This is a genomic window from Parasediminibacterium schistidii, from assembly GCF_046546515.1.
Lineage (GTDB): Bacteria > Bacteroidota > Bacteroidia > Chitinophagales > Chitinophagaceae > Parasediminibacterium.
In genome coordinates this window covers 1-57,671 of record NZ_JBKHKJ010000022.1, presented here as the reverse complement: position 1 = coordinate 57,671, position 57,671 = coordinate 1, and the positions used below count along the sequence as shown (strand labels likewise).

51 protein-coding genes and 2 tRNA genes (1 of these 53 running past the window's edge) are annotated in these 57,671 nt (G+C 39.3%); 16 read left to right on the top strand and 37 right to left on the bottom strand.

The window, feature by feature from the left end; translation table 11 throughout:
* The 7 genes from ACHFIY_RS13255 to ACHFIY_RS13225 all read right to left on the bottom strand — a co-directional run.
* Nucleotides 1–1,625: the 5' end (the start) of a beta strand repeat-containing protein gene (locus ACHFIY_RS13255; protein ID WP_410846585.1), read on the bottom strand. 6,820 nt of this gene lie to the left of the window's left edge; the window shows 1,625 of its 8,445 coding nt (coding positions 1–1,625); its start codon is at nucleotides 1,623–1,625; its stop codon lies off the left edge, out of view.
* Between the two features lie 1,308 nt (nucleotides 1,626–2,933).
* Entirely contained in the window at nucleotides 2,934–3,335 is a 402-nt protein-coding gene (locus tag ACHFIY_RS13250) for a hypothetical protein (protein WP_410846584.1), read from the bottom strand.
* A 351-nt stretch (nucleotides 3,336–3,686) separates the two neighbouring features.
* Nucleotides 3,687–3,760 (bottom strand) — tRNA-Asn (locus tag ACHFIY_RS13245).
* A 61-nt stretch (nucleotides 3,761–3,821) separates the two neighbouring features.
* Nucleotides 3,822–4,169, bottom strand: a complete 348-nt coding sequence (locus ACHFIY_RS13240) for a Rieske (2Fe-2S) protein (protein WP_410846583.1) — start codon at nucleotides 4,167–4,169, stop codon at nucleotides 3,822–3,824.
* Between the two features lie 52 nt (nucleotides 4,170–4,221).
* A complete protein-coding gene (hflX, locus tag ACHFIY_RS13235; RefSeq protein WP_410846582.1) occupies nucleotides 4,222–5,415 on the bottom strand; it encodes a GTPase HflX in 1,194 nt (397 codons plus the stop codon).
* A gap of 244 nt (nucleotides 5,416–5,659) precedes the next feature.
* Nucleotides 5,660–6,457 (bottom strand): hypothetical protein, encoded by a 798-nt coding sequence (locus tag ACHFIY_RS13230; protein WP_410846581.1) that lies wholly within the window; start codon nucleotides 6,455–6,457, stop codon nucleotides 5,660–5,662.
* 159 nt (nucleotides 6,458–6,616) lie between these two features.
* The gene (locus ACHFIY_RS13225) at nucleotides 6,617–7,066 is read right to left on the bottom strand and encodes a hypothetical protein (RefSeq protein WP_410846580.1); all 450 of its coding nucleotides are present in this window, start codon (nucleotides 7,064–7,066) and stop codon (nucleotides 6,617–6,619) included.
* Between the two features lie 432 nt (nucleotides 7,067–7,498).
* On the opposite strand from ACHFIY_RS13225, the gene ACHFIY_RS13220 reads away from it, so the two are divergent.
* Entirely contained in the window at nucleotides 7,499–7,678 is a 180-nt protein-coding gene (locus ACHFIY_RS13220) for a hypothetical protein (protein WP_410846579.1), read from the top strand.
* 93 nt (nucleotides 7,679–7,771) lie between these two features.
* Nucleotides 7,772–8,086, top strand: a complete 315-nt coding sequence (locus tag ACHFIY_RS13215; protein ID WP_410846578.1) for a Uma2 family endonuclease — start codon at nucleotides 7,772–7,774, stop codon at nucleotides 8,084–8,086.
* A 77-nt stretch (nucleotides 8,087–8,163) separates the two neighbouring features.
* On the opposite strand, the gene obgE is transcribed toward ACHFIY_RS13215, so the two are convergent.
* On the bottom strand, nucleotides 8,164–9,162 hold the full coding sequence (gene obgE, locus ACHFIY_RS13210) for a GTPase ObgE (RefSeq protein ID WP_410846577.1): 999 nt from the start codon (nucleotides 9,160–9,162) through the stop codon (nucleotides 8,164–8,166).
* A 334-nt stretch (nucleotides 9,163–9,496) separates the two neighbouring features.
* Nucleotides 9,497–9,715, bottom strand: coding sequence for a PspC domain-containing protein (locus ACHFIY_RS13205; RefSeq protein WP_410846576.1), 219 nt, complete (start codon nucleotides 9,713–9,715; stop codon nucleotides 9,497–9,499).
* 202 nt (nucleotides 9,716–9,917) lie between these two features.
* Here ACHFIY_RS13205 and ACHFIY_RS13200 point away from each other — a divergent pair, with 202 nt between their 5' ends.
* Nucleotides 9,918–12,686 (top strand): bifunctional aconitate hydratase 2/2-methylisocitrate dehydratase, encoded by a 2,769-nt coding sequence (locus ACHFIY_RS13200; RefSeq protein WP_410846575.1) that lies wholly within the window; start codon nucleotides 9,918–9,920, stop codon nucleotides 12,684–12,686.
* 129 nt (nucleotides 12,687–12,815) lie between these two features.
* Here the strand turns inward: ACHFIY_RS13200 and ACHFIY_RS13195 are convergent, their stop codons facing one another.
* The 7 genes from ACHFIY_RS13195 to ACHFIY_RS13165 all read right to left on the bottom strand — a co-directional run bounded on the left by ACHFIY_RS13195 (nucleotide 12,816) and on the right by ACHFIY_RS13165 (nucleotide 16,846).
* Entirely contained in the window at nucleotides 12,816–12,968 is a 153-nt protein-coding gene (locus ACHFIY_RS13195) for a hypothetical protein (protein ID WP_410846574.1), read from the bottom strand.
* Entirely contained in the window at nucleotides 12,950–13,360 is a 411-nt protein-coding gene (locus ACHFIY_RS13190) for a transposase (protein ID WP_410846573.1), read from the bottom strand. Before ACHFIY_RS13190 ends, ACHFIY_RS13195 begins: the two co-directional genes overlap by 19 nt.
* Before the next feature lie 251 nt (nucleotides 13,361–13,611).
* Complete coding sequence (locus ACHFIY_RS13185) at nucleotides 13,612–13,773, bottom strand: hypothetical protein (RefSeq protein ID WP_410846572.1); 162 nt, start codon at nucleotides 13,771–13,773, stop codon at nucleotides 13,612–13,614.
* On the bottom strand, nucleotides 13,757–14,224 hold the full coding sequence (locus tag ACHFIY_RS13180; protein ID WP_410846571.1) for a PIN domain-containing protein: 468 nt from the start codon (nucleotides 14,222–14,224) through the stop codon (nucleotides 13,757–13,759). The genes ACHFIY_RS13185 and ACHFIY_RS13180 overlap by 17 nt, the downstream gene beginning before the upstream one ends.
* Nucleotides 14,225–14,450: 226 nt before the next feature.
* The gene (locus ACHFIY_RS13175; RefSeq protein WP_410846570.1) at nucleotides 14,451–14,750 is read right to left on the bottom strand and encodes a GIY-YIG nuclease family protein; all 300 of its coding nucleotides are present in this window, start codon (nucleotides 14,748–14,750) and stop codon (nucleotides 14,451–14,453) included.
* 1,237 nt (nucleotides 14,751–15,987) lie between these two features.
* The gene (locus ACHFIY_RS13170) at nucleotides 15,988–16,335 is read right to left on the bottom strand and encodes a hypothetical protein (RefSeq protein ID WP_410846569.1); all 348 of its coding nucleotides are present in this window, start codon (nucleotides 16,333–16,335) and stop codon (nucleotides 15,988–15,990) included.
* A 331-nt stretch (nucleotides 16,336–16,666) separates the two neighbouring features.
* A complete protein-coding gene (locus tag ACHFIY_RS13165) occupies nucleotides 16,667–16,846 on the bottom strand; it encodes a hypothetical protein (RefSeq protein ID WP_410846568.1) in 180 nt (59 codons plus the stop codon).
* A 1,624-nt stretch (nucleotides 16,847–18,470) separates the two neighbouring features.
* Here ACHFIY_RS13165 and ACHFIY_RS13160 point away from each other — a divergent pair.
* A complete protein-coding gene (locus ACHFIY_RS13160) occupies nucleotides 18,471–20,753 on the top strand; it encodes an aconitate hydratase (RefSeq protein ID WP_410846567.1) in 2,283 nt (760 codons plus the stop codon).
* A 416-nt stretch (nucleotides 20,754–21,169) separates the two neighbouring features.
* Here the strand turns inward: ACHFIY_RS13160 and dnaB are convergent, their stop codons facing one another.
* The 4 genes from dnaB to ACHFIY_RS13140 form a co-directional block, all read right to left on the bottom strand.
* Nucleotides 21,170–22,789, bottom strand: a complete 1,620-nt coding sequence (gene dnaB, locus ACHFIY_RS13155; protein WP_410846566.1) for a replicative DNA helicase — start codon at nucleotides 22,787–22,789, stop codon at nucleotides 21,170–21,172.
* A 520-nt stretch (nucleotides 22,790–23,309) separates the two neighbouring features.
* Nucleotides 23,310–23,648: an MmcQ/YjbR family DNA-binding protein gene (locus tag ACHFIY_RS13150; RefSeq protein ID WP_410846565.1), complete on the bottom strand. Its 339-nt coding sequence runs from the start codon at nucleotides 23,646–23,648 to the stop codon at nucleotides 23,310–23,312.
* Between the two features lie 79 nt (nucleotides 23,649–23,727).
* Nucleotides 23,728–26,133: an alpha/beta hydrolase family protein gene (locus ACHFIY_RS13145; RefSeq protein WP_410846564.1), complete on the bottom strand. Its 2,406-nt coding sequence runs from the start codon at nucleotides 26,131–26,133 to the stop codon at nucleotides 23,728–23,730.
* A gap of 151 nt (nucleotides 26,134–26,284) precedes the next feature.
* Nucleotides 26,285–28,474 (bottom strand): hypothetical protein, encoded by a 2,190-nt coding sequence (locus tag ACHFIY_RS13140; protein ID WP_410846563.1) that lies wholly within the window; start codon nucleotides 28,472–28,474, stop codon nucleotides 26,285–26,287.
* Nucleotides 28,475–28,758: 284 nt separating this feature from the next.
* Between ACHFIY_RS13140 and ACHFIY_RS13135 the strand changes: the two genes are divergently transcribed.
* The 5 genes from ACHFIY_RS13135 to ACHFIY_RS13115 all read left to right on the top strand — a co-directional run bounded on the left by ACHFIY_RS13135 (nucleotide 28,759) and on the right by ACHFIY_RS13115 (nucleotide 33,801).
* Nucleotides 28,759–29,439: a response regulator transcription factor gene (locus ACHFIY_RS13135; protein WP_410846562.1), complete on the top strand. Its 681-nt coding sequence runs from the start codon at nucleotides 28,759–28,761 to the stop codon at nucleotides 29,437–29,439.
* Between the two features lie 14 nt (nucleotides 29,440–29,453).
* On the top strand, nucleotides 29,454–30,503 hold the full coding sequence (locus tag ACHFIY_RS13130; RefSeq protein ID WP_410846561.1) for a sensor histidine kinase: 1,050 nt from the start codon (nucleotides 29,454–29,456) through the stop codon (nucleotides 30,501–30,503).
* A 317-nt stretch (nucleotides 30,504–30,820) separates the two neighbouring features.
* Nucleotides 30,821–31,438, top strand: coding sequence for a DUF47 domain-containing protein (locus ACHFIY_RS13125; RefSeq protein WP_410846560.1), 618 nt, complete (start codon nucleotides 30,821–30,823; stop codon nucleotides 31,436–31,438).
* Between the two features lie 99 nt (nucleotides 31,439–31,537).
* Nucleotides 31,538–32,581, top strand: a complete 1,044-nt coding sequence (locus tag ACHFIY_RS13120) for an inorganic phosphate transporter (protein WP_410846559.1) — start codon at nucleotides 31,538–31,540, stop codon at nucleotides 32,579–32,581.
* A gap of 161 nt (nucleotides 32,582–32,742) precedes the next feature.
* Complete coding sequence (locus ACHFIY_RS13115; protein WP_410846558.1) at nucleotides 32,743–33,801, top strand: quinone-dependent dihydroorotate dehydrogenase; 1,059 nt, start codon at nucleotides 32,743–32,745, stop codon at nucleotides 33,799–33,801.
* A 146-nt stretch (nucleotides 33,802–33,947) separates the two neighbouring features.
* On the opposite strand, the gene mutL is transcribed toward ACHFIY_RS13115, so the two are convergent.
* On the bottom strand, nucleotides 33,948–35,960 hold the full coding sequence (gene mutL / locus ACHFIY_RS13110; protein WP_410846557.1) for a DNA mismatch repair endonuclease MutL: 2,013 nt from the start codon (nucleotides 35,958–35,960) through the stop codon (nucleotides 33,948–33,950).
* Nucleotides 35,961–36,897: 937 nt separating this feature from the next.
* Here mutL and ACHFIY_RS13105 point away from each other — a divergent pair.
* On the top strand, nucleotides 36,898–37,077 hold the full coding sequence (locus ACHFIY_RS13105; RefSeq protein WP_410846556.1) for a hypothetical protein: 180 nt from the start codon (nucleotides 36,898–36,900) through the stop codon (nucleotides 37,075–37,077).
* A gap of 61 nt (nucleotides 37,078–37,138) precedes the next feature.
* Here the strand turns inward: ACHFIY_RS13105 and ACHFIY_RS13100 are convergent, their stop codons facing one another.
* The 5 genes from ACHFIY_RS13100 to prmA form a co-directional block, all read right to left on the bottom strand.
* Entirely contained in the window at nucleotides 37,139–40,600 is a 3,462-nt protein-coding gene (locus ACHFIY_RS13100) for a T9SS type B sorting domain-containing protein (protein ID WP_410846555.1), read from the bottom strand.
* Between the two features lie 915 nt (nucleotides 40,601–41,515).
* On the bottom strand, nucleotides 41,516–42,220 hold the full coding sequence (locus tag ACHFIY_RS13095) for a YdeI/OmpD-associated family protein (RefSeq protein ID WP_410846554.1): 705 nt from the start codon (nucleotides 42,218–42,220) through the stop codon (nucleotides 41,516–41,518).
* 136 nt (nucleotides 42,221–42,356) lie between these two features.
* Nucleotides 42,357–43,178, bottom strand: a complete 822-nt coding sequence (locus ACHFIY_RS13090) for a M48 family metallopeptidase (protein WP_410846553.1) — start codon at nucleotides 43,176–43,178, stop codon at nucleotides 42,357–42,359.
* A 31-nt stretch (nucleotides 43,179–43,209) separates the two neighbouring features.
* The gene (plsY, locus tag ACHFIY_RS13085; protein ID WP_410846552.1) at nucleotides 43,210–43,872 is read right to left on the bottom strand and encodes a glycerol-3-phosphate 1-O-acyltransferase PlsY; all 663 of its coding nucleotides are present in this window, start codon (nucleotides 43,870–43,872) and stop codon (nucleotides 43,210–43,212) included.
* 75 nt (nucleotides 43,873–43,947) lie between these two features.
* Entirely contained in the window at nucleotides 43,948–44,766 is an 819-nt protein-coding gene (gene prmA / locus ACHFIY_RS13080) for a 50S ribosomal protein L11 methyltransferase (protein WP_410846551.1), read from the bottom strand.
* Nucleotides 44,767–45,292: 526 nt separating this feature from the next.
* Between prmA and ACHFIY_RS13075 the strand changes: the two genes are divergently transcribed.
* A complete protein-coding gene (locus ACHFIY_RS13075; protein ID WP_410846550.1) occupies nucleotides 45,293–45,697 on the top strand; it encodes a hypothetical protein in 405 nt (134 codons plus the stop codon).
* 62 nt (nucleotides 45,698–45,759) lie between these two features.
* Here the strand turns inward: ACHFIY_RS13075 and ACHFIY_RS13070 are convergent, their stop codons facing one another.
* The 7 genes from ACHFIY_RS13070 to ACHFIY_RS13040 all read right to left on the bottom strand — a co-directional run bounded on the left by ACHFIY_RS13070 (nucleotide 45,760) and on the right by ACHFIY_RS13040 (nucleotide 49,145).
* Entirely contained in the window at nucleotides 45,760–46,542 is a 783-nt protein-coding gene (locus tag ACHFIY_RS13070) for a Fic family protein (protein ID WP_410846549.1), read from the bottom strand.
* An 11-nt stretch (nucleotides 46,543–46,553) separates the two neighbouring features.
* Entirely contained in the window at nucleotides 46,554–46,766 is a 213-nt protein-coding gene (locus tag ACHFIY_RS13065) for a hypothetical protein (RefSeq protein WP_410846548.1), read from the bottom strand.
* On the bottom strand, nucleotides 46,759–47,055 hold the full coding sequence (locus ACHFIY_RS13060; protein ID WP_410846547.1) for a hypothetical protein: 297 nt from the start codon (nucleotides 47,053–47,055) through the stop codon (nucleotides 46,759–46,761). The genes ACHFIY_RS13065 and ACHFIY_RS13060 overlap by 8 nt, the downstream gene beginning before the upstream one ends.
* Nucleotides 47,045–47,542, bottom strand: a complete 498-nt coding sequence (locus ACHFIY_RS13055; protein WP_410846546.1) for a hypothetical protein — start codon at nucleotides 47,540–47,542, stop codon at nucleotides 47,045–47,047. The genes ACHFIY_RS13060 and ACHFIY_RS13055 overlap by 11 nt, the downstream gene beginning before the upstream one ends.
* Before the next feature lie 271 nt (nucleotides 47,543–47,813).
* On the bottom strand, nucleotides 47,814–48,527 hold the full coding sequence (locus tag ACHFIY_RS13050; RefSeq protein ID WP_410846545.1) for a hypothetical protein: 714 nt from the start codon (nucleotides 48,525–48,527) through the stop codon (nucleotides 47,814–47,816).
* Entirely contained in the window at nucleotides 48,517–48,828 is a 312-nt protein-coding gene (locus ACHFIY_RS13045; protein ID WP_410846544.1) for a hypothetical protein, read from the bottom strand. The genes ACHFIY_RS13050 and ACHFIY_RS13045 overlap by 11 nt, the downstream gene beginning before the upstream one ends.
* Before the next feature lie 14 nt (nucleotides 48,829–48,842).
* Entirely contained in the window at nucleotides 48,843–49,145 is a 303-nt protein-coding gene (locus ACHFIY_RS13040; RefSeq protein WP_410846543.1) for a helix-turn-helix transcriptional regulator, read from the bottom strand.
* A gap of 68 nt (nucleotides 49,146–49,213) precedes the next feature.
* On the opposite strand from ACHFIY_RS13040, the gene ACHFIY_RS13035 reads away from it, so the two are divergent.
* Entirely contained in the window at nucleotides 49,214–49,498 is a 285-nt protein-coding gene (locus ACHFIY_RS13035; RefSeq protein ID WP_410846542.1) for a hypothetical protein, read from the top strand.
* A 121-nt stretch (nucleotides 49,499–49,619) separates the two neighbouring features.
* Here the strand turns inward: ACHFIY_RS13035 and ACHFIY_RS13030 are convergent, their stop codons facing one another.
* The 4 genes from ACHFIY_RS13030 to ACHFIY_RS13015 form a co-directional block, all read right to left on the bottom strand.
* Nucleotides 49,620–50,105, bottom strand: coding sequence for a hypothetical protein (locus ACHFIY_RS13030; protein ID WP_410846541.1), 486 nt, complete (start codon nucleotides 50,103–50,105; stop codon nucleotides 49,620–49,622).
* 40 nt (nucleotides 50,106–50,145) lie between these two features.
* The gene (locus ACHFIY_RS13025) at nucleotides 50,146–51,216 is read right to left on the bottom strand and encodes a tyrosine-type recombinase/integrase (RefSeq protein WP_410846540.1); all 1,071 of its coding nucleotides are present in this window, start codon (nucleotides 51,214–51,216) and stop codon (nucleotides 50,146–50,148) included.
* Between the two features lie 214 nt (nucleotides 51,217–51,430).
* Nucleotides 51,431–51,514 (bottom strand) — tRNA-Leu (locus tag ACHFIY_RS13020).
* A 284-nt stretch (nucleotides 51,515–51,798) separates the two neighbouring features.
* The gene (locus tag ACHFIY_RS13015) at nucleotides 51,799–52,701 is read right to left on the bottom strand and encodes a nucleotidyltransferase family protein (RefSeq protein ID WP_410846539.1); all 903 of its coding nucleotides are present in this window, start codon (nucleotides 52,699–52,701) and stop codon (nucleotides 51,799–51,801) included.
* Between the two features lie 80 nt (nucleotides 52,702–52,781).
* Here ACHFIY_RS13015 and ACHFIY_RS13010 point away from each other — a divergent pair, with 80 nt between their 5' ends.
* The 4 genes from ACHFIY_RS13010 (at nucleotide 52,782) to ACHFIY_RS12995 (ending at nucleotide 57,443) form a co-directional block, all read left to right on the top strand.
* Entirely contained in the window at nucleotides 52,782–53,669 is an 888-nt protein-coding gene (locus ACHFIY_RS13010; protein WP_410846538.1) for a 1-aminocyclopropane-1-carboxylate deaminase/D-cysteine desulfhydrase, read from the top strand.
* 341 nt (nucleotides 53,670–54,010) lie between these two features.
* On the top strand, nucleotides 54,011–54,436 hold the full coding sequence (aroQ, locus tag ACHFIY_RS13005) for a type II 3-dehydroquinate dehydratase (protein ID WP_410846537.1): 426 nt from the start codon (nucleotides 54,011–54,013) through the stop codon (nucleotides 54,434–54,436).
* Nucleotides 54,437–54,721: 285 nt separating this feature from the next.
* Nucleotides 54,722–55,351 carry a LysE family transporter gene (locus ACHFIY_RS13000; protein ID WP_410846536.1) on the top strand — a complete coding sequence of 210 codons (630 nt, stop codon included), beginning with the start codon at nucleotides 54,722–54,724 and terminating at the stop codon, nucleotides 55,349–55,351.
* Nucleotides 55,352–56,000: 649 nt separating this feature from the next.
* Nucleotides 56,001–57,443 (top strand): hypothetical protein, encoded by a 1,443-nt coding sequence (locus ACHFIY_RS12995; protein WP_410846535.1) that lies wholly within the window; start codon nucleotides 56,001–56,003, stop codon nucleotides 57,441–57,443.
* Nucleotides 57,444–57,671: the final 228 nt, after the last annotated feature.

Here is a 57,671-nt window from a genome sequence, read left to right as displayed (position 1 = left end):
TTGGTCTGAATAGTGTTAATATTTCCTGCTGTAGTTGTAGTATTATGACCAGTGAATACAGCATATCTACCATCATTACTATGTGATAGGTATAAAGTAGAAGATGCACTACCGGAGGAACGAATTGCATTTGCACCGGTTGCCCCAACAGAAATATTTGAAACTGGCGAACTTTGAGAACCTGTTCCACTTAAAACTTCAATAAGAGAAACTGTAGTATTGCTTGAACCATTATCAGCAGCTACCAATGCGGCTAAATTACCAGAAGCAAAAGGCGTAACCAATGGGTTAACCGTTCCACTCAAAGCAATGGTTTGCGTGGTAGCACCACCACCTGAAATACTCAATGTTTCATTATAGCTATTTGCAGAAAGGCCTGCTTTCAAGCGTACATAGATAGTTGTAGAACCCAAAGTTGGTATAGTGAAGGCCAATGTTTTTGAACTGCCATATGTGCTGCCACCATCTGTTGAAACCTCAAAACTAGTAAGGCCATTAAAAGTAAGCGGGCTACTAGTAAGGTTTGAACCAGAAGCAGCAAAACTGCTGGCAGCACCAGGGCCAGAACCAACTGTGTAGGCAGCAGTAGTGATAGGGGTAGAAGGAGTAAGTGTAATGGTTGGCGTTGGGGCAGTAACTGTGCCACTCAAAGTTATATTCTGCGTAGTAGCACCGCCACCTGAAATATGTAATGTTTCGTTGTAAGTTGTTGCAGAGAGACCCGATTTCATACGTACACTAATAGTAGTTGAACCGAGTGTTGGTATAGTGAAAGCAAGTGTTTTGCTGGTGCCAAAAGTGGTTCCACCATCGGTAGAAACCTCAAAATTGGTTAAGTTATCAAAAGTTAAAGGGCTACTGGTTAATGAAGCACCTGAAACCGAAAACGTATTCGCCGTTGCTGGACCAGAACCTGCAACATAAGTAGTTGTTGCTATTGAACTGGTAGAGGGAGTAATTGTTGGGGTAGATGCAGTTCCAGTTAAAACAACATCATCTAATCTTACAGATATTGCAGTACCAGACTTTGTCCAACGCAACTTTAAAGTACTTATTTGTGCAGCAGAAGGTAAAGATATTGTAGGGGCTAAATACCATCCTGTTGCGGCATTTGCAGCTTCATTAAATGTAAAGGGCACATTTTGATATGCAGAGCCATCCCAATAATCAACAGTAAAAGTTGGTAATACAGTAGTTGATTCTTTACGATACGCAAATTTGAGGCTTAAACTTGTATACCCGGAAGCATTAATACCTTCAATTGCAAATCCTATTGGTGTAGTTGCAGTTGTAAAGAAAACATTACCACTAGCAGATGAACCTGTATATCCACTAGAGGCGTTTGTATTTCTACAATCTGCTGAATTCGTTACACCACCATTAGAATAAGTTAACGTACCACTATTCTGAAAAGTATTGGCTATAATAGCAGTTGTTGCAGTAGGAGAACCCATGTTTTCAGAGAAAATGGTAGTCTGCCCCCAACTAACCATAGGCATCCCTACCACAAACGCAAAAAATACCATTACTGGCAGCAGCCATTTAAGTAACTTTTTGTCTGTTTTTTGCCTGCGTCCTTTTACCAAAGGCGGGGGGCTTACATTAACTGTGTACTGTTGTTTCATAAATAACAATGTGGGTTAATAATTAAATGCTGAAGTGCATTTGCTAGAAACTGGGTTTTATGGCCAGTTTCTAACGGCGGCAAAGCTATATTGCTGCTTTACCCAAAGGCTTTTTGGCGTGTTATCAAATTATTACCTAATTGTTACCTATGGCATAACAATAAATTAACACAGGAAAAATTGGGAGTATATGTGTACTGGAAAGGTTGGCATATAGGTAGCATAAGCATATGGCAAGTGCTGCAATACCATCCCAGTTATCATAAAGCAGGAGAAAAAATATTGCCGCATTGCTTAATAAATTTCCTGCGGGAATCGTTACAATCTCGTTGTTTTTTTCATATAAGCTAATCGTTAACGCTACTATTATATATAAAATTCTAAAGTTAAAATCCTTAGTATTAATTCCCCTCACTAAGAAATTAATCCTCGCATTACTCTCTTAAACTAATAAAACAAACTCATTGTATTTTTTCATTCTTAGGATAATGTTTTAAAGAAATTTGTATGTTATAGCAAAGCTGTTTGTTAACTAATGCGAAATTATACGCCACTACCATATTTTTAGGGTGCATAAAACTTTTTCGCTTTGTCCTGATACCCCCAATCTATAAAAACTTTATCTTTGTGCTAGAAATGCATTTTATACAAACTATTTACAAAACTAGTGTCTTGGCATCCCAATCGTAGCTCTTTTTTTACTAATATTAAGATAGTTGTAGTCCCAAAATTTGGTCTTGAATTTATGTCTATAAAATATGCACAAATCACTCAAAAACAAGCATAAAATGAGCATAAAATGAGCATAAAATAAGCAAAAATTACGCATGAAATGCGCATCAAATACGCACAAATTACGCATAAAAATTTGGTGTTATCATTGATAATCAATGGCTTACAAGGCAGGTGACAATTTTTGAAAAAAAGAAACAACTTAAAAATCCCACAAAAATGGCAAAACTGAAACTATTTTAATAAAAAGCAAGATAAAAAATATATTATAAAAAATATGCAAATATTATCCCCTTGTCCTGTTCCTGTTACCTTTTCCTTTTGAAAGCTTGTCCCGGTCATTCGGGAGTGGTAATGTTGGGCTAGGTTGATTTTTAATAAAAAAAGCTAAAAAAAACTTTTATGCACCCTTTAAAAGAATTACGTAATTTTTCTATTACAATGCATTTTTTATTAATTCATCATAAATACATTTACATCCCATTGGCTGTAGATAGGTAACTGCGTGTAAGGCAAATTTTGCAAATAAGGAAACGGACCAAACTCTGTTGTGATAGTTGTTGGCATGCCATTAATTTAATTCTTTTTAATGAGTGATGTCCACCAACCCAAATGCGTTTGTACTATGCTTTGCCATTCCGGCGCTCTTGGATCCATTACTTTTGGCCCCTCTGTAAAACCTACTCTTGAATGTAAATGGCTAGCATGCAATATTGCTTTTTCAACCGCTTCTAATTGGTCGTCAAGCATTGTTTCCGCCACGCAATACCAATGAGAAGCATCAAGGCACAACTGAAGTGATGGATATTTATCCAGATATGTTTTTGTAACATGTGCCGCAAAACTAACTTTGCCTCTATGGGTTTCGTGTAGTGTAGTGTAACCTAAATTAAACCCGGATTTTGCAATTGACTTCGTTATGAAAGGCTCAAATGCAATAAAGACAAGTATTTGAGCCGAATTTTTGGTCGAAAACATAGTGTACTATGGCAAGGCCAAAAAATCAAGCAAATGCTTGTCTTTGAAGTAGTTGGGGTTTGCAATAGATTTCAACTGCAAAATCCGGGTTAAATATACTTGAGTAAAAAACAAATCCTATTTTCTACTAAAGTATAATGATTCTTGTTTCGATGGCTAATTATTTCTAGGCAGTGTAAATCAAACCAAAAACTAGTCAGCACATAAAGAAACTCTTTATATAAAGTTGTTAGCAAGGACAATCATTTGAGTTATTTTCTTTTAGTTAGTTTTCAATTTTAGCTCGGGTCGCATTTCTGGTCACATAAAAAAGCAGTTAGAAATACGTTTCTAACTGCTTGATAATGAATGCTCCCGAATCTGGACTTGAACCAGAGACCCTCTGATTAACAGTCAGATGCTCTAACCAACTGAGCTATTCGGGAGTACCTATGCCCCTTTCGGGGTTGCAAAAATAGGGGGATGTTATTTAATGGCAAAAAAAAATTAGCCCCAATTGAAAAAACTTTTTTCTTCCATGCCAATATACACCCCATCTGCCCTTTCTTCTACTACATATGCCTTTAAAAAATAGCCTTCGCCAGAGGTATTGCGCCCATTTTGCATATTAAAGGTATATCTGTGTAGGGGGCAAACGACCTGCCCTAAAGCATTTATGTACCCTTCTGCCATTATACCACTTGCATGGGGGCATTTATAGGCAAATGCAGCTAGTGTGTCATTGTGCCTTGCTACTGTTATTTTTTTGCGGCTAACTTCTACTACGCACATATTGTTGGCTTGAAAAGGCAACGCTTCTAAACTTTCTGCTATTTTATACCATATATAAGTCATAAGTGGCAAGTGATAAGTCGAAGGTATTGTAGAGGATACTCCTATTCAAAATTTAAAATGTAGCATTTAAAGTATCCTTGTAAGGATACCGGACAGCATATATCTCCCTCACTTTATTTACTATTACCTCACGCAGTAAATCAATATTGTTTCGCTCAGAAGCTGATATAAATACACAATTACCATTTGTTTCCCGCTCCCATTTTTCTTTTAGTTCTAAAAGTAAATCCTGCTTTACTTCAGAAGATAGCCATTCGTCAAAATATTCCCCTTCATATAAGTCCATCTTATTAAAAATGGTAATAATCGGCTTGTCGAATGCTTTCAGTTCTTGCAAGGTTTTGTTTACAACCCCTATTTGGTCTTCGTATAATATGTGAGATGTGTCAACCACATGCAGCAATATATCGGCTTCTCTTACCTCGTCCAATGTGCTTTTAAAGCTTTCTACCAAATGGTGCGGCAATTTCCGTATAAAACCAACAGTGTCGCTCAACAGAAAAGGGGTGTTTTCAAACACTACTTTGCGTGTGGTCGTGTCTAGCGTGGCAAATAGCTTGTTCTCGGCAAATACTTCGCTTTTGCTAAGCAATGTCATCAGGGTGCTTTTGCCTACGTTGGTATAGCCCACCAATGCCACTCGGATAAGCTCGCCCCGCTCTTTCCGCTGGGTAAATGCTTGCTTGTCTATCTCAGCCAACCGTTTGCGCAGCAAGGATATTTTATCTTTTACAATACGCCTATCGGTTTCTATTTCTGTTTCACCAGGGCCACGAGACCCAATGCCCCCACCTTGCCTTTCCAAGTGCTTCCACATGCCTTTTAAGCGGGGGAGTATATATTGGTACTGGGCTAGCTCTACCTGCACTTTGGCTTGTGCTGTCCTTGCCCTACGGGCAAATATGTCCAGTATTAAATCGCTCCTGTCTATGGTTTTTACTTTTACTTCTGTTTCTATATTGATAATCTGGGAACCCGTGAGTTCGTCATCAAATATTACAAGCCCAATATTTTTGCTTTGCACATAGTTTTTTATTTCTTCCAACTTGCCCTTGCCTACAAACGTTTTGCTATCTGGCCGTTCCATTTTCTGGGTAAACCGCTTGATGGTAACTGCACCTGCCGTTTCTGCCAAAAATGCTAATTCATCCATATATTCTTCTACCTGCTCGGGTGTTTGGCCTTGTTGAACAAGACCTACCAATATGGCCCTTTCTTCTTCTTTTATTTTTTGTTTCTCTATCAAAATTCTTTATTGCTTTTTACAAAAGTACGCTTGTATTTTCATCCGTTTAGAAATGAAGCATGTATATTTTTTTTCAGTTCGGCGTAGGGTTGCCAACTTTTTGAAGGTTGGCAACCCTACGCCGAACTGCACTATCCTTTTTTCCATTTACTTCTTGCTGCTTAGAGCCTTTGTGTCTTTATGGTTAAATAAAAAAACCCTGAAAGCAAATGCAATCAGGGTTTATAAAATAAATTTCTTAAAATCACAATCCGCCAATAGATATGCCAATAGAATAGGAATTGATGGTTGGGCCATAGCCATTCTTGATAACACCCAATATATTATACTCGCCATGCAATGAAAAAACACCGTAGCCTACACGGCCGCTAACAGCTACTTTAGTGCCATTGATGAAACGCTTGTTGCTTACTTTTTGTATATACCCTGTGCCATAATAACTAGCCCCAGCAGCATTTTCCCAATTTTTACCTTTGGTATAAGACTTGATTAATGTGCCTACTTTTATGCCTAAAGCTGCTTTCCAGCCACTGTTTGTATTTTCAGGGTTTTCGTAAAAACGCAACTCAGCAGGTATTTCCAGGTAAATGTTAGTTAATTTGAACTTATTGAAATGGTCGCCGTTGGATCCGTCAGTAAAAGGTAATGTGCTTCCTGTGCCAGCTAAGTTTACCATTTCTTTATCGAAGAAAATATTGCTAGACCCAATACCTGCCCCATAGGCAACGCTATAATGGAGGTTGGTTTTAAATGGCTTGTCGAACATTACATAAAAATTAAAATGCCTGCCAAATCCTTTTGTGCGGATACTATCAGGCCGGCCACTCCAGCCATCATACCCATATTGAACCATGAAATGATCTGCCGGCCTATTGCTTAGGTTTACTTTGCTCCAATCTTTTGCTGGCGCAATTGGTTTGGGTTGTGCTGTTGTAATGGCCTTGCGTATTTTTACTGAGTCTTTCGGGGCTGTTTTGCTTTGTGCATGGATAGCAGAAATGGCAATAAGGGAAACAAATAAAGACGCTACTAATTTTTTCATTCGCTGCTGGTTATATGTGCGGCTTGCTTTTGAACAAGTGTGGCAAAATAAAAGAAATGTATCCATATAAACGGTTAAAATTAACCGAAAAAAAAGGCAGCTATAAAATAGCTACCCCTAATAAACCAATCACTCCCAATTTTTAAAAGCCCCAAAGGTTTAGTTTATTTTTACAAGCACATCTTCTATGTACTTGGTTTTGATTACGATGTCTTTTGTTTGCAGTGTATAATCGTTATCCGTCACTATGCTGAAACTCAACTTATTTACCTCATCTATCCTAGGCAATTGTACTTTTTTATAGAAAGCCTTATTAGTATATTTTTTTTCAAACAATACCTCGCCATTCTCATCTTTAATCACAAATGAAAATGTATTGCCCTTTGCATTGTTGTAGCGTACATCAAATTCCAGCCCATTGCTGCTATTGCCTAAGTACTTTACATCCAATTTGTTCGCTTTCAATGAATCTGCATGTATTTCATTATCGCTAATAGTGCCAAGGTTTACGTTTGCCGCAGATGCTTGCATAGAAAGGAATAAGGCTGCTGCTACTAAATTACCTACAAAAAACCTTTTCGCAATTTTGTTCAAATTTTGCTTTTTCATAACTGTTCAATTTAAAAATTCTTCAAAAAAATTTTTGTTCATACAACAAACGTCCCAGTCAGAGGAGTACCCAATAAATTCAAATGGAAAGCAAGTTTTTTCAATTGGCAGGCCGCATTCGTTATACAGAAGATGTTAGTTTAAAGCCTGCATGCTTACAAATTAATACCCCATGGTAATAAAAGGTAACCCGAAAAGATACTTGAAGTGCCATAAAATAGAATTATTTACTACCAATGTTTATATGAAACCTTTGTTATTATTGCGTTGCAGGGCAATGTTACCAAATTGTTAAGTGCCTTTTTGTTGGCAATGGCTATTATAATTCTTTCTATTTTAACAATAAAAACGACTTATATAAGGGGTTGGGTAGTCAAACTCAAATGAATACGATTAAAGGTTCTTCGTTATTTTTACAAAAAACAATCAGGCATGATAACGAACATAGACCAACTCGATTTTAGCCTCCAATATACTTATGCCGATTACCTAACTTGGCATTTTGAAGAGCGTGTCGAATTGATTAAAGGATGGATTTTCAGGATGAGTCCAGCACCATTGCGCAGCCACCAGGATATTTCATTTGATTTGAGCAGGCAAATAGGCAACTAACTACAAAATAAAAAGTGTAAGGCTTACACTGCCCCGTTTGACGTTAGGCTTACCAACAAGAAAAAAAGCACGAAAAACAAGGATATTGTTTCTGTGGTGCAGCCAGATATTTGTGTGGTTTGCGACTTGGCCAAGCTAGACAAGCGAGGATGCATTGGTGCGCCCGATTGGATAATAGAAATACTTAGCCCAGGCAACACCAACAAAGAAATGAAGGACAAATATTATTTGTACGAGGAAAATGGCGTAAAAGAATATTGGATTGTATATCCCGAATATTATCAAGTAAGCGTGTATGACTTGATAAATGAAAAATATGTTTTAAGGAACAGTTATCATAAAGGGGATGCAATACCCGTAAGTATTTTTGAGGGATTTACGATTGACACAGATAGTTTATTTGAATGAGTTATAAATTAAAAATAGCTTCTAAACCCTTTATAAATATTCGGTTTAAAAGCTATTCGATACAATTACCAAAATACCTATACAGGTTTATTCATTACCTCCCACAAAGCATCTTTTAGTTCCATCAAGCCCTTATTGGTAACAGATGATATGAAATAGTGGGGGATATTCGTGGGTAGTTCCTTACTAATGGCTGCTTTCAGTTCATCATCCAGCATATCGCTTTTGCTGATGGCAATGATGAAATCTTTTTGCAACAATTCAGGGTTATATTCCTCTAATTCATTCAATAAAATAGCAAATTCTTTTTTATGGTCGTTGCTATCGGCTGGTATCAAGAACAACAAACAAGAATTACGCTCAATATGCCGCAAGAACCGATGCCCTAGCCCCTTGCCTTCTGCCGCTCCTTCAATAATTCCTGGCAAATCGGCTATGCAAAAACTTTTGTCATCCCTATACTCTACAATGCCTAGCTGCGGCACAAGCGTAGTAAAAGCGTAATTGGCTATTTTGGGCTTAGCCGCAGTGATGACAGACAACAAAGTTGACTTACCCGCATTGGGGAAGCCTACCAGCCCAACATCGGCCAGCACTTTCAATTCCAAGTTCTTCCAACCTTCCGACCCAGGCTCTCCTGGTTGCGAATGCTCCGGCACCTGATTGGTAGATGTGGCAAAATGCTGATTGCCCAAGCCACCCCTGCCGCCCCGTATCCAAATAACTTCCTGCCCATCTTCCAATATCTCTGCTTCTATTTCGCCCGTTTCTTGGTCACGGGCCACTGTACCCAAAGGTACTTCCAAGATAATATCTTGCCCATCCTTGCCAGTACAATTGCCTTTGCTACCATTAGTGCCATCTTCGGCCAATACATTCTTAAAATAGCGCAAGTGCAGCAATGTCCATAAATTGGAATTGCCACGAAGTTTTATATGTGCGCCCCTGCCGCCGTCGCCGCCATCAGGGCCACCCATTGCCGTAAGTTTATTGCGCATAAAATGCGTTTGGCCTGCCCCGCCATGCCCACTCCGGCAAAAAATGCGTATATAATCTATAAAATTCTTTTCTGACACGGTTATTTTTAAATATTAAATTATATGCAAAATTAAGCTAAAGGCAGGTAGCGGCAAGGTTTTAGTTTAAACTTCGATATTCGGCTACTAGATGGAGGTTATGAAATGGATTTGGGTTAGGAAGGGTTTTCAAATCACTTTACTGTTTCCAAGCCACCTAATTACTTGCTCCCGATAAGGTTTTTAGGGATTTTAATTATTTGACAGAAAGCATAAAGTGCTTTCGTTTTTTTGGCAATAAAAAAATGTAAGGGTGGTTGAGCCCGGCTTAAAGGTTGGAAAGCAGCTTTGGCAAAACGGCTAGTAATTTTTTAAATTTTAGTGTCTTATCTCCCTAATACCTCAACGGGTTCCTCCTTGCGTTCAATATATACTGCTTCATGTTAAGCCAAAAAGCAAGCACCATATAAACAATAACCGGCGAACCCATGGTAAGGAAAGAAATATAGATAAACCACATCCTGATACGGGAGGAAGCTATGCCCAGCTTATCCCCTATTGCAGCGCATACCCCGAATGCATGTACCTCAATAAATTCACGTAACTTTTTCATAATTGTTTGCTTAAACAATGGGCTTATGACTGCAAATTATGGAATTTGTTTAATAAATAGTAAAACACATTTTCTATTGCTTTTCTTTTACCATAAATTCGCCGCAAAATTGAAATAACTACTCCTTAGTTGACCATGTTTTGGGGTTAACCACAACGATTTTATAAACTGCTTTTAATTTGACATTGTAAAAGTTTCCATTATGACTTATAAAGATTACATCAACGAAATTGAAGAGCGAAAAGCACAAGGACTGCATCCAAAGCCAATAGATAGTGATGCTTTGTTAAGCGAAATTATTGAGCAGATAAAAGATGCCAACAATGCATACAGGGCAGATTCATTGCAGTTTTTTATTTACAATACTTTGCCCGGTACCGCAAGTGCTGCCGGCGCAAAAGCAAAGTTTTTAAAAGAAATAATCCTTGGCGAAGCTGTTGTAAAAGAAATTACACCTGCTTTTGCTTTTGAGTTGTTGTCGCACATGAAAGGCGGCCCATCCATTGAAGTGTTGCTCGATTTAGCCTTGGGCAATGATGTAACTATTGCAAAACAAGCGGCTGATGTCCTCAAAACACAAGTATATCTTTACGATGCAGATATTGACCGCTTAAAAGAAGCATTTAAAAACGACAACCCAATTGCCCGGGAAATTCTTGAAAGCTATGCAAAAGCAGAGTTTTTTACTAAACTGCCAGAAGTAGCCGAAGAAATCAAGGTAGTAACTTTTATAGCTGGCGAGGGCGATATTTCTACAGATTTGCTTTCACCGGGTAACCAGGCCCACTCTCGTTCCGACCGTGAACTGCATGGCAAATGTATGATTACCCCCAAGGCGCAAGCGGAAATTGAAGCATTGAAAGCGCAACACCCTGATGCATCTGTGATGCTAATTGCAGAAAAAGGCACAATGGGTGTAGGTTCTTCAAGGATGTCTGGTGTAAACAATGTGGCACTTTGGACAGGTAAACCAGCCAGCCCTTATGTTCCATTTGTAAACATTGCCCCAATTGTGGGTGGTACCAATGGCATTTCTCCCATCTTCCTTACAACAGTTGATGTTACTGGCGGTATTGGTCTTGATTTAAAAAACTGGGTGAAAAAACTAGATGAAAATGGCAAAGTTGTCCGCAACGAAAGTGGCGACCCCATTTTAGAAGAAGTTTATTCAGTGGCCACAGGTACCGTACTTACCATCAACACCAAGAAAAAGAAATTGTACAATGGCGATAAAGAATTGATTGATATCGCTAAGGCTTTTACGCCACAAAAAATGGAGTTTATAAAAGCGGGCGGCTCTTATGCTATTGTATTCGGCAAAAAGATACAAACAGTTGCAGCTAAAATTTTAGATATCGAACCTACGCTTGTATTTGCCCCATCAAAAGAAATTTCTATTGAAGGGCAAGGCCTTACAGCAGTAGAAAAAATATTCAATAGGAATGCTGTAGGTATAACACAAGGTAAGGTACTGCATGCCGGTTCCGATGTTCGTGTAGAAGTAAACATTGTAGGCTCTCAGGATACCACTGGTTTAATGACAGCCCAGGAGCTAGAATCTATGGCAGCTACGGTAATCTCACCCATTGTTGATGGTGCGTACCAGTCAGGATGCCATACCGCTTCTGTATGGGATAAAAAAGCACAGGCAAACATTCCAAAACTCATGAAGTTCATGAACGGTTTTGGTTTAATTACTGCCCGTGACCCTAAAGGGGTTTATCATTCAATGACGGATGTAATCCACAAGGTTTTGAACGATATAACGATAGACGAGTGGGCAATCATCATCGGTGGCGATTCACATACAAGGATGTCTAAAGGTGTAGCTTTCGGAGCAGATTCAGGAACCGTTGCGCTTGCATTGGCCACTGGTGAGGCTTCTATGCCAATTCCAGAATCCGTGAAAGTTACTTTTAAAGGAACCATGAAAGAGTACATGGATTTTAGGGACGTGGTTCATGCTACACAATCCCAAATGCTTCAAAAGTTTGGTGGCGAAAATGTTTTCCAAGGCCGCATTATTGAGGTACATCTGGGAACACTTACGGCAGACCAGGCATTCACCTTTACAGACTGGACAGCAGAAATGAAAGCAAAAGCTTCTATCTGTATTTCTGAAGATGATACCTTAATCGAATCGCTGCAGATTGCAAAAGGTAGGATCCAGATTATGATTGATAAAGGCATGGACAATGTAAAGCAAGTGCTTCAAGGATTAATTAATAAAGCCGATAAAAGAATTGCAGAAATTAAATCTGGCGAAAAACCAGCTTTAACCCCGGATGCAAATGCAAAGTATTATGCGGAAGTAGTTGTTGACTTAGATTTGATTAATGAGCCTATGATTGCAGACCCTGATGTGAACAATGCCGATGTTTCCAAGCGTTATACGCATGATACCATCAGGCCGCTTTCCTACTATGGTGGCGAGAAAAAGGTTGACCTTGGGTTTATTGGTTCCTGCATGGTACACAAAGGCGACATGAAAATTCTTGCCCAAATGCTTAAAAACATTGAAGCCCAGCAAGGTAAGGTTGAATTTAAAGCACCCCTTGTCGTAGCACCGCCTACCTACAATATTGTGGATGAATTAAAAGCCGAAGGCGACTGGGAAGTATTGAGAAAATACGCTGGTTTTGAATTTGATGACTTTGCACCTAAAGCTGCCGCACGTACCACTTACGAAAAAATGTTGTACTTAGAGCGTCCTGGTTGCAACCTTTGCATGGGCAACCAAGAAAAAGCTGCCAAAGGCGATACCGTGATGGCAACCTCTACCCGCTTGTTCCAAGGAAGGGTGGTTGAAGATACAGAAGGCAAAAAAGGCGAATCTTTGCTTTCATCTACACCTGTTGTGGTATTGTCTACCATTCTTGGAAGAACCCCAACAATAGAGGAATATACTGCTGCCGTGGAAGGTATCAACCTTACCAAGTTTGCACCGTCGCACAAGCAGTTGAGTAATTAATAGCTAAATGTTTTTAGCATTTTGTAGCCTCATTCTCTTACATGAGAATGGGGTTGTTTTTTTAGTAGGCTTCCATCCCGGTTCATCAGCCTTCTCGCTGGCGCATCGCCTGTGGCGTGTGCCTTTCGCTTAGATAAAATCAATTTCCAGAACGCCTTTGCCGCCTGCATAATCTATCGCACTGCTATATTTCCAATGCTGTGGTTCTTGTACAAAACCTGAAACGACTGGATTGTTGTGTATATAATTCATCTTTTGTTCTATCACTTCGTAAGACCACAATTCAATTGGTTTATTATGGTGTTGCCAGAATTGATTTTCGCAACATTGCTGTTTTGGCTTGCCGCCCTTTGCATCATCCACAATAGCCATTCTTTCCTGCTTTCCTCATTGTTTTCTTGTATTTGTTTTATCAATTGTTTGGATGTATATTCCTTGAATTTCCCTAACAAAGAATCTGGGTTATTGTCTTTGGCACGTATTATTAAGTGTATATGGCTAGGCATGATACACCAACCATAAATTTCAAGCCCTTTATTTTTTCTGCAATAGTCAAGGCTTTCTACTACCGTTGCGAAATATTTTTCCCGAACAAAAACATCCATCCAATATACTGTTGCAAAACTTACAAAGTACAACCCTGCTTTGTTGTGAAACTTATACTTCCTGCTCATCTTTTTTATGCAATTAACTTGTTTTTATTGTTATGGCAAGCAGAAAATATGTGTGGCAAATTATCTTATCGAAAAGCAGTAATAATCTTCTTTTTACGCTACCGCACGCCTGTGGTCTGGCTTCGCTACGATTTAATTTTTCCAATTTCTGTTCTTTGTGAACGACCTTAGCGAAAGGCACACGCCACAGGCGATGCGCCAGCGACACGAAGTTTGACGTGGACTAGCTGGGCCATTTTTTTATTAGACTACTATCTTAGTTCTGCATTCTCCGTCTTTAATTTTGTTTTGTCAAGATATGCTTGCAGTTCTTCAAAAGTCATCCCTTTAATATCCTTGGATATTTTGGTTTTGATTTCCCTGAAAGTTTTAACCGTGTCAAATTCTTTTACAACTTTATCCTTCGTTTTCATAATTCACGATTTCTTTAGGTGAATGAATATCCAATGTCCCATGTCCTAAACGTAAATTTATAGAATTATAGCCACGGATTCTATAAATATTTACGATGTGTTTGAAATTCCAGCTAACAAGCATATCAACTTTGTTTAACGTTGCGGTGGCAATATGTATGCAGTCGTCCAGGCTAGTCTCACCCACAACTTTTTCATTCACATACGTTTGGGCAAGATTCAATGCTTCTGGCGTTACCAAAACCTTTTCTTTGAACTCTTCTTTCAAACTTTGAAAAAATTTTTGAACCTTTTTTGGTGCATTACTCAATTCACTTTCTGTTAAGTTGGAATAAACACACTTGATTTGCCCTAATTGTACTTTTTCAAAAAGCAAAGTTGTCTCCTCTTCAAATTCTATATCAAAGAGGCCGCCAAAAACAGATGTGTCAAAGTAAAAACGTTGTTGCATGAACCAAAATTATAGCATTTCACCTATTCATTCTTTACCCAAGGAGATGTCCCAATTATAAAAATCGCTTTCATCACCCTACGTCCTTTAGACGTAAGAGAAATCTCAACTTATACAGACAATTATGCAATTTGTTAGGTTGCCTACAAACAGCCGCCTGACTACGTTTCAGTTAGATTTCTCCTGCCTCGAAAAGACGGGAAGAACTGAGCGAAGTTTGATGCCTTTACCAACTTTTAATGTCCTCCCACAAATCAGCCCACAATGGATTTGTTGAGTTAATGAGTTGTTCTTTTTTCTGTCTACTCCATTTTTTCACTTGTGTTTCTCTGGCAATTGCTTCTTCAATTGTTGAATGGAATTCGTAGAAAACGATTAGCTCCAAGTTGTATTTATCGGTAAAACTATTTTGGTAAACATGGTTCTTATGTTCGTTTACCCTTTTTAGTAAATCGAAAGTTACACCTATGTATAAGGTTGTCTTGTTTTTATTAGTCATTATATAAATACAGCCTCCTCGTTTCATGTAATTGTATTTTAAGTATCAAAGTTTTATCTATACTCGCCTTCATCATCCACCGTCATTTCGACGTCAGGAGAAATCTCACCACATACACCCAATTATCCATTTTTTTACGCTGCCAACAAACAACAGCCTGTCTACATTTCAGTTAGATTTCTCCTGTGTAGAAAGGATGGGAAGAACCAAGCGAAGGGTATAAACAAATAAAAAACGGTCGCTTTCATCAATCCCGGTTCTTCATCCTTCGTCATTTCGACGTCAGGAGAAATCTCACCACATACACCCAATTATCAATTTTGTTACGCTGCCAACAAACAACAGCCCGCCTATATTTCAGTTAGATTTCTCCTGTGTAGAAAGGATGGGAAGAACCAAGCGAAGGGTACCCACCACAGTCGACACTTCTTTTATTTGTATTGTTTTAGCTAGAATTAAGGAGTCGTGGACTAGCTGGAATTTTAAACCCATCAAAACAAATAAAGCGATGCATAATTGTCCGCAACTAAATTCCCCTCTCGAGGGGTGCCCGAAGGGCGGGGTGGTTACTCGCTACGGTAAACCATTCACCGCATACAGGCAATTATCCATTTTGTTACGCTACCTACAAACAGCAGCCCGCCTACATTTCAGTTAGATTTTTCCTGTGTAGAAAAGACGGGAAGAACAAAGCGAAGGGTACCCACCACAGTCGACACTTCTTTTATTTGTATTGTTTTAGCTAGAATTAAGGAGTCGTGGACTAGCTGGAATTTTAAACCCTTCAAAACAAATAAAGCGATGGATAATTGTCCGCAACTAAATTCCCCTCTCGAGGGGTGCCCGAAGGGCGGGGTGGTTACTCGCTACGGTAAACCATTCACCCCACACACCCAACTATCCATTTTGTTACGCCACCTACAAACAGCAGCCCGCCTATATTTTAGTTAAGTTTCTACTGTGTAGAAAAGAGGGGAAGAACAAAGCGAAGGGTACCCACCACAGTCGACACTTCTTTTATTTGTATTGTTTTAGCTAGAATTAAGGAGTCGTGGACTAGCTGGAATTTTAAACCCTTCAAAACAAATAAAGCGATGGATAATTGTCCGCAACTAAATTCCCCTCTTGAGGGGTGCCAGAAGGGCGGGGTGGTTACTCGCTACGTTAAACCATAGAAGGGCACATGCCACAGACACGCACTATTAACACTTCGTTTATTGGTATTGTTTTAGCTAGAATTAAGTTGACGTGGACTAGCGGTGAATTACTTAGTTAAATAATCTAGCCATTCTTCTGATATTATTTTTAAGTGTATTGTAGGCAAAGAAAAATAAGATGTGCTAGAATTATACTCTGCATAAGCATAAATCTTAGAAATAGTTTTATCCATAACAAGCGTAACCAAAGATTCAGTTGAATAATCTATTAATGATATTTCATCATTTAAAATACTATTAATGCCACTAATTAGTTCATTTGCAGAATCCAAAGTATAAAAGTCTGTAATGAATTGCGACAAATAATCGTTATTAGATGACATTAATTTCATATAATTTCCTAGAATTAGCTTTTTATAAAAGCTAATCTTGTATAATTCTAATATTTGATTCATATTTTATTTCTTTATAAAATTCTTTTAATATGAAACACATCTTTTAATATTTGATTTTGCATTGAATACAACTGAATTATTATTAACGCCAAAGGCGAATGTAGCCGATTGGAGACTAAAGATTTGAGAGCCAATGTTTGTAAGGCAATGATTGTAAAAAGGCTTTCCATTCCTTTAAGATTTCTATAAAATCATCAAGGGGTATTATATTGTCCCCACTCCCCCGATTAAATGTTGCAACACTAGGAGGAGAAGACAGATTTACAACCTCCTCATTAAATGAATCCATTGGATATTCTCCTAAATAGCCATTTTTTATAAAAGGCTGAAGTTAATCTATTTCTTTGAGAAACCTATCTGTCTGTTTTACTCCACCGCAATCTATAAAGCTAGCAATATCATCATTTATTGTACTTCCTGTCAAGTCCCTATCACAAGAAAAAAAAGGATATTGACCATCATCCATGTTTTTTACTACAAAATTTAACCCGTATTGCTTCGCCTTGTTCATGCTTTTTTTTAACTAATTTGTAAACGATTGTAATGTTTCTTTCTTCCGCAGGCCTCCCCGGCCTGTGCTTCCATGTTACTTATTTTTTGCTTTCAATATTTTAGCAATGCTTGTCAATATTTCAAAATAAGTAACTGCTAGGCTCAGGTCAAAGACCATGTGCCAGCCTGTTATAATCCATCAAATCTACGCCTCCACCCTCATACTATACTCCCTTCCTCATCCACGCTGCGGGTTCAAATTTTCCCCCATCATGGGGGCATTTTTGGGTACTCATGGGGGCATATTTCCCCCATATAGGATTTTACTTTTGGACAATCCCTGACAGTAAACTAATTTACAGCAGTTTACCAATAGGCGGACTTGGCAACCTAAAAAGAATCATTTTTAATACATGATAAATCATCATTGATACACGATAAATCCACATTGATACATAATAAATCATCATTAAATCCACAATAAATCACCATTAAATCACTGTAAAACCTTCGTCAATTATAAATAAAACAACTGTATATCAATGAGTTACATCAAACAAACAACCTGCAAAAATTGAAAATTAAAAAAACAACCCTGAAAAGAACACAAAAGGAGGCCTGCGCAGGGTAAACGCATCAAAATTCATTTTGCTCGAATCTTCGAGTTTGACACCAGTCCTGGCATCAGCCACCTTATTTTTTTCAAAGGATAAAATAGAGTGGCGGTGCCAAAGCTACCCTCGCCTTTGGAGAGGGGCTGGGGGTGAGGTTGAAGCCCGCCGGCTATGAGGCAAAAGGACTGAAAAGAGGCATTTTTGAATAAAATAGGCAATTAGGCGCAGATTAAATTTTGATGCGTTTGCCTTGGAGGCCTGCGGCAGGCTCTGGTCTTTCAAAAAGTTTTACTTTTTCCTAAACTTTGTGGTTTTACAAAGGTCGTTCACTTGGCTTTAGTTCGGATGTGACGTGCCGATATTAGGCGAGATTTCTCCTGCGTCGAAATAACGGGCATGATGAAAGCGAATGGGCGTAAGCAATACGCCCCTACAAGCCGTCATTAACCATTTTTTCTGGTGTGCTAGATGCTTAATTCGAAATGACGAGGATGCAGAAAGCGAAGGAATAGCATAAAACTGTACGAAGTGTTTAGAGCCTATTCTGAACACCCTACCTCGGAGGTTTTTTGTGGTTAGCCTAACCTAGGTTCGCTACCCCACCGAGAGATCATTTTCAACATACAAAAAACATTATGATGAACTACATCCGTACTAAAAAAACACAAAAAAATACGCACTTTTCTGCGGAAATCACGCACAAAATAGGCACAAAACACGCAAAAAATAAGCACTTTTCACTCACAAAACACTCATTTTTAAAAACATAAAAGCACTGTATTTCAATGAGTTAAGATGCAGGAATACCTGAAAAATAAATTCAGGGTGCCAAAAGCCAGCCAAACCAAGCGGGCAATGCCCATGAAAATGGGGCATAAAAGTTTTAGTTTTGCCCCATCAAGGTTGAAGGCAATGCTAGGGTTGGCGCTCAACAGCACTTCAAAAAAGGAATTTGCCAAACATCCAATAATTCACCGCATTCCAATACAATTCATAACTTTATGCTCTGATAAATCTCAATTTTAGGATATGAAAGAAAAAGGAACAGCATTTGATATTGAAATGATTAAAAAGGTGTATGCAGAGATGCCTGCAAAAGTGGATGCCGCACGCAAAGCATTGGGCAGGCCACTTACCTTGTCAGAGAAAATATTGTTTTCTCATTTACATACCGATCAAAAGTTAGAAAATTTTGATAGGGGAAAATCGTACGTTGATTTTGCACCAGACCGTGTAGCGATGCAGGATGCAACGGCACAAATGGCGTTGTTGCAGTTTATGCAGGCAGGCCGCCCGAAAGTGGCCGTTCCTTCCACAGTACACTGCGACCACCTGATCACTGCCAAACATGATGCAAAATCAGACTTGGTAGTTGCCACTACAGAAAGCAAGGAAGTATACGATTTCCTGGCATCTGTGTCTAATAAATATGGTATTGGGTTCTGGAAGCCGGGTGCAGGTATCATTCACCAGGTAGTGTTGGAAAACTATGCTTTTCCTGGCGGGATGATGATTGGCACCGATAGCCATACGGTAAATGCAGGTGGCTTGGGCATGATTGCAATAGGTGTTGGCGGTGCAGATGCTTGTGATGTAATGGCAGGCTTGGCTTGGGAACTGAAATGGCCGAAACTAATAGGCATTAAATTAACTGGCAAACTAAGCGGTTGGACTGCCCCTAAAGATGTAATTTTAAAAGTAGCTGGTATTTTGACCGTAAAAGGTGGCACTGGTGCAATCGTGGAATATTTTGGCGAAGGCGCAGAAGCTATGAGCTGCACCGGAAAAGGCACTATCTGCAACATGGGTGCTGAAATTGGGGCTACCACTTCTACTTTCGGGTATGACGACAGTATGGGGCGTTACCTTGCTTCTACTGGCCGTGAAGATGTGGCTACTGCTGCTGCTGCTATCAGGGAACACCTAAATGCTGACCCAGAAGTATATGCTGACCCAGAAAAATATTTCGACCAGATTATCGAAATAAACCTGAGTGAATTAGAGCCACACTTAAACGGTCCTTTCACGCCGGATTTGGCTACGCCTATTTCCAAAATGAAAGAAATGGCTGCTGCTAACGGCTGGCCTACAAAAGTAGAAGTGGGCTTAATTGGTAGCTGTACCAATAGTTCTTACGAAGATATTTCCCGTGCTGTTTCCTTGGCCAGGCAAGTATCTGCAAAAGGTTTAAAGACTAAAGCAGAATATACCATTACCCCAGGATCTGAACAAGTACGATACACCATAGAACGGGATGGCTTCTTGGACATATTCGCACAGATTGGCGCAACCGTATTTGCCAATGCTTGCGGGCCTTGTATTGGCATGTGGGACAGGGTTGGTGCTGAAAAAAAAGAAAAGAATACCATTGTGCACAGCTTCAATAGGAACTTTGCCAAACGTGCGGATGGCAACCCCAACACCATGGCTTTTGTGGGGTCACCTGAATTGGTTACCGCTTTGGCTATTGCAGGTGACTTGACTTTTAACCCTATCACCGATTTCTTGACCAATGAAAAAGGAGAACAGGTAAAACTAGATGAGCCAACCGGGCAGGAATTGCCTCCTCGTGGTTTTGCGGTGGAAGATGCAGGCTATCAAGCCCCTGCTGATGATGGTAGTGGTGTAAGCATACTAGTAAGCCCTACCTCTAGCCGTTTGCAGTTACTGGCTCCTTTCGCAGAATGGGAAGGCACTGACCTGAAAGGCTTGAAATTATTGATTAAGGCAAAAGGCAAATGTACAACCGACCATATTTCTATGGCGGGTCCATGGTTGAAATTCCGTGGGCATTTAGACAATATCAGCAATAACATGTTGATTGGTGCCGTGAACTACTTCAACGAAAAAACAGACAACGTAAAAAACCAGTTGACTGGCGAATACGGCCCAGTGCCAGCCACGCAACGTGCTTACAAAGCAGCAGGCGTAGGCACAATAGTAGTAGGCGATGAAAACTATGGCGAAGGTTCATCCCGTGAACACGCTGCCATGGAACCTCGTTTCTTGGGCGTGCGTGTGGTACTGACAAAATCCTTTGCCCGTATCCACGAAACCAACCTGAAAAAACAAGGCATGTTGGCCTTGACTTTTGCAGACAAGAGTGACTATGACAAAATACTGGAAGATGACACAATAGACATTATTGGCCTTACCAGTTTTGCCCCAGGCACGCCGCTTACCTTGGTGTTTACCCATGCCGATGGCACTGCTGATACCATTGTTGCCAACCATACTTACAACCAACAACAAATTGAGTGGTTTAAAGCTGGTGCTGCATTGAATATCATCAAGAAGCAAATAGTAGCTTAGGGTTAATTTATTTTTTGAATATAAAAAAAACCGTTGCATTTGATATGCAGCGGCTTTTTTTAGTTATTTAGCCTAGTGTACTATTCTTTACACTCGCAATAACCTTCGCTTCAACTCCACTTTAGGAGGTAGGGGTACTTTGCCAAGGCATACGCCTAATGGTTTATTAGCGTAAAATCTTTATACCATCTGTGGTTAAATAGCTATTTAAATATAAACATGATTGGGGAGAGACTTAACTAATAAAATGCGAAAAAATTTTTCTTGTTTCCTTAAAAAATTGTACCCCTTTGTGTTTTCGTTCCTTCATGACAGATTAACCAAACTTGCACCGGAGTAGTAACATTTTTTTATTTTTAAGCTAATTTTCTTTTCATGCTTCTTTGGGTTTTTGTGCCTTTTTGGCAAAATAAATCCTAGCCCCAAGGCGCTTCCCCATCTACACCATCATCAAAGTTGCCTGTGTTCATTTTGCTGCCTTGCACAAAAAACTTGCCGCCACCATTGCCGCCTGCTGCGCTTATGCCGCCACCACTAGGGCTGCCACCCAATGGGCTAAGGGGGCCGCTAGGAGTAATAGGCTTAAAGTTGCCACCAGAACCGCCGCCCCCAAACTTATTGTTGCTGTCTTCTATTTCCTCAAATTTTTGTATGTGCAGCAAGGCTTGCAGGCGTATGTTTTCCAGCGAGCCATTCCTGTGCTTGGCTATGCGTATATGGGTTTCGCCCTTGGTGCTTTCGCCATGCTCGTTGCTGTTTACCTCGTAGTACTCGGGGCGGTAAATAAACATTACCATGTCAGCATCTTGCTCTATTGCTCCTGATTCCCTCAAATCGCTCAACTGTGGCATTTTGCTTTCCTTCCTTGTTTCCACAGCCCGGCTAAGCTGGCTAAGGGCAATAATGGGTATGCTCAATTCCTTGGCCAATGCTTTCAAGTTACGGGAAATGGTACTAATTTCTTGTTCCCGGTTGCTATTTTTCTCGCCGCTGCCGCTCATGAGCTGCAAGTAGTCAATGATAATCAGCCCTACTTTGTGCTTGTTTACCAGCCGCCTTGCTTTTGCCCTAAATTCAAATATGTTCAGGGCTGCCGTGTCGTCTATGTAAATAGGGGCTGTTTCCAGTTTCTTGATACCTTTTGTGTGCAGCTGCTGGTATTCGTAGTCCTCCATCTTGCCCCGGCTAATTTTCTCCAATGGAATTTCGCTTTCGGCACTTAAAATACGCTGCACCAACTGTGCAGCACTCATTTCTAGACTAAAAAAACCAATTGGCGTAGGTTTCGTGGCATTTAAAGCGGCATTCCGTGCAAGGTTTAGGGCGAATGCCGTTTTACCCACAGAAGGGCGTGCCGCCAGTATAATTAAATCCGTTGGCTGCCAGCCAAATGTAATACGGTCTAGTGTAGGGAAACCGCTTGGCACACCAGAAATATCCTCGGTCTTGGTGCGCAAGTCATCTATTCGCATAACGGCCTGTGCCAATGCCGTGCCCATTTCCTTATAATCTTGCTTCAAGAAATTTTTAGTAACGTTGAATATTTTTTCTTCGGTTGTATTCAACAGTTCAAATACATCGGTGCTGTCTTCATAAGCATCGCCAATAATCTCGCCGCTTATTTTGATGAGTTCCCGCTGGATAAACTTTTGCAGCACTATGCGTGCGTGGGCATCAATATTGGCTGTGCTTACAACCGCATTTGTAAGCTTGGTAACAAAATAAGGGCCTCCGACTGCTTCTAACAATTCCTTGAACCGGAGTTCTTCCACCACGGTTAAAATATCGATGGGTTGGCTTTTTTGTTCCAAACTCATCATGCACCTAAAAATATGCTCGTGTGCTTCTACATAAAAACATTCGGGCTTTAAAATTTCGCTTACTACATCAAATGCGCCTTTTTCCAGCATTATGGCACCAAGTACCGCTTCTTCCAGTTCCCTGGCTTGAGGTGGCACTTTCCCAAAAGACATCGTACTTATATCTATGTTGCTCTTCCTGCGTTTACGGTCTTTATTTAAGCTGGTAAAATCCATTTATACTATTTGTTTTTTAAGTTACTCTGTCCTATAATCCAGCTTCCCTATTCAACTGAAAAACTATTTCGGAGCAGCGAATATGAGGCAAGTTTTTGGTATAAAAGCGTTTTATTTTTTTAATTTTAATGCACATGCCCTCCACCGTTCAATAACATATGCAATTGGGTTACCAACAAAAAACACACCAGTTATTAACAGAAAAGTAAAGTTTTACGCTTTTTACACAGGGGAATGCACAAAATGGGTGTGCAAAAAAAAAGACGGTATTTTTAAAAGAAAGTTTGCTTTTTCCTGTTATTTTACAAATATTGAAACAGTATTTTTTGTTGCTAGAGAGTTACAATTTCTGGGCATTAGGCTACAAAGTCACTAAAGCACAAAGGATTAAGAAAAAGCGCAAATACGTAGCATCTAATCCTCTTTTGTACTGACACTTCAAGCCTTTGTAGCAATATTTATGTGTGGAATAAGAACTTTTTTTTGCTTGTAAAAAATTCCTAAAGCGAGACAAAAATGGTTATTCTTTTGCCTTTTTTGTTTTAGGGGCTACTAGCATATATGAATGGTCTATCCATTCTTTTAGCTGTGTTGTAGATACGCTGCCATCGGGGATGATGGTGTTCCAATGCTTTTTATTCATGTGGTAGCCGGGAAGTACGCATGGGTATTGCTCCCGCAGCTCTTCTGCCAAGGCGGGGTTGCATTTTACATTGAACCTCAATGGAGTGCTTTCTAAACTAGCCAGTAAAAATATTTTACCACCTACCTTAAATACCAATGTTTCCGGTCCAAAAGGCAGCCCTTCTTCCACAAGGGGCTTGCTTAGGCAATAATTCCTGATTTGTTCAATATCCATAATAGTTAGGAATTAGGAGCTAGGAATAATGAGTTATGAATTATTACTCAATACTCACTCATAATTTATAATTCATAACTCATTTCACATATTTATCCAACCAATTAGTCATCTCCCAAAGCATGTGGAGCACATTTTCCTTGGCATCGTAATGGTGGGCTTCGTAAGGCAGCATTACCAGTCTTGCCGTACCCCCATTGCCCTTGATGGCGTTGTACAATCGCTCGCTGTTGATGGGGAATGTACCAGGATTGTCGTCTGCATCCCCGTGGATGAGCAGTAGAGGTGTCTTTATTTTGTCGGCATAACTAAATGGACTCATTTCATAATATAGCTGGGGCGCTTTCCAATAAGTACGGTCTTCGTTCTGGAAACCAAATGGGGTAAGCGTCCTGTTGTATGCCCCGCTTCTGGCAATGCCTGCCTTGAACAAATTGGTATGCGCCAACAGGTTGGCAGTCATAAAAGCACCATAACTATGCCCGCCAACTGCCATCCTATTCCTATCGCCCACGCCCAGTTCCACCAATTTATTGATAGCCGCCTCTGCATTCAGGCGCAGTTGCTCCACAAAATTATCATTGGGCTTCTGCCCTGCCTTGGCAACAATGGGCATCTCGGCATTATCTAAAACGGCATAACCCTGTGTTACCAAATACACAGGCGAAGCCCAACTAAGCGTGGTAAACCTATATTGCGACCCCCTCACTTGCCCGGCGTCGGCTGCTACATTAAACTCCCTTGGGTAAGCCCAAATGAATACAGGCAATGCACTGTCTTTTTGCGGGGTAAAGCCCTTGGGTAAGTATAAATCGCCAGTGAGGGCAATGCTGTCTGCCCTCATATACTGTATCTTTTGTTTTGTTACCCCTTCCAATCCTGGATAAGGATTAGGGAAACCAACCAATAGTTTATCGGGCTGATTTGTTAATAGGCTTTTTAGGTAAAATGCAGGGGGCGTTTGTTGTGATTCCCTTCGGGTAATAAACTCCATCTTGGCTGCATCGACCACTTTCACCACATATTCAAACAAGGTATCGGGGCTACGCCAAATAATTTCATTTTGCTTGGTGCTTAAATCGAACTTAGACAAGAAAGGCAGGTCGCCTTTGGGCGAAGAACCCACATCATTGTTCATGAGTATTTTAGTACCATTGTCTGTTGTTTGTATCACTGGTTGCCCAAGTTTATTTTTTGCCAGCACGGGCGTGCCAATATTGTTGTAGGCATCTGTTGTATTACGGGTGTACACTTCTTCCAATTTGCCAGTTACCGTGTTGTATCGGCTAAGTGTAGTTGTCTGTTTTGCCCTTGAACTCTCCCGCACCAATGCCAAAGTAGAATCGCACCAGGTAGTGCCTTGGTACCGTGATTTGGTTTTGAATAACAATTTAGGCTCACCCGTAAACGGTGCTTCCAAACTGTAAACCGCATCCCTGTAAATACTTTTCTTTTTTATAAGACCGCTATCAACAGGCCTTGCCCAAGTGATAGTGGCAGGTTCATCATTGCGCCAATCATAAGCCCTCGGCACATCCTGCACGTTGTCGTAGCCAGAAGGCGTGCCTTCCTCCGATGGCAAATCATTCAATACTTTTACCTGCTGGCCTTTTAAATCGTAGATGCTGATGTTTGACGGGAAACCACTTGCCGTAACCAAATAGGAGAATGGCTTGTGGATGGAGCGAGCAAGAAAATATTTTTTATTGGGCGATAAGGTAAAGGAGGAATAGATGCCCGCCTTGCCAATAACGGTCTCTACCCCACCCTTATTGATGGCGAGGTTGCTTGTAGTGTAAAACGCAAACAGTTGCTCATCAAAATGAGTTTTTATCAAATCTTCATAAGTGGCGCTTGGGGCAGCTTTTCCCGAACTCTGCTGAGTGGCTGGCCCTGATGGCTTAATTGGCCTAATAGGGGCAGCACTAGCAGGCTGGTTGATTGTTTTATATAACAAAGTGCTTCCATCTACCCAGGCAAAAGCATTGCCCAATACCGTATTCAATGGGTGTTGGCTTACTATTGACGCTTTTTGGGCAGCCACATCAATCACATACAAAAAAACACCAGCAGCAATGGTATTTACAAAAGCAATTTTGTTTTCGTCACTATTCCAACTAATTTGGCTGGCAGCAAGTTTGGCTGGCAAGCCTGCTATGGGGTATTCTTTGCCAGTCTTTGTATTTTTGAGGATGAAACTATTGTAGAAGTTTTGCCTGCTAAGGGAAAAGTTGTTGGGATTGATACGCAGGCCAGCCACCCGCACTTCGGGCTGCCCAAGTTCCTCCACAGTGGTAAAGTTGGTGCGGCCGCATATCAACAACCAATTGGCTTTGCCACTAATGCTCACCAAAGGCGTAGGGGTAGCAAGCAATAAATCGGAGATTTCTTTAGCAGGCACTCGGTAACCAGTTTCCTGAGCAGAGGCAACAACAGTTAAAAATGCAAACACAATAATCAAAAACAAGGAGACAATTCTTTTCATATAAAAGCATGAGTGGCTTTTGCAGGCTATTTGTAATAGCAATGACACTTTCTTGTTATTATAAATTTTGAATTTTGTGTTTTATATCAAAAAACATTAGTAGGGTATTGCCCCTAATTCAAAATTTAAAACTTAAAATTCAAAATAATTCTTACTCGTTGCCAATTGCAATATTATAAGCCATGATAAAAATAGCCCCAAGGTTTTTGTAGGGAGGTATGTAGTCGTTGAATTTTTCCTTGCTTTTAGGGTCTTTAAACTGATTGGACAAGCCTTTCCACAAAACAGGCCAGTTTAGGTCTTTGCCCAGCCGTAGCTGCTCTGTTATAGCATTGATCATCCCTTGATTAATAACACCGGTGCCTACTTGCTTTGAAGAAATGATATGGGCCTGTGGGCATATTTCCAATACTTTGTTTAGGCTTTGGTAGCCACCGCAACTGCCTAGCAACACTATTTTTGCTGAGGAAGCCAATTGCTCAATGGTGTATTTTACATAGTAACTATGCCCACGGTGTATGACCACTGTTGGCTTTAGCCCTAAAGAATCGAGGTAATTAATCAAATGCTCCTGTGCCTGTGCATCTAGGTCTTTTTCCGTGTCAAGCGGCTTGTTTGCATAGATACAAACATGTGTACCCTTTACTCCCTTTACCGATTTCACTTCTACCCATTCCTTCTTTTGGGTAATTTTCCAGTTAGGATTTTTGAAATTGCCAAGGAAAGCCTCAAACACTGTTTTGCCATCTTTGTCGCCATAAAAGAACTGCTGGATAATAATGCGCCCGCTTGTGTCTTTCAGCAACTTATTAGGCATTATAAATATGGGGTTAATGCCTAGTTGTGCCGTTAAATCAATATGGTTAGCCGTATCCATTGATTGGAAAATGGTATAAAGCAACCGATAAATAGTAGCTGCCCTAGTATGGCTAACGGTATCTTCCAGCATATTTGCTTGTACCTGTTCTAAAATTAGCTTGCGTAGCTTTTTGTTCGTGATGCTGGCATACGAGTCTGCCACGTCCACGGCATCTTCAAGGGTGTTTTTGGCTGCTAAGTCTGTAACAAAGCTCCTCATCATCTTGTCGGCAGAAAGCGTGTCCATCCGCTTTAGGAAATCGTCTAGCTGGTTATATGCCGCAGCCATCTTGATAAACTTCTTGTAATAATCGTAGCTAACTAATTTTAAAAGCGTGTCTGCCTTTGGCACTTTCATTCGTTGGAAAATTCTTTTATACACACCCAAATAACTGCTTGTGTATATTTCTTCCTCGCCCAATACGCACAAATAATAAAGTTCTGTTGGCTGTAGGCTGTCAATTTTTTTAAACCGTACTGCATCCGACTTTTCATCGTGCAAGGCATTGATATCGTCAATATATATTTCTATTGCTTTTGCCCTTAGCTTTTCAGTAAGGGTCTTATATACCAATGGCGTATCGGCATGTTGCATTTGTTCGGCATACCGTATTTCTGTTTGCACTAAGAACTTATAATAGGCTTGTTCGCTGTCAATTAACTTACCAACGCTATCAATAGAAATTTCATTTTTATACAGCAAGTCCAGGAAAGGAAAGTACATCCTGCCCGTATTTTTTTGTGCCAATTGGCTTATTATTTTAACCAATGGGTCGTCTGATTTCCTTATGGCATCGCCTAGTTCATTTGGGCTAGCAGCATAGTTGTACAATTCTTCTTGGTTTTTGTAGGCAACTACTTTAATAATGCTGTCGGCAAAATACACATCGGGGTAAGCATTCAATATTTTCATGCTGTTGGCAGGCTGCCGCTTGCACATTTTCAGCACTAGGTTGTCCCTGCTCATTTTGTAGCCTGTATTGGTAGCAAACACAGGGTTTTGGAGGATTATAGACCCTATTTCATAAGGTGTAGCAATAATAATAGGCTCAATGGATGCCTGCTTGCGTTCCAGCTTCATGGCTGCCTCGAAATTTATGATTAGATCGCCCAGCTTATCGCCTTTTATCAACCTGCTTTGGTAATCATAAACAAAATCGCGCAACAATGTTTCCACGGCACGCAGCCATATAAATTTGTCGTTTTCAGAAAGCGCAGTGTCTAGCTCTATTTTTGCTTGCAGGTTATTGATATGTACTTTTAATATACGATTTATCTGGATATTCTTTTTCTCGTCACCGCTGGCAATAAACGTGCTATCGTTCAAAGGGTTTAGTAAAATAATTTTTTGCTGGGCTTGGTCTATGTTTGTATGGAACAACTGGCGCATCAGCGGCACTTTGGGCATTTTAATTTCAGTCTGGGCAAACAACTTGACTGAAAATAAAAATGTTACTATAAAAAGGGCAAAGTATTGTTTCATGTTGTGATTGGAAAAAACGAAAATACTACAATTAATGTCATGGATTGCCACAAAGGCATAAAGGCTCGAAGCAGCTCTAAGAAAAACAAGGAAGGATTGCATATGCCTTGCAAGCAACAGCTTCCAAAATGGAGAAACTTACTTCTGCAATATGTTGATTATCTTTTTATTTCCTTCAAACCTTTGTGGTAAAACATTATACGGCGTGTTAACAATTTAATAATATAGGGTTTTGGCAAAGTTGCCGTTTTAGAAAGTTATTTTTGTGTAAATTAATTGTTAACATGGATTTAAAGGCGAAGCGCATTTTGATTGCAGACGATGAACCGGATATATTAGAAATTATTAGTTACAACTTATCGAGGGAGGGGTATGATATTTATACTGCTAAGAATGGCGTAGAAGCCGTTGACAAAGCCAAAGTGATTCAGCCAGACCTTATTATACTGGACGTGATGATGCCCAAAAGAACGGGCATAGAAGCCTGCCAGATATTAAGGGCGTTGCCACAATTTCAAAAAACACTGATTATTTTCCTTACTGCCCTTAGCGACGAGACATCGCAAATACGGGGGTTGGAAATAGGGGCAGACGATTATGTAAGCAAGCCCATCAGTACCAAAGTGCTGGTAAGCAGGGTAAATGCCTTGTTTAGGAGGGTAAACAAAGAAGCGGACGACAAAACGATTATCATTGACAACATCACCATAGACCCAGCAAGGTTTATGGTAACTATAGACGACAAGGAACTGAGCCTTGCGAAAAAAGAATTTGAGCTGCTGCACTTGCTGTGCACAAAACCGGGAAGGGTTTTTTTGAGGAATGAGATACTTTCGCAGATATGGGGCAGCGAGGTAATAGTGGGCGATAGGACAATAGATGTGCATATAAGGAAAATACGCCAGAAGCTGGGTATTGATTGCATTACCACCGTGAAGGGCGTGGGGTATAAGTTTGAATTGTAATAAACCAAGCATTTATGTTTACCACAAAAAACCTATCTCCCCGCCAATTATCGGCACTCACGGCACTAATGCTGGCAGTGCCTGTTGGTTGCTGCATAGCATTGATAGAAAATATGTGGATGGGGCTTGTGTCGGCAGTACTTTTTTTCTCCGTTAGTTTTTTCCTGATTGCTTTTGTGTTGGAATGGTTTATCTACCGCAAAATAAAATTGATTTACAAATTCATTTACCAAACAAAAGCCAGTAAAAGGGAAGAAGTATATTACAATTACATTCTTCCTAAAAAAAGCATAGACGAGGTAAGCCAGGACGTGGAACGCTGGGCTGTGCAGCGCAGTGCCGAGATAGACCTGCTGAAACGGAATGCCGAATACAGAAAAGAATTTTTGCAGAACCTGTCGCATGAGTTTAAAACACCCATTTTTACCATACAGAGCTATGTAGATACCCTGCTTGGCGGTGCATTGGACGACCCAGCCGTAAACAAGCGGTTCCTGGAAAATGCTGCACGGAACGTGAACAGGATGGTGCACTTGATAGAAGACCTAGACGAGATAGCCCGTCTGGAAAGTGGCGAGCAGCCGCTGTACAAGCAAAACTTTGTAATACAGGACTTGATAAAAGATGTTTTTGAAAGCCTTTCTATACTTACTACAGAGAAACAAATAACCTGCTCCATAAAAAAAGGGTGCGAGCAGCCTATAACCGTTTTTGCAGACAGGGAAAAAATACAGCAAGTAATTAATAACCTAGTAGCCAATGCCACTAAATATGGCAAGTCAGGCGGCACGATAGTGGCTAGCATATATAAGACAGACGAAGAGTATGTATTGATAGAATTTAGCGATGATGGCATTGGCATAGCCGAGGAACACCTAGATAGGATTTTCGAGCGCTTTTACCGCACCGACCGTGGCCGCAGCCGGGACGTGGGCGGCACTGGCCTAGGGCTGGCCATCTGCAAGCACATCATAGAAGCGCACAAGCAAATAATGCACGTACGCAGCAAGCCAGATATAGGTACTACTATTGGTTTTACGCTGCAAGGGAAAAGGGAGGGGTAAATTTCCATTTCAGCATGTTTATTTTTGATACAGACATTACTAATCGCATATTTTTTTGAAACATTTTTTTTGAAACATTTTAAAATGTTTCAAAAAAAATGTTTCACTTTACATTCACACCCATACCAAAATTTAAAATGTCCATTTATAAATATAAACAACAACATACACTGCTAATTATCGCAATTTTTTTCCACAATCCTATATTATCTTATTGTTAACGAAAACTAATTTAGTGGCAGTACAACATGATACCTCTATTTTTGTCCGATTAAATATTACTGAAAATGGGATTTAATAGTATTGGCAAAATATTCATGCCAAAGAATAAAATTTTTTACGAGCTATTTGAGCAGGTTGCAGATACCGTGATGGAAATGGGTACGCAGCTGAAAAAAGTAGTGGCAGAGCCTGACAGGGACAAGCGGATGCCGCTTATAAAACAGGTGGAGGACTTGGAACACCGCAACGACGACCATACACACAAGCTATTTACCGAACTAGGCCGAAACTTTATTACCCCTTTTGACAGGGAAGACATTCACTACCTTGCCACCGCACTTGATGATATTTGCGATTTTATATACAGTTCAGCCAAAAAAATAAACTTTTACAATATCAACCCCAACGACACAGGTATCCAGAAAATGGCCGACCTGATAGAACAAGGATGCAGGGAAATAAGGACAGCTGTTTATGGCCTAAGGGACATGAACAGCCTCCGCAAAATGACCGAGGCATTGGTAAAAGTAAACAGTATAGAAAACCAGGCAGACGATGTGTTTGACATGTGCATTGAATACCTTTTTGAAACCGAGGTTGACGCAAAAGAAGTAATTAAAAAAAGGGAAATTTACCAAGCAATGGAAATAGCTACCGACAAATGCGAGGATGCAGCTAATGTGATTGAAAGTATTATTATCAAATATGCTTAACAAAAACCTTTAGTGGTTTAAACCTTCTTAGGGTCTATAACACCCCTTTAGGGGACGGGAGTGGGGAGGGAACGGAGGCTTTAAAAATTAACCGACTTTATGCTTACTTTATTAGTTATCATTATTGTACTTGCTTATATATTCGATTTTATCAATGGCTTCCACGATTCTGCTAATTCAATAGCCACCATTGTTTCTACTAAAGTACTTACACCATTTCAGGCGGTATTGTGGGCAGCCCTTTTCAATTTTGCGGCTTTCTTTATCTCAAAATATGTTTTCCACGAATTTGGAATTGGTAATACTGTGGCGAAATGGGTAAACGCTGAGTTTATTAATTTGCAGGTACTCCTTGCAGGTATCATGGCTGCAATTGTCTGGAATTTGGTTACATGGTGGTTTGGCATACCCTCCAGTTCCTCGCATACATTAATGGGGGGCTTTATCGGTGCTGCACTAGCACATGCTGGCGGTTTTAGCAATGGTGTGGTAGATGTAATTAACTATGCCAAAGTAGTGCCTACCTTCCTGTTCATTTTCCTTGCCCCTTTGATAGGTACTGTGATAGCCTTTTTTATAACCATCTTGATAGTGCATATATGCAAGAAAAGCAACCCTTATAAGGCAGACAACTGGTTTAAAAGGCTACAGCTATTGTCTAGCGCAGCTTTTAGCCTAGGCCATGGTGGCAATGATGCACAAAAAGTAATGGGCATTATTGGGGCTGCTGTTATTTTTTACGAAAGTAAATTGGGGCATACCATGTCCTTTAATCAATTTGTGGATGCTTATCCATGGGTACCTTTTTGCAGCTTTCTGGCAATTGCTTTGGGCACGCTAAGCGGGGGTTGGAAAATTGTAAAAACAATGGGCACAAAAATTACTAAAGTAACACCGCTGGAAGGTGTTGCCGCAGAAACAGCAGGTGCCATAACGCTTTTTTTGACCGAGCATTTTAAAATACCCGTTTCTACCACGCACACTATTACAGGTGCTATTATTGGCGTAGGTGCTACAAAACGTTTAAGTGCCGTAAGGTGGGGCGTAACAGTAAACCTAATGTGGGCATGGATAGTAACCATCCCATTGTCAGCTTTAATGGCAGCTGGGTTTTATTATGTGGTTGCTTTTTTCTTTAAGTAAGAAGTTAAATAAGTAATTTTACCCGCAAAGGACGCAAAGAAAGAGGCAGTTAGTGTGATTAAATGAAAAAGCCGTCTTTGAGAATGAGGATATTATTTTTGAGAGTATTACTCATTTACACATAAAAAGTACAACTTAAAACGTATAACGTACAACTCATAATGTACAAATTAATAAGGTTTATTCTATTTAAGTTCAATACAGAGGCTGTCCATCATTTTAGCATGGGCAGCCTTTCTTTTGTTTGCAGGAGCAGGTTAATAAAAAAATGGGTTGCAAAGTCGTTTACTTACAACCATCTACAACTAGAAAAACAGGTGTTTGGCCTGCATTTTAAAAACCCAGTAGGCCTTGGTGCGGGGTTTGATAAAAATGCCTTGTACCTAAATGAATTAGAAGCATTGGGTTTTGGGTTTGTAGAAATAGGCACAGTAACCCCCCTACCCCAAGCTGGCAATGAAAAACCACGGCTTTTCCGCTTGCCTAAAGACAAGGCCTTGATAAACAGGATGGGCTTTAATAATGATGGAGTAGAAGTTATTGCTAATAGGCTAAAGGAGTGGAAGAATGGTTCACAGTTAACCGTTGACGGTGGACTTATCATAGGTGGCAACATTGGCAAAAATAAGATTACACCTAATGAAGAAGCTTGGAAAGACTATGTAACCTGTTTCAACGCCTTGTTTGATGTGGTAGATTATTTTGTAGTAAATGTAAGCAGCCCCAACACGTCTGGCTTGCGCGAGCTACAGGAAAAAGATGCTTTGCATAAGATATTCGTTAACCTGCAAGCTATTAACCAGCAAAAACCTAACCCAAAACCACTGCTATTAAAAATTGCTCCAGACCTTACCACAGGGCAGTTGGATGATATTGTAAGCCTTGCGTTGGAAATACGATTAGATGGCCTAGTAGCCACCAACACTACCATTAGCCGGGAAGGATTGGCAACCTCACCAGAAGAAATAAAAGCTATAGGCATGGGGGGACTAAGCGGCAAGCCTGTGCAGCAACGCAGCACAGATGTTGTAACCTATCTATCGAGCAAGCTGCAAGGGAAGGTGCCTATTATAGCGAGTGGAGGTATTTTTACAGGAGCAGATGCCAAAGAAAAATTAGATGCCGGGGCTACTTTAATACAAGTGTGGACAGGGTTTGTATATGAAGGACCGGGGATAGCAAAGGGGATTTGCAAGGAACTAAGTAAGTTGAAAAATTAACCGCAAAGCCCGCAGAGCGTTTTGCGCAGAGAAGGCGCAAAGGGAGGTTTCTTAGAAAAAGTAAGAACATTTCACTTTAAGGACGCAAAGGCGGGATTGGGTAAAGTCGGTTTTATGTTTAACCTTTAAAAAAACACTCTCCTCTCCTACAACAGCCGCTGAAACATCTTGTCCATCTGTGCTTCTGAGAATGCAACATAAGTAGGGCTGCCTGTGGGCGTAACATTGGGTGTTTGGCAGGCAAACAACGCTTCTACCAATGCTTCCATTTCTTTCACGGTTAATGATTGGCCAGACTTGATGGCTTGCTGTCGGGCTATGCACCGCACCAGTTTTTCCCTTTTGCTGAATTTTACGTCGCTGCTGAAATGCTTGAATTGCTCTATCAGTAGCTCAATGCTGTTTTTTTCGTTGCCTTGTGCCACATCGGCGGGCACGCCTTGTATTACAAACGTATTGTTGCCAAAAGGCTCTATGGCATAGCCAATTATTTGCAACGAAGGGAGCAAATCGTGCAGCAGGGCTGCATCGGCTATTGTAAGTTCCAAGGTTACTGGGAACAGACTATGCTGCGTAATGGTTTGCGTGCCATGCGATGCGGCACTGTACCGCTCGTATAGTACCCTTTCGTGTGCCAGTTGCTGGTTTACCAATATAAACCCACTTTGAACCGAGGCAATGATATAGGTATTGTGCAACTGCAAGCACTGCGGTGCTGATTGGGTAGGTAAAGGAGATTGCGTAGTAACAAAAGGCGATTCATCGTCAATGGTTAGCTGCCCATTGCCTAAAGGCAATGGCTTGGGTGGCATCGCTTCCAACAAATCTGTCGTGCTAGCGGCAGGCTGGTAAAAATCTTTCCAGTGTTTCAGCTCGCTTTTTTCGGTGGCATCTATCTTATGCGCCTGTCCTTTTTGGGAGAATGTTTTAAAGAGGTTAGACGATTCCATATCATCCTGCTGGCGGTTGGTAAAAGGCTTGCTAACCGCATCCAGCCCTTGAATTTCGGGGTTTAGCGTAAAGTCAAGCGATGGTGCAATGCTAAACTGTGCCAACGCATGTTTTACTGCCGCCTGCACAAAAGCATATACTATACGCTCGTCTTCAAATTTTATTTCCTGCTTGGTGGGGTGTACATTAATGTCTATTTGCGATGGGTCAAGGTCTATAAACAATACATAGCTAGGGTAGCTATCTTTTGCTATCATGCCCTCGAATGCGCTGCCAACGGCATGGTTGAGGTAAGCACTTTTGATAAAGCGGTTGTTTACGAAGAAATACTGGTCGCCACGGGTTTTCCTTGCTGTGTCTGGCTTGCCCACAAAGCCGTGTACGTTCATATAGTCCATTTCTTCCTTCACGCTTACCAGCTTGGCGTTGTAGTTGTTGCCCAATATTTGTATGATGCGTTGCTTTTCGCTGCCAGCTTCTAAATGAAACTGCTCCTGCCCATTGCTGGTGAGGGAGAAAAACAAGTTGGGGAAAGCCATAGCCACCCTTATAAACTCGTCTATGATGTGCCGCATTTCTGCGGCATTGGTTTTTAGGAAGTTGCGGCGGGCAGGCACGTTGAAAAACAGGTTTTTCATGCTGATACTGGTGCCTGTGTTGCAAGCGCATGGCTCTTGGGCTACTACAAGGCTATTTTCAACAGCTAGGAAAGTACCCCATTCATCCTCGGCCCGTTTTGTTTTTATTTCCACCTGCGAAACAGCAGCGATACTGGCCAATGCCTCGCCACGGAAGCCCATGGTTTTGATGCTGAACAGGTCGTCTATATTCCTTATTTTGCTTGTGGCGTGCCTTTCTAGGCTCATGCGAGCATCTGTTTCAGACATGCCCTTACCATTGTCAATCACTTGTATCAATGCCTTACCTGCATCTTGCACAAACAGTTGGATGCTGGTAGCACCCGCATCTACTGCATTTTCAAGCAGCTCTTTCACAGCACTGCCCGGCCTCTGTATCACTTCGCCCGCTGCAATCTGGTTGGCGATGTTGTCGGGCAATAATTGAATAATATCTGTCAAAATAAAATCTTCCTTTAAGTAGTGGGCAAAAGTAAGACATAAGTGGTAAGTGGTAAGTGGTAAGTCATAAGTTGTAAGTAGTAGCCCATTTTCAGGGTGGGGCTGCTTGTTTTGGCTGGCTTTTGGCACCCTAAATTTAGTTTTGAGGCCTTCCTGCACCACAACTCATTGAAATACAGTGTTTTATGTTTTTTTGGAGTGCGTATTTTATGCGTATTTTGTGCGTATAAAATGAGTGATTTGTGCTTTATTTGTGCGTGATTTTCGCTGAAAAGTGGGTACTTTTTTGAGTGTTTTTTGCGTATGGATGTAAAATATCATGACCTTTTTTTTGTATATTAAAAATAAGCCCCACGGGGCGGGTGCATAAAATTTTTTTCGCATTTTGTAGTTAGACCTCTCCCCCAACCGACCCCGCCCCCCGACCTCACCCCAACCCTCTCCAAAGGGAGAGGGAGCAAGAACAAGGGAAAGGATGCAAGAAAAAAATCCGGGTTTGAAATGGATTATTTCTTGTTTTTCGGTGGTTTATTTTTTTTTGCTACTGCCCTTTTTTTTCTATATCTCATTGATATTCAGTTGTTTATTTTTTTTTAGCCTCATTTTTTATTCTAATTTAAGTGAATTTTATGATAATTTATTGATAATGGAATGATAGTTTATTAATAGGAAAACGATAATTTATTGATAATGAACTGATAAGATTTTGATGGTGGATTATCATTTTCCTAAGCCAACTAACATCCTATTCGGGAGGCAAGGCCAAGATGCCCCTACCTCCTTTAATGTAAAATTCGCATGGATAGGTATATTGGCCAAAATAAAAATCCTATATGGGGGAAATATGCCCCCATGAGCATCCAAAAATGCCCCCATGATGGGGGAATTTAGAATTAGGAATTAGGAATTAGGAATTATGGAACCAGCGGCCTAGTATAATTTAAAACTATCATTCTACACTTGACTCTTTTAAATCTATAAAAGTTATTTTTTTTACAGTTTATATCAATTGTGATATAAGGTTGATACATTTGTGCTGTTAACGCCCCCCCATAGTCTCCGTATTATGGGTTTGCTCCTTCTGGGAGCTTTTTTTTTGTCTAACACCAATTCTTGTGAAAAAAGTAATAACCAGCGGCAGAACGAGGCGAAAGGTACGCGCCACAGGCGGCGCACCAGCAACACTATGTTTGGCGTGGATGAGCGGGGGGGGCACAGCAGCAACACTATGTTTGGCGTGGACTAGCGGGGAACATAAAGCTATTTGCTAAATGATATTGTGAAAGTGTTACATTTTCTATTATCGCTTATCTTATCAAAACACTTATTCCCTTTGAGGACATCCATTTGTTATTGTGCAAGTATTCGAGATACCATACATAAGTACCTGTATCCTGCAATGTTCCGTTTAATGTGCCGTTCCACCCTTTATTTATATCATGGCTTTCAAATACCATATTGCCATTCCTATTATATACCCTGAAAGTTAATTGGCGAACAGAAGACCCACCTCCAAATGGCTTGAGTATCCTCACATAGCCATTATTGTTTGTACTCGTCGGTAAAAAGCCAGTAGGAACATAAAGGGTATCGCAACTGCCATCTTTAATTTCTGTAACTTCAATGTTTGTAAAACTGTCAACAGGACATCCAATACTATTGTATATTTTTATGGCATAAGTACCCGCAGCAAGATTCGGAATTGTATAGGGAACATGATACATGGTACCATTAAATTCAAACTTATAAGGTGATTCTGAACCATTAACCAATAGTTTAATGCTACCAGATTGAGGATACAAACAAGACGCCTGCTTGATCATTGTGTCAGTGGAAGGCTTTTGTCCTAATACTGCCAAGGGATGGGAGATAGTAATATTCCCACATTTAGACAATACAGAATATTGAATTGAATCCATGCCCCTACTCTTTCCAATTACTATTCCGTCCTTAACAGTAGCTATATTAGGGTAAATACTACTCCAGATGCCACCAACAGAAGTAGTAGTTAAGGTTACGGAATTGTTTATACATGCCATAGTGTCCCCCTGAATGAGACCCACTTTTCCTTCTGTATTAAGTTTTAATTGTAGGGTTGCAATACTATCACAACCTTTACTATTGGTTAAATGGGCAGAATAAGTTCCTCCCAACGAATAAGTTACACCATTGAAAGTATAGGATTTCCCTTTGCAGATACTATCTGTGGTAGTGGAGTAAGTTGTGGCATTTACACTGAATTCTTTAGTTACAATATTCGAACAGTTATTTGCATCTGTAACCGAATAGGATATTGTTGTATTGCCTGCAGCTAATCCTTTTACTATTCCGCTGGTGTTTATAGATGCCACATTGCTATTAGTGCTATTCCAAACACCGTTGTTAGTAATTTCTGTAAATGAAGTAGTACTGCCCTCACAAATTGATGAGGCGGCAACTATAGGGGCAATAGTGGGTAAGGCATTAATTGTAACTGTTGTTGTATCAGCACAGCTTCCAATTTGATAAATGAAATTAGGTTTGCCATTGTTATTACCAGGAAAGCTAGCAGTGGCAACACCAGCATTGGTTGCGCTAAGTAGACTTGTTACAATGTTATTGCTTTTAGCAAACCAGTTACCACCTATTGGAATGCCTTTTAAAAGAATGGTATCGCCAACACAAATAGATGTTGGTGTACCAGCATTAATGCCCACACCAATAAATAGGCTGTCTATATTGGTACATGCTCCTGCCGTTGTTGCTATTACCTTGTACATTCCTGTCATATCCCTTGTTAAACTATCTATTTTTATAAGTCTTCCTGTTGCAGTAAAGCCATTAGGGCCATTCCAATTATAGATGGTAGCGGTCAGGCTATCTGCAAACAGCGTGGTAGAGTCTCCAATTGAAAAACATTTGCCCTTAGTGCTTGCCATTTTAAAAGTTGTATAAAGTGGGCTTCCTGTAACATTGTTGGTAACTGTTGCATTTCCGCAGAAATCGGTAATCCGTATTCTATAGGGCTGCCCTGTTGCAAGATTACTAAAAGTATCACTTGTCTGTGGGCCTTGTAGGACAGTATTATTGATATTTGAACCCAATAATTCAAAAGAGTAGGGAGTAATACCATTTGCACCCGTTGGGATAAAAGAAACGAGGTTTGTATTAGGGCAAGGAGCCAATTGTACATTAGGAACACTTGGCAACACATATGGATACACAATAATAGTGTCCTGTTCCACTATGGTATTGTTAGGATATAAGAATTTGAGAACATTCATAGAGTTACCTATATTCTTTTTGGGATAGGTTGAAAGTAGATTGGCATAATAGGTTCCGGCAGGGAGATTTGGGGTACTCAATGTTACATCATTGGTTAATGCAACACTGTTTAAAACCTTTCCAGTAGCATCTGTAAGCTGAATGCTGGAAGATATTGAATTAGCATTGCATGAATTTACCATTAACCTAATGGTATTCGCATTAAGACAACCTGGTATTACCTCACTCGATAGTTTTGTGGAAGAAATGTTTGTTGAGTTTACCTGAAAAGAAACAGTGTCTGTAAAGCCACAGGCATCAATTACTGCAAATTGATATGTACCCACTGGTAAGTTATACAAACCCACAGAGCTGGCACTGCTTGTTGTAGAAATAGGATAAGTAATATTGGGGTTGATTAAACTTCCTGAAAACTTATTTGGTTGATAAGTAGTAGGGCCATTCAAGATTGTAAAAGTCCAGGGGGCATTTAATGTTGAGAGCGATATTGACATAGTCAGGGAACTATCCAATGTATTTACATTACATATTGTTGATTTTATTGTTGGTAATTTTGGTATAATCAAGTTTACTTTTTTTACCTGATTAACTATATACCCACATGCATCTGTTGCAATTACCCGATAATAACCAGAAGAAGGCAAATTGTTAAAAGTTATATTTTGCCCGCTAATGTTAGTTTGTGTGATGGTTTGTATGGGTGTTGCATTGGAAGTAGTATCTGAGAACAATTGAAATGTTGCGGGCATTTTTAATCCTTTGTAGCTAATATTCAAATTGGTTTGGTTGCACACCAAGGATTGTGTTGCCCAATTAAAACTATAAGTTGATACTTTAAAAGTAGTTGATTTACCACAGCTATCTGTCATTCTAACAAAGTGATTGCCATTAAATGCTTGTGTAAGTGGCACTCGGATGGTCGGATTGATACTGCTTGTATGTATGGTCATATCTGGCAAACCAACCGCGGTATTTGTATTTTTCCATATCTCATAGGTATAATTGGGTCTTTTAGTCCCAACTGTTGTCCAAGAAACATTTACATCTATGGAATCACAAACATACATATATCCATTAGATACACTATAAAGGGTATACGTTACTGGTATTGGGTCATCCAAAACAATGGTGCGGTTTTGCGAATTTCCTTTGTTATCCGTTATCTTAAAAATATAAGTTGCAGCGGTTAGTGCATCATAAGAATAGGTACTTGCAACTGTTATTGCATTTCCAATAGTAGGACTTATCATTTGAAAGGTGTAGGGGGTATATCCGCCACTGGCTGCTAGTTTTATTGAACCTGTAGACGAACCTTCACAATAAGGAAGGGTTAAAACTTCGTTGATGGTAAGTGGGGCTTGTGCATTTGCATTGACAAATAAGAATAATGAGGAGATTAAAAAAAGAAGAGAGATTATTATTCTGATGGTTTGAGTTGCATTGGAAACTTTGCCACAAGAAAAGCTACCATTTGTAATTTCTTTTGACTTTATATTTTTTTTCATTTTAATGTGCTAAGACTTTTCGAAAATAATGAGATTTATTATATTAATAGGTCTATCACCAAAACAAAGGGGCAAAGCAAAAAAAGGACACACCAGTAGCAATTGGGTTTGCATAAATGTTAAGAACCAATTTAAGCGAAGCCACGCGTTACAAACAGTGCTTTAGCAGACTGTTTAAGAACCTAATTTGACGTGTTCCAGCAGAAGGCACTTATCAATGCCTTAGCAAAGTAATTGTTTAAAGACTGCGCAGAAGCATTGAAGTTGAAGCTGAGACTATCTTGGGAATAACTTAGCGAATGGCACAAGCGGCACGCTTGCACCAGCGGGATTAAAGCAAATCAGGAGATTTGCAAACGCCACGACGTAGTCGGGAGACTCGAGCCGGGATTTTTTGAGTAATAGTGTTGCTTCCATAGGGCGAAAGGTTAACGTAGGGCATTTCCCCGCTACCGCACGAGCCAAACAATGAACATTCCTGCCGCATCGTCTGTAATTTACCTTCACCTTCATTCCTTACCCCTACCAAACCCATTTATCAAAACAAGGATTTTCTTTTTCCAATTAAAATCGCACTGCGTTTACAATTCAGTTTAGGCATACAAAATTCTTTTATCTGACAGTGTATTTACTGCATAATCCGGATTGGATTCGAACCAATGACCCTGCTGGACTATACTCAAAATGGAGTTTAACTTCCCGAAAGTTTTTAACTTTCGGGAAGTTGCTGCCTGATTTTATCCAGTTTCGATTATAAATATTAGCTTCTAGCATTTCATCCTACAAATTAATTGGATTATACTAATCCCAACCCGCCTGCAATTCAAAATTCCGTTGTAAAACCTTATTCAAAAACAAAACCCCTTGATTTGCAAAATTGCAAATCAGGGGGTTAACTATATTGTACCGTATAAATTATTTTTCCGAAGGGTTTTTCTTGCCAGCGTTTAGTTTTTCAACTACTGCATCTAGCCTGCGCTGCTTTGTTTCCTCTTTTTTTGCGCCTTCTATCCAGGAAACATACTCATTTTGATTTGTAGTGGAAAGGGAGGTGAAAAAATCTTTTGCTTGTTTGTGCTTATTAAACACTTTCTCCAACTCTACATGCGTAACTACTAAGTTTTTATCAAAATCGACTGTGGTAGCTACGGCACTAGCTTCTTTGTCTTCTACAATTGTTGCTGTCATTGTAGGTTCTTCGGGCAAAGCTATTGCTATAGGCTCTGCTTCGCAAGCTGTTTTGGTAAAACGTAGCGCATTCCAAACATTATCTATAGCTATTAACGTTACCCCTTCAAAACCGCATTGGGAAAGAAAATCCCAGCTACAATCACGATTTAGGTCGCTTACTATTTTACTGGTTTGCTTGGGGTAGGCTACCCACAGTTTGCTATTGCCATGCAGTGCTACAAACACCTCTTTCAAGATATTGTTCAACTGGTTTTGATTGATTGCAAACAATAGAGCGAAGTCTATTTTCTTAGTTCTCAGCAGGGGAGTTACGTTTTTAGCGTAAGACAACTTTGCAAATTGCTTTTCGATGGATGATGGAATACCTTGAATCAACAGGGTTTTGTCATCTTTTAACTCTAACTTTTCAAATAAACTTAGATTGGACATGCCTAAACAATTGTTTTTAGTTGATCTTAAAGAAGGGCTACAAAGATAAAAAATGTTTCCTTAGTTATTCACAATAAAAAAACTATTTCAAGTTTTAACAAGTCATTTAGATAAAATAGCTTTTTTTGGCAGCCGCTTAGCGTTGTGGCTTGTAGTATTTAGCCACTGTTTCGTCCATCATGCTTTGCAATTGGGCAATACGGTTGGCATCGCTAGGGTGTGTGCTCAAAAACTCGGGTTGTGCCTTGCCGCTATTTGCATTTTGCATCCTATTCCAAAAATTAATGGCTTCATGTGGGTCATAACCAGCCAAAGCTGTGAAAATCAAACCATATTTATCGGCTTCGTATTCGTCTTGCCTGCCAAAGGGAAGCGTTACCCCATATTGCATGCCCAACCCATAGGCACTAGCAAAAACCTGCTGTGTTTGTTGTGGTTTGTTGGCAAGAGCTACTGATAAAGCTTGCCCCCCCAATTGTTCCAGCAACTGCTGGTTCATTCTTTGCTTGCCATGATTGGCCAAAGCATGTGTTACTTCATGCCCTACAACAACCGCTAATGCGGCATCGTTTTGCGTTATTGGCAATAGGCCTGTGTAAACAACTATTTTACCTCCAGGCATACACCACGCATTTGCCTCGTTGCTTACAACCGTATTTACTTCCCAGGCATAATTGTTCAATTGTTCTGGCTGGCCAATATCTGTATAATATTTTTTTACAGCAGCAATAATGCGGTTGCTTACCCTAGTTACGGCAGCAGCGTCTTTGCTGCCACTAGATGTACTGATAACCTTGTTGGTACTTAAAAACTGCTTGTATTGGGAAGAGGCAGTTGACAATACCTCGTCGTCTGAAACAAGGCTCAACTGGCTTTTGTGTGTTAAAGCGTTGCTGGTACAGCCTATAAAACCTGCAAAAGCTACTATGGCTATTGCATAACCTAATTTCTTGTTCATAAAAAATGAGTATTTGGGCAGTAAGTTATTTTTAATTAATCCCTTGCCGTTTTTGCCTGCGCCTATCCCGGTATTTCAATATAGGCACTTTGCTTTCTGTGCCTTTTAAAATGCGCCCAATATTTTTTTGATGTGTCAATACTATCATCAATGCTACAAGCACTGCGAAAACCCTATACAATAGCTGTTGCTCATTAAAAATAAAAAGGATAAAAACCATGAACGATACTCCTGCAAGTATAGAGCTAAGCGACACAAAACGTGTAAGGTACAAGACTAAAAGAAAAACCCCCACACAGCATAGTGCTACTAATGGCTGTATGGCAACAGCCATGCCAAACAACGTAGCAACACCTTTACCACCTTTGAACTCTGCCCAAATGGGGAAAATATGACCCAGTACTGCCGCTAGCCCTAGGCCAATCATAAAGTTGGTACGCCCAAGCTCGTGTTCGCTACCCAAATACTGTGGCAAGAAAATATACAAAGAGGTGCCTATTACGCCTTTCAGCATATCGACAATCATTACAAAAGTACCCCACTTTTTACCTAGTACCCTGTAAGTATTTGTGGCTCCTGCATTGCCGCTGCCATAGTCGCGGATGTCTATATCAAAAAAATACTTGCTCACCCAAACAGATGTTGGTATGGAGCCTATTAAGTAGGAAAGGAATATCAAAACAACCTCAATCATTGTACAACGTAGTTAAAACAACAAACACAAATATAATAATTTTGAACTAAACCCTCCAACTAGATATGCCAAAAACTAGCTTTTAGCAGTAAACTGCATGGCTATCCAGTTATTTTTCTTAACTGTTTGCAGGTGGCTCCAGCCTTGCAAAGCTGCAGCAGCTAGTATATCGGCTTCATCTGTTTCCAGCAAGCCACTAAGCAATATTTTACCATTGCGAACAGCGCTTTTAGCTAATGCCTCCATATTATCCAGAATAATATTTTTATTGATATTGGCAAGCACAATATCAAAAGCACGGCCAAGGTTTGCATTGTCTGCTTTAAGAATGGTGATAGCACTGCAATTATTCGCAAGCACGTTTTCGGTGGCATTCTCTATGCACCAATCGTCATAGTCAACTGCAAGAATATTATTTGCACCTAATTTTTCAGCCAGTATTGCCAAAATGCCTGTTCCAGACCCAAAATCGAACACTGATTGGTTTTTAAAATCGATGCCATGCATCAATTGCATCATCATGAAAGTAGTGGCGTGGTGGCCAGTGCCAAAACTCATCTTAGGCGTAATTACTATTTCATGCTCCACCCCCGGGATTGTATCATGGAAACCCGCCCTTACCCCTACAAAATCATCTACTGTAATGGGTTCAAAATTACTTTCCCACAAGGCATTCCAATTTTGCTCGGGTATGGCAGCTTTTGTGTAAGCTACCCCATGCCTGTTTGTAATTAATTGTAATTCAATCTCATCAAATGAACTTTCCGTTGCAAATGCTTTCAAGCCATCTTCCACTTCTTCAAAGCCATCAAAGCCAATTTCAGACAACTCCCCTACCAGCACATCTTTCAAAATGGCATCGCCAGTATTAATCGTAATTTCTATATGCTGCATTAAAAAAGGATGTTGGCGTGATGAAAAAAAACGCTGCATGACGCCCAATTAAATCGGTGAATGCAGCTTTGCAAAGCTATTGCATTGGCAACGTTGTACAAAAAGAATAAATTTACTACTCAGGTGCAACTTTGGTTAATCTGTTACAAAGGCATATTAAATATGGTGAGTAGTAACAGGAAAATTATATGTAGTAAATTTTAGGCATAAAAAAACCCGCTATAAAAGCGGGTTGTGTGCCCAGAACAGGAATGATACTATTTTTTAAAACCCTTGCTATCATTGAGTTTTAACGTTGTGTTATATTTTCAAGTAACAATAGGGTAACACAAATTGAGAAAATGAGAGAAAAGAGGGTGTTTTTTTGCCTTTGGATAAATTGAAGGTAACCCAAAAATAGCAAAAGAAATAGTTTAAATATTGACTTTGCCAGTTGTAGTTTCAATGTAATTTAATTATTGAAGTAACTAAAGAACAAGATTGATTATTTATAAATTACGATTACATTTGAAGTTAAAAAATGCTTATGAAAAACCAAATGTACTTATTCGTCTTTTGTCTTATATTAATTAGTTGCTCCAGTAACTCTTTAGAAGATAGGGCTAAGAAATTCATGAAAGATAGTATTGTGGTTAATTTTAAAGACCCGTCCTCTTACCAATTAATATCGCTCAAAATAGATACTTTTAGGATTAAGGATCATATTGAAAATATTAAAACTAGTTTATTAGATAGCTCCCTTACTAAATTATTGGGGGATTCACTAGATAAAAAACACCTAACAGAACTTTCAAAACTTAATCAAGATAGTATTGAAAACCTACAGATAAATGTAAGGTATTCTGCAAAGAATAGTTTTAATGCAACTATACAGGATGGATTAACTTTCTTTTATTATCCCCAAACGAATAGGTTTATTAATCCTAATTAACCCAGACTTGAATTGCTTGCAACAAATCTTTCCCCATTATAATCTTGCTTTTTCTAAATTTATTATAAGTTCACATTATTAGTCATAAGTGATAAACTTTCTAAAAAGAAAAACAACGAACTATAAATCTTTTCATCTTCAGTTCCTCTAAATCTTTGCGATTGAAAGTAACTGGTTAGGTAACGCCCCCTATCTCTCTCAATTGCTTTTTCATAAGAAGCGAACCCTGCAAATTCATATCCATTCCTCAATAAAAGGAGCGTAGTTAAAACCCTCGATAACCTTCCATTGCCATCAGGAAAGGGATGAATAGATACAAACTCATAGATGAAAAGATGAATTAATAGTAAAGGGTGTATCTGCTTATCTTCAATAGCTGTATTATACCATTTTACAAGTAAACCCATGTGCTTAGAAACATAGCTTGCTTGTGTTACTGGTACAAAATAAACTTTACCGTTTCCTGAATCTGTTATGGTTACTACAATATTTTCTCTCTTGTATGATCCAAATTTTGAACCTTTGGGGCAATGCTTGAATAAGCTTTGATGTATCTCTTTAATTAATTCCTCGCTTATACTTTTCGGCTCTGCTGCGAACTTATTTAGAGTGTCATAGTAAGATTTGTTTTCGGCTTCCGTCCTTACTGCCTTTCCGGCAAATTTTGCAACAGGCTGTTTGATATTTGGCAAATGCCCCCAGGTGTATTGTTGTTTAAAACCGCAGGCTTCTTTTTGCCTATCAATATTGTTTACTGCAAATTGTACCTGCAAATTTACCATCTGGCTAAAAACAAGCTTTGAAGACAGCAACCCTGCATCAAATTTATTTGTATAAAAGTTCATATTTATTTCTACTAATTATTTAGGTTAAGTGTTATGTGAATGGTTTTGTCTTCTCCGAAACGCTGCTTGTATTCATCCAAAGAGATTTCCTCCCCTGTATGTTGGTTTGTGTAGGCTTCATTATCTACAAACCAAATTTCATAGGTTGTAGGTACTATTTCGCTTATTGAACGCTCACCCCTTGCAATCCCTTTTAATAGATCAATCTTTTGTTTTCTAGTCATTGTTGCTTTTTTTTAATTGATTAATAATCTCGTCCAGTTGCTCGTCTGTCATTTTTGCGAAGTCGGCTGTTAGGCTTGTAGCCTGGAGAGTTGGCAAAGTATATTTTAGTAACTTTTCAAACATTACTATCCTATCCTTTGGCTCTAATGCTTTAAAATCTGCCTCCATCTGCTCACGGTTGTTGTTGATAAATTTATTTATCCATTCCCTTAAATTGCCTGTTACTTTATTGGGCTTTCCTTTTGGTCGGCCTGTTTTGTTGCCGCTTTCGCCCTGTTTAAATGCCATAAGATTGTATTTTATTGTTGTTTTCAATAAGTTGTTTGTACCAATGTATAAAGCTTGCCATGTCCTCGGCTACATAATAAATGCCGCCTGCACTCTCTACCCTCTCACGCTCCTGGTTCTGTTCCTTGCTCATTCTGTCTTTGGTAGCCTTGCACTTAACTTCTATTGAAATGTGCCTGCCATTGATTATGCTATGAATGTCCGCTACCACCTTGCGTGTAGATGAAGGCGTGTAAACCATTTTGCCATTTATCCGCCTACTTATGCCCATGCAATTGATACGGTTAGCATAGTGCTTGCTGAACTTCAAAAAGTCCAGTATAGCAACCGTAAGCCCGTTGGTAGTGGTATCGTTGTAAGGCTTCACATTCATTGTGCTGCCCCCTGATGCTTCGTAGGCAGCCGGGTATTCTGTTTTTAGGTGCTTGTGCTTTAGTTCAACCATTGTTTTATGCCAATCCATTTCCCCTAATTTTATTGCTGCCATTTTTTCTTTTTTGCGGGTCCGGTAATTTTTTCTTTTTCCCTTTCTTTAAGCCAAAATACCTAACCCTTTTTTTTTAATGCTTTTACTTTTTTTTCTATTAAGCCAATCAATATTTTTTTTGGTGCTTAATCTTTCAACATCTTTTTTTAAAACCTTTTTTTAAAACCTTTATTAAATACCTTTTTATAGGTCGTGTATTAGTACTTGTAGTAGTACAAAAGAAATATTGAATATGTCAAAACCCTTTTTTATAGGTCGTGTTATGCCCGTGCTATGGTCGTGTGTTGGTCGTGCTGCCATTCAAACGCTTTAAAGCCTTGGCCAATGCCTTTTTTTCAGCCTCTTTTTGTAGTTTATCCTTTGTGGATTTCCGCCGCTTTTCTGCCTCGAAAATCAAATCTTCTAACTGCAATGAGAAAGAAACATAAAAGCCCCGGGTATATCGGGAATAGTGTTTTAATCCCCAATTCAATACCAATTCATTTTTAATCTTGGCTAACTGGTACTCGTTACCAAATTTCCTTACCTCAATAGATAACAAGAAAATATCTTCAATGCTTTTTGCCTTGCCATCCATCCTGGATAGGATAAAACGATTATCTATCTTGCAGTAGGGCTTATTTTGTATTATGCTTTTGAGTGCCAAAAAAGCCAATAAACAAGCCTTTTCAAAGTCGCTCTTATCTTGCTTGAAATACTGCCAAAACAACTTTAAGCCTATACCCACCTTTGGCGAATTGCACGGGGCTTGTTCATAAAGTTGCTTGCCAATAGCAAGTGGGTTGGCTAAGTCGCTTTGTGTATTCTTGCCATAGGAAATATTGAAATAACCGATTGCTTCCTTAAAGCTGCATTTGTTTTTAAGGCTGTACTCATAACAAGCATATTTGCTCACATTAGACAAACTGCTGCTGCTGTCAACCATAAATCCATCGTAAAGCTGTATAGGGGCGTTAAAATACCTCTCCGTGCTGTCATTTGCCATCTTCAAAGAGGTTTATCTGTGGTGAAAGATTAGGGGCTTTGGCAGGGTCTGTAGTTAAGTAAAATGCCTTAAACCCTGTTTTCTTACAAACTGTTTTCTTAATTTCCCACAACTTGCCCGCCTTTTCAAGGTCTCGTTTATATCTTGTGACGCATTTTTGAGGTACGCCTGTTGCATCTGTTACCATTGAAGCTGTTGCAACGTTCTTTTGCAAATACCCAAATATGGTTTGTAGTTGAGTAAAGTGTGTATTAACCTTGGGGCTGTTGTTATTCTTATCCCCTATATTATGTTGCTGCATAGTATTGGGGATTTTTATTTGTGAGTAGTTGCATAGGTTGCTGCCTCAATTTGCTTTTCCTTTAGGCTGGTGCTGGCATTGCCCAACATCCAATTTTCTAACTTTTCACGGTCAAAAAAAATCTTTCGACCGTTTGGCTTGCTAAATGGCAAAATTCCCGCACTTGTCATTTTATAGACATAGCTTTTCTTGTACCCTAATAACTCACATGCTTGCTTGAGTGATAAAACTTTGCTTTCCATAATATGTAGGATTTGTTTAGTTATCCTACTTGTAGATATTACTCCCCTAAATCTGTTTTCCTCAAATAGCCTCAAATACGAAAATTAACGACACTAAAAGCTATGTATGTCAATACAGGTAAAGGTTTAAAATACTATTATATTTGTATACAAATAAATTGCAAGTGCAAAAAAAAGGACGTCCGAAAAAGAAAAATGCAGTAAAGGCGGGGGAATTAAAAGGCACTCTTTGCCGATTTTCATTTATTGTAGAAAAGAAGATTGCTGCACAGATTAAAGTAAATGCAAAGAATAGTGGGCTTACTATTAAGGATTTTATGAATAAAATATTATCTAGTAACTTGGGGAAAGTCGAAATCGAAAACAATAAGAATAAAAGAATAACAGGAAATGATGCAAAATTGAAAGAATATCTTAAAAAGGAATGATTAAAATGTAGTCTTGGGGCCTTTAAATTGGTGAATAAAAATGATTAAGTAAAGGCGCAACGGTAATTATTCAAACAATTACCGTTGCGCTAAGTATTAGTTAGTTTTATTTAATGATTGATTAAGCGGCTTTTTTAATTTCTTCACCCAGTGCCCATTTATATTCTACATGCATTTCACAAACAGACATTAGAACACCGATCATCGCAAAATGCCTGGTTGCAGTTTCGGTATAGGGGCTGTATTTAGTGTAAGATTGCATTGTACCTTGACTAATTATGTTAAGGCATTCAGGATCACAAAAATGAAAAGCATAGACAATTCCTTTTCTCAATACTTCAATCCTTTCGGTTTTACCTTTACATTTAATTAGTGGCACTAATACGTCACTACCAATTATTGCAATAAAATTGGCCGCACTAGTTGCATCCCTTGTAGGGTTGCATTTCTGCCACTCTACGAGCTCAAGCATTGTGTTCCCCAACCACTCTGCTAAATCACTGGTTGTTACTCTTTTTTCAAAATACTCTGCCATTAAGGCAATTTGTTTTTTTGTTTGTTCCATTTTCTTTTGTTTTAATTTTAAAAATGCTGTTATTGCTGCCATTGTCTCCTTTAGATATTGGCTTCGGGCTGTATTATTGGGTTTAAAATTCAATATTTATTTTATCAGTTGCTGTCCGCTTCATTTCCTCGGAGGCAGTAATATAGCGTTGCGTGTGGGTGGTTGTAGTATGCCCCATAAGTTTAGAGGTTGTTAAAATATCAACTTCATTAAATATTAAGTTAGTGCCGAAAGAGTGCCGCCCGTTGTGCCATGTAATGGCTTTGCTTATTCCGGCACGTTTTACCCATGCTTTTATGGTCTTGTTTGCCCCGTTTGCCGTTGGTAGTTTAAATACTAAATCTTCGCTTTTTTGTGGATCACTTACTAATTTTATGGCACTATCGTTTAGGGGAACGGTTATACTCTTTCCTGTTTTACTTTGTTTAAATGTCATTTGCCTATCCTTTATTTTAAGGCTTTCCCACTTCAAAGCCTTTACATCACAAAATCTTAATCCTGTCAGGCAACTAAAAAGAAAGGCATTTTTTACGGTTGCACTCCCTGAAGGTGTTGTATTTAATAGCTTTATTTCTTCAATGGTTAAGGCATCTTTCTTTTTTGCTTCACCTTTTACTTTTATTTCTACTAAGTCCAAAACATTTGTTTTCATTAATTTTTTACGATAAGCATTTTTTATCATTTTTTGAAAACGTCTGTAATAACTTCTTGCCCCTTCGCCAATGCTTGTAGCTTCTAAGTATTCAATAAAACCCTCAATTAGTAAAGCATCCAAATTGCTAAAGGTTAAATCAGGCTTGTTTATCTTTTTAAGGTAAGTAATGAAGCGATTTGTTACGCCTTGCATATTCCTAATGTCTTTCTTATCATAGCTTTTAATATAGGATTGCATCCATGTAGTAACAAGTGTATTATTGCCCGCATCCGTTACCATGTTGTAATTATTGGCCTCAAGTTGTGCTGCCCTCTCTATTGCTATCTTTTGGGCTAATTGCAGATTAGTTTTATTTGCTTCACGGTCTGCAAGGTTTGAAGGCTTAGCAAGTTGCAAATGTTTTAGGGTTTCAACTTTCCTTTGCCCGTTGTGGTAAATGTCCAGTCTTAGGGTTGTTGTACCGTCTGCATTTTTACGCTTCCTTAATGTTACACTCATAACCTTTGTTTTACTTTAGTTATCGTTTTCTTTCTCAAAGGTATGATTTTTTAATATCCGTGTTACTTGCTAAAACTACTCAAGTAACAAAGGAGTAACAAAAATTGAGAAACAAAGCGATAATTAAAAGAAACAAAAAGAAAGCTAAAACGCTGAAACCCTTGTAAACATTGAGTTTTAGGCATAAAAAAACCCGCTAAAAAAGCGGGTTGTGTGCCCAGAACAGGAATCGAACCTGCACATCCTTGCGAACGGCAGATTTTGAGTCTGCTGCGTCTACCAATTCCGCCATCTGGGCCTACCTTTCTTCGCAATTGGGCTGCAAATATAGGGGTAAAATCATTGAATAGCCAATTTTTTAATCATTTATTTTTTTCCTGCAGATGCTAAAAAATAAGTATCGCTACTCAGGCGCAATTTTGGTTAATTTACCACGAAGTCACGAATACACAAAGAGGCACAAAGTTTTAAGTGAATAATAAATATAAAGCATAAACTATATTTATCTTTCTATTTCCCTAGTGCTACTTTACGCGTTCGTAACTCTGCGGCACTAAATGATATGGCACTAAGCAGGCACTTTTATGCACCCCACAAACTAGCTGGGTATTCGCCGTTTGCAATCAACTTGTGCAGGCTTTCCCTAACGCCAGGTGCATCTTCCTTGTAAGTAACCCCAAACCACTTGGCACTTGTAGGTATCACCTCAATGCTACCAAGTTTACTTTTGATAAACTGGTCGGCCGTTTTAGGGATAAAAAACTCCGATTTCGGGGTATTGATTTGTGTGTCTAAGAACTGTTCAAACAATTTTTCAGCAAAAGGGATAAAGCTAGAACCTAAGCAATAAAAGTTCATGCTTACTTGTGTATCAGGGGCTAGCTCGGTTGTTTTGCCATCTTCTTCATACACAATTACCCCATCCTTAGGATAAATATTGGTGCGCTCGTCTATACCCACTAGGTTGCCTGCTTCGTCTATCTTGCAAACCCCACGGCTCACACTGCCATTTTCGCTAAGTGTATTTACAAGGCTGTAGCCAATCAAGGCATACAAGTCATCAGCACATTTAGTGTTTAAAAAAGCTGCAGCTTTTTCAAAACCATCCTTGCCATAAAAATCGTCAGCATTTATTACTGCAAATGGCTCTTTCAAAACATCTTTGCAGCACAACAAAGCATGGGCAGTGCCCCAAGGCTTTGTTCTGTCGGCAGGGATAGTCCTGTTGCCAATAAAGGCATCTAATTTTTGGTAAACGTATTCTGTTTTAATTTTACCAGCCAGTTTAGGCTCAAAAACACTTTTGAAGCTTTCAGCAAAATCTTCCCTTATAATAAACACTACCTTGCCAAAACCAGCCTTGATGGCATCGTAGATGGAATAATCCATAATGGTTTCATTATGGGGGCCAAAGCCCTCTACTTGTTTCATACCTCCGTACCTGCTTGCCATGCCGGCAGCTAAAATTACCAAAGTTGGTTGCATCCTTTTATATTTATTTTTACAAAAAACAATTAAATACCAATCAGCCGTTAATAAATTTATTTTCCTAAATGTTAATAAACTTGCCCGACAAACATAAAGTATTTATTCAAAAAAATACATTTACCAGCACACAAAAAAATATAGAAATAAATGTATTGCGTTTGGATGTAATGAGTGCTATAATAAGTGGTAACAAGTTTTTCAAGCTGCAACTGCCAATAGCAACTGCTTTGGCGGAAGGATATGGCACAGTTGCTACATTCGGCGGGGCTTATTCAAACCATATCGTTGCCACTGCTGGCTATTGCAAGCTAAAAGGTTTAAAAAGCATTGGCTTCATCAGGGGTGAGGAGCCTGCAATTTGGAGCAAAACAATGAAGGATGCACAAGAATTGGGCATGGAGTTTCGGTTTGTTACAAGAGCTGTATATAAAGATAAAGCAGCTATACAAAAAACATGGCAGCATGAGCAATACTACTGGGTAAATGAAGGCGGCTATGGAAAGCTAGGTGCAGAGGGGGTAAAAGATATGTATGAATGGATTGATGAAAGCTATACACATATAATGTGTGCCTTGGGAACTGGCACGATGATGGCTGGCTTGATAAAAGGGGCATTGCCCCATCAGAAAGTTATAGGCATTAGTGTTTTAAAAGGGCATGGCACATTGCAGGATCAAGTAAAAGGCTTGCTCACTGAAAGTGAAAAGCTAAAACAGTATTATTTAGTACAGGGGTATCATTTTGGGGGCTATGCAAAGCATCCTGAAAGACTGATAAACTGGATGAATAAGTTGTACGAACACCAGCAATTGCCCAGTGATATTGTTTATACTTCCAAGCTTTTTTTTGCGGTGGAAGACTTGCTTCAAAAAGGATATTTTGAAGCTGGCAGCAAAATAATGGTTATCCATAGCGGGGGGCTACAGGGCAATTCATCGCTTGCTGAAGGGGTGCTGCAATTTTGACCACTGATTTAATGAATTGTACAGCCCTAGGTGTTTTTTTTTGCCACAAAGCCATCAAGACCCAAAGAGGCACAAAGTTTTAAGTGAAGAAGGAAAGGAAAAAGAAGAAAAGTTATGTTATCAAAACCTTTTAACCTTCGTGTTTCTTCGTGTTTTTGTGCCTTTGTGGCTAAAAAACATATTCGCAGGGAGAGTAGTAGTACGAAATAATAAATTGCCCTTTCTTTTCCTTTCCTAGTTTAAAGCAAGCCCAATTACCTAATATTGCGTGCTGCACGGGCAGGTAGGCAAAGCCTTGCATGTTTTCATTTCACTAAATAATACTTTCAATATTTTCTTCTATGAAAATAGCAATTGTAAATGGCCCCAACCTCAATTTGTTAGGCACTAGGGAGCCAGGCATATACGGCTCTCAGACATTCGAGGCGTTTTACTCGCAGTTAAAACAAGTATTCCCTTCTGTAGAACTTAGTTATTATCAAAGCAATGTAGAAGGGGAGTTGATTAACCAACTGCAATTGTTTGCCCACAATTGGGATGGTATTGTGCTAAACCCAGGTGGCTATACGCATACTTCCGTTGCCATTGGCGATTGTATAGCCGCAAGTTCCACCCCTGTTATAGAAGTGCATATCAGCAACGTACATGCCCGGGAAGATTTCAGGAAAATATCCCACGTGTCTGCTGTTTGCAAAGGTTCTATCATTGGCTTGGGCTTAAAAGGTTACGAATTGGCTATACAGTGGCTGATTTCTTACTACAAATAAAGATACTACTCAAGTGCAAGTTTGGTTAATCTGCCACGAAGGCACTAAGCAGAATTAGGAATTATAAATTAAGAATTAGGAATTGAAGTTGTATATTTAAAATCTTTGTTTATAACTCAAGTACAATTTTAGTTAATCTGCCACGAAGCCATGAAGACTCAAAGAAGCACAAAGTTTTAAGAAGAAAAAGAAAAGAATTATGCTATCAATAGCTTTTACACTTAGAGTTCCTTCATGCCTACAAAATAATTTAAAACTCAAAATTTAAAACTCAAAATAATTTAAATGTGGGCTTTAATATTCGTTGTCATTGCAGGTTGGTTGCTTAGTTTGTTTGGCCAACTGCCTTTAGGGAGCATGAGCATTACGGCTACGCAAATAAGGGTAAGGGAGGGTTTGAAACCTGCCCTAATGTATGCCTGGGGTGTGGCTTTGGTAGAAATGGTGTACCTGCGGGTATCCCTTTCTGGCATAGACCTTATTTACCAGCACCCTACCATTTTTACTGCCATTGGCTGGGCGGCGGTCATCCTGTTTTTTTCATTGGGGGTAATGAGCATCAGGAGTGCCATTATCCACCCGCCCGAAAGAAAAAACCCAGTGCTGGAAAACAAGATAAACCGTTTTGTGCTAGGCGCCAGCCTTAGTGCCATGAACCCTGCACAAATACCTTTTTGGCTGTTGTGGGGCAGCTATATGCTGGAATGGAAAGTGTTGCGGCCTGTAACTTTCGAGTACAATTTATTTACAATAGGTGCTGGCATTGGCACGGTTACTGGCTTGCTGGTGTATATATATGGCGGCAACTATATCATCAACAAGCTAAACGTTAGCAACAAATCCTTGAACATTACCATGGGCATTATCTTTTTTATTGGTAGCATGTTGCAGTTGTGGCGGATGGTGGTGAGATAGTCGTAAGTGGTAAGTAATAAGTGCAGCATCCCGAAAGTTTAAACTTTCGGGAAATTTGAACAAATAGCCACCCTGCAACAACAATTGGCCGATACCCAAAAGGAAAATACACGATTGAATGAGATTTTGAGGAGGTGAGGGAAGGAAAATTATTTCTAAGCAGCTTATGAAATATGTGGCAATACTGCTACTTTTAAGTGGATTGATGCAATTGAGTTGCGGAAATTTATGAGTTGTGTGCAACCCGTGTGCAACAGTCAGCATTAGGTTTAAAACCCACGGCTCTGGTGAGCGATGTCAAAATTAAAACTACTGAACCAAACACTGTCTTTAGCTAATTGGCTAAAGCAAAAGTGCATTTATTGTGCTAAAACCTTTCATCCTACTTAGTACAGTGTAAACTAAATAAACTTAAAAAATAAAGTACTTGATTTTTGTCGGAGGCTAGCTCCCTCTCCTTTGGAGAGGGTTGGGGAGGTCTAGCAAAACATAAAATATTTAGTTTACACTGTACTTAGTTTAATTTCTTCGATTAGCCTTAGAATAGTGTAAATTAATATTTTAAATACTTAAAAGTGTGGCTGTCACTTTGTAAAAAGAGCTACGGGAATGCCAAAAACGGAATAGAGTAGGCAAAAATTTTTATGGTATGAAAGAAAAAAAAGTAACAAATATGCTTTTTCCAAAAAGTTTAAGAAAAGCTATCCCTATTGCACTAATTATCAGTATTGTTTTTTCATCTTTGCAGTCTAAAGCACAATTATTGAATGATATAAAAAAGAAAGCTAAAGAAGTGCAAGACGCAGCAAAACAAGTAAAAAGCACTGTAAAAGAAGTTACTGGAACTGTTTCGACTCCAAAAGAAACAACCAATGCAAAACCAACAGAGACTAAACCTCAAACTACAAAGCCCGAAACAAATAAGTCTGAAACTAAAATATATGTTCCAGAAATGAGAAAGTATAATGCTCCAACCACCACACGACCCCTATTGTCAGAATTAAAAGATGAAAAAGATATTATAGTTACGACTGTTGAACCAAACACCACAAAAGTTGAAATAGCTAAAAACTTAATATTATATATAAAGGGCAAATATCCAACTGGATACAAACCAAATTGGAAATGTGTTTGGTCTCCAGATAATATTGTCTTTAAAGCAGAAAACAATGTTGTTAAACGTCCCATTTTTAACACTGATAATTTAAAAGCAAATATTGCTGCCATTGAAAATAAAGCTATCGTTTTTTTCGATGGTGGTATTTCTGATATTATAATACCAAATGGTGTTGCTATTATAAATGAACAACCTCAAACATTTAAATTAGATAATTTTAGAAATTTTAAAGATGGACAACCATATAGGCAAAAAAATCCTTTTTTTAAAGGAGGTTGGGTAGGGGTAATAACTTTATCAAGTAAACCTAATGGAGATATAATAATGAGTTTGAAAATTGATGGTTATGGTGATAATAGAACCAAAGGTAGGTATCTTTCCTACGGATGGTCTGTTGAAAATTATCTTTTGCAAAATCAAACTACCCCTGAAAATGCGTTTGCCGATATAAAAGAAAAAAGAGATGCAAAAGTTCGCGATTCATTAAATGCCATTCAAATGGCAAAAGAAGCTGAGGCAGAAAGAATTGCTTTTGAGAAACAAATAAAAAATTCTTATCAAGATGTAATGAAAGTACAGAATGCGGCTCAATATAGTTTTAATTTTTCATGCTTAAAGATTGAAAATGAATCTTACACTACTCCTGGATATTCGCAATCATATCAGCAAGAGATAATTGCCACAAATGGTAACACATTAGGATACGAAACTAAATATAGATGGAAACCTGGATATAGTACAATTAAGGAAGGGTACAAGAATACTTGTAATAACCCAATTATCATAAGGGGAATAAAGAAGTTACAAAGTCCTAGTGGTACGATTTATTATGAAGATGCATCTATTCAATTAGAATCAGGTAAAATGACAGATGGCATTTTGAAAATAGAAGATTATTATAATAAAGCTACATCTGAAATTGGGTCAACTCATTACTACAAAAATAAGTTAGGGGGTACTGCTATTAAAAAATAAGAGTGTTAATTAAAAATTTATGTGGCAACTTACCCGCTAACACACTTGACTAAAAAAGAGATGCTACCCCATGTTTGTAACGTGTAGCTTTGATAGGTGGTTGATAAAGTGCAGGATGTTTGAAAATAAAAGGGTTTAAATCGTAGTGAAGCCACCGCCAAAGGCGTGCGTTAGTGGAGAATTTAGGTCTTCATTTCGCACTACACTGTTTTTTTCTTTTCATTTAAT

Excerpts from the sequence above, each read along its gene's own strand:
- ACHFIY_RS13170 (WP_410846569.1), bottom strand. The coding sequence starts at position 16,335 with ATGAATCAAATATTAGAATTATACAAGATTAGCTTTTATAAAAAGCTA.
- ACHFIY_RS13115 (WP_410846558.1), top strand. The coding sequence starts at position 32,743 with ATGTACAAATTAATAAGGTTTATTCTATTTAAGTTCAATACAGAGGCT.
- ACHFIY_RS13130 (WP_410846561.1), top strand. The coding sequence starts at position 29,454 with ATGTTTACCACAAAAAACCTATCTCCCCGCCAATTATCGGCACTCACG.
- ACHFIY_RS13050 (WP_410846545.1), bottom strand. The coding sequence starts at position 48,527 with ATGGCAAATGACAGCACGGAGAGGTATTTTAACGCCCCTATACAGCTT.
- ACHFIY_RS13200 (WP_410846575.1), top strand. The coding sequence starts at position 9,918 with ATGACTTATAAAGATTACATCAACGAAATTGAAGAGCGAAAAGCACAA.
- ACHFIY_RS13075 (WP_410846550.1), top strand. The coding sequence starts at position 45,293 with ATGAAAAACCAAATGTACTTATTCGTCTTTTGTCTTATATTAATTAGT.
- ACHFIY_RS13190 (WP_410846573.1), bottom strand. The coding sequence starts at position 13,360 with ATGAGCAGGAAGTATAAGTTTCACAACAAAGCAGGGTTGTACTTTGTA.
- ACHFIY_RS13065 (WP_410846548.1), bottom strand. The coding sequence starts at position 46,766 with ATGACTAGAAAACAAAAGATTGATCTATTAAAAGGGATTGCAAGGGGT.
- ACHFIY_RS13165 (WP_410846568.1), bottom strand. The coding sequence starts at position 16,846 with ATGAACAAGGCGAAGCAATACGGGTTAAATTTTGTAGTAAAAAACATG.
- ACHFIY_RS13180 (WP_410846571.1), bottom strand. The coding sequence starts at position 14,224 with ATGCAACAACGTTTTTACTTTGACACATCTGTTTTTGGCGGCCTCTTT.
- ACHFIY_RS13205 (WP_410846576.1), bottom strand. The coding sequence starts at position 9,715 with ATGAAAAAGTTACGTGAATTTATTGAGGTACATGCATTCGGGGTATGC.
- ACHFIY_RS13175 (WP_410846570.1), bottom strand. The coding sequence starts at position 14,750 with ATGAAACGAGGAGGCTGTATTTATATAATGACTAATAAAAACAAGACA.
- ACHFIY_RS13225 (WP_410846580.1), bottom strand. The coding sequence starts at position 7,066 with ATGAAAAAGCAAAATTTGAACAAAATTGCGAAAAGGTTTTTTGTAGGT.
- ACHFIY_RS13145 (WP_410846564.1), bottom strand. The coding sequence starts at position 26,133 with ATGAAAAGAATTGTCTCCTTGTTTTTGATTATTGTGTTTGCATTTTTA.
- ACHFIY_RS13100 (WP_410846555.1), bottom strand. The coding sequence starts at position 40,600 with ATGAAAAAAAATATAAAGTCAAAAGAAATTACAAATGGTAGCTTTTCT.
- ACHFIY_RS12995 (WP_410846535.1), top strand. The coding sequence starts at position 56,001 with ATGAAAGAAAAAAAAGTAACAAATATGCTTTTTCCAAAAAGTTTAAGA.
- ACHFIY_RS13120 (WP_410846559.1), top strand. The coding sequence starts at position 31,538 with ATGCTTACTTTATTAGTTATCATTATTGTACTTGCTTATATATTCGAT.
- ACHFIY_RS13015 (WP_410846539.1), bottom strand. The coding sequence starts at position 52,701 with ATGCAACCAACTTTGGTAATTTTAGCTGCCGGCATGGCAAGCAGGTAC.
- ACHFIY_RS13000 (WP_410846536.1), top strand. The coding sequence starts at position 54,722 with ATGTGGGCTTTAATATTCGTTGTCATTGCAGGTTGGTTGCTTAGTTTG.
- ACHFIY_RS13125 (WP_410846560.1), top strand. The coding sequence starts at position 30,821 with ATGCCAAAGAATAAAATTTTTTACGAGCTATTTGAGCAGGTTGCAGAT.
- dnaB (WP_410846566.1), bottom strand. The coding sequence starts at position 22,789 with ATGGATTTTACCAGCTTAAATAAAGACCGTAAACGCAGGAAGAGCAAC.
- ACHFIY_RS13160 (WP_410846567.1), top strand. The coding sequence starts at position 18,471 with ATGAAAGAAAAAGGAACAGCATTTGATATTGAAATGATTAAAAAGGTG.
- ACHFIY_RS13220 (WP_410846579.1), top strand. The coding sequence starts at position 7,499 with ATGATAACGAACATAGACCAACTCGATTTTAGCCTCCAATATACTTAT.
- ACHFIY_RS13090 (WP_410846553.1), bottom strand. The coding sequence starts at position 43,178 with ATGAACAAGAAATTAGGTTATGCAATAGCCATAGTAGCTTTTGCAGGT.
- ACHFIY_RS13045 (WP_410846544.1), bottom strand. The coding sequence starts at position 48,828 with ATGCAGCAACATAATATAGGGGATAAGAATAACAACAGCCCCAAGGTT.
- ACHFIY_RS13095 (WP_410846554.1), bottom strand. The coding sequence starts at position 42,220 with ATGTCCAATCTAAGTTTATTTGAAAAGTTAGAGTTAAAAGATGACAAA.
- aroQ (WP_410846537.1), top strand. The coding sequence starts at position 54,011 with ATGAAAATAGCAATTGTAAATGGCCCCAACCTCAATTTGTTAGGCACT.
- ACHFIY_RS13140 (WP_410846563.1), bottom strand. The coding sequence starts at position 28,474 with ATGAAACAATACTTTGCCCTTTTTATAGTAACATTTTTATTTTCAGTC.
- ACHFIY_RS13185 (WP_410846572.1), bottom strand. The coding sequence starts at position 13,773 with ATGAAAACGAAGGATAAAGTTGTAAAAGAATTTGACACGGTTAAAACT.
- ACHFIY_RS13105 (WP_410846556.1), top strand. The coding sequence starts at position 36,898 with ATGGGTTTGCTCCTTCTGGGAGCTTTTTTTTTGTCTAACACCAATTCT.
- ACHFIY_RS13060 (WP_410846547.1), bottom strand. The coding sequence starts at position 47,055 with ATGGCATTTAAACAGGGCGAAAGCGGCAACAAAACAGGCCGACCAAAA.
- prmA (WP_410846551.1), bottom strand. The coding sequence starts at position 44,766 with ATGCAGCATATAGAAATTACGATTAATACTGGCGATGCCATTTTGAAA.
- ACHFIY_RS13055 (WP_410846546.1), bottom strand. The coding sequence starts at position 47,542 with ATGGCAGCAATAAAATTAGGGGAAATGGATTGGCATAAAACAATGGTT.
- ACHFIY_RS13230 (WP_410846581.1), bottom strand. The coding sequence starts at position 6,457 with ATGAAAAAATTAGTAGCGTCTTTATTTGTTTCCCTTATTGCCATTTCT.
- ACHFIY_RS13070 (WP_410846549.1), bottom strand. The coding sequence starts at position 46,542 with ATGAACTTTTATACAAATAAATTTGATGCAGGGTTGCTGTCTTCAAAG.
- plsY (WP_410846552.1), bottom strand. The coding sequence starts at position 43,872 with ATGATTGAGGTTGTTTTGATATTCCTTTCCTACTTAATAGGCTCCATA.
- ACHFIY_RS13025 (WP_410846540.1), bottom strand. The coding sequence starts at position 51,216 with ATGAGTGTAACATTAAGGAAGCGTAAAAATGCAGACGGTACAACAACC.
- ACHFIY_RS13250 (WP_410846584.1), bottom strand. The coding sequence starts at position 3,335 with ATGTTTTCGACCAAAAATTCGGCTCAAATACTTGTCTTTATTGCATTT.
- ACHFIY_RS13240 (WP_410846583.1), bottom strand. The coding sequence starts at position 4,169 with ATGACTTATATATGGTATAAAATAGCAGAAAGTTTAGAAGCGTTGCCT.
- ACHFIY_RS13135 (WP_410846562.1), top strand. The coding sequence starts at position 28,759 with ATGGATTTAAAGGCGAAGCGCATTTTGATTGCAGACGATGAACCGGAT.
- ACHFIY_RS13150 (WP_410846565.1), bottom strand. The coding sequence starts at position 23,648 with ATGGATATTGAACAAATCAGGAATTATTGCCTAAGCAAGCCCCTTGTG.
- ACHFIY_RS13030 (WP_410846541.1), bottom strand. The coding sequence starts at position 50,105 with ATGGCAGCAATAACAGCATTTTTAAAATTAAAACAAAAGAAAATGGAA.